This is a genomic window from Acinetobacter sp. UBA991 (assembly GCF_002292065.1).
Taxonomy (GTDB): Bacteria; Pseudomonadota; Gammaproteobacteria; order Pseudomonadales; family Moraxellaceae; genus Acinetobacter; species Acinetobacter higginsii.
The window spans coordinates 115,344-173,014 of the sequence record NZ_DBBF01000021.1; the positions used below are offsets into that span (position 1 = coordinate 115,344).

A 57,671-nucleotide genomic window follows, 5' to 3' on the forward strand; every position below is an offset into this window, starting at 1 on the left:
GATAAAGATTTTCTCGCCAGAGATTGCGTAACTACCGTCAGCATTTGGTTCTGCTTTAGAACGGATGATACCTAAGTCAGAACCTGCATGAGATTCAGTTAAGCACATGGTCCCTGTCCAAACACCTGAAACAAGGTTTGGCAAGTAAGTGTTCTTTTGCTCATCAGAACCGTGATGTTCTAAAGTACGAACCGCACCGTGAGAAAGACCAGGGTACATGCCCCATGACCAGTTTGCAGTACCCACCATTTCAGAGATAGAGATCCCTAAAGAGTTTGGTAATGCTTGACCGCCAAATTCTTCATCAGCAGAAAGAGATGGGAAGCCAAGTTCGATATATTTTTGATACGCTTCTTTAAAGCCTGTAGGTGTTGTTACAACACCGTCATTCCAAGTACAACCTTCACGGTCGCCGACTTGGTTTAAAGGAGAAAGTTCGTTTTCGCAGAAATCAGCCGCTGCTTCTAAATATTGATCAACCAATTCACGGCTTACAGTGTCTTGAAATGCAGGAAGTTTCGCGTAATGTGCTTCAGCATTTAATAATTCGTGCAATACGAACTGCATATCACGTAAGGGTGCTTTGTATTGTGGCATAGCGGGTTCCTCAATACTGGTTAAACCAGAGTTATAATCTTAGTCAATGATAAATGTGCCCAACAGCACCATTTTGTACTGCTAATCGTGCAACAAGTTATAGTTCGGTACAAGCTTTTGCAGGTCATTTCTTAGTGACTGTGAAGTCAAAGTTTATGGTTCAACCTGTTTAAGCGTTTAGATTGTAGGTGCTTTTTGGGCTTTTGAGTGAAACTGCAGCGGTAAAATCGTAAGCAGCTGTGTACTTAAAAGTGAATATGCTTTGGCCATAAAAAAAGGCGCTTAAAAAGCGCCGATGAGGAACAGGGAAATTAAGTGGTTGCGTTGGCTTGGCGTTTGAACTGTGATTTATCTGGGGTAAAACGAACTTCACAGGTGCCTTCAATTACACGCTTATTCCATTGAACATTCACGCGTTCTCCAACACGCTTTCCTTGACAGGCTTGCTCAATCTGGGCACGTTGTGCTTGATGTTCTTGGCGCATTTGTTCGCGTTGCTCTAAACGCTGTTCACGTTTGGCTTGCCATTCAGCACGTTGTTCTGGTGTAAGTGGTGCACGTTGCATATTATGGCGGTGATGGTCACGATCCATTAACTGTTCCGCTGGTGTGGTTGACTGACAAGCAGCCAAACCTAAAACAGAACCGAGTAGGGTGGTCATCAATACGATTTTTGTCTTGTTCATTGTTTTATCCAGCATGATCAGTTGTGATTCGATGGTTAAAGATTAGATAATAAAGATGAAGAAACAATGGAGAGTTTTTTTCGACCATGTTGGTTACAATCCACAAATAGAACACTATTGAGAATCTGCTTTTGAATGTTCGCCGCGTGCCCTTAGCCTTACGCCTGTTTTTAACGGTATTACTGACCACCTTGTTGATCGCAACGATTAGCTTGGGGATTTTGCATTGGACCATGCAAAAGAACTTTGCGCGTTATGTGGCCGATGTGGAAATGCAGAAGCTAGACCGTTTGATTGCCAATTTAGGCAACGTCTATACGGTTTATCATGACTGGGGCAATGCAATTCAGGCGCAGATTCTGCAAATTGAAGGCACGGCAGCACCCGATGACTATGATCGCCTGTCTCAGTGGTGGTTGCGCCGTCAGTATGATATTGCCTTACAACAACGTTATTTTAATGACCATACCTTACTTAGCCTGTCTCCAACGCTGGCGCAAAATAATGTCGAGATCAAAAATCGGCAGATATTTAATGATGAAGAATTAAAAATTCTCAAACAGAATTTACCTTCGGAGTATCAACCTTTTGAAGGTTTACGCTTTCCTTTAAGTCCACGTCAATTTCGTTTAAAGACGGATAGTAAACAAGATAAACAGGACAGTAAACTCAATGCTGCACCTGCTGAGCAGGGCAAAAAGCGCTTTGTCTCGATTCCTGATCGTTTAGGTTTGAGCTCACGACTGTCTTTATACGATGAGAATCAGCAGTTTATTGTGGGTGAACCTGCAACGGACCAAATTTCGTTCCGCCCCATTGTCGTTGACGAGAAGGTGGTCGGTTACCTCGGATTAAAGCCAGTACTGGATCAAGATGATGCATCCAGTATCAATTTCTTTAGTAATCAAAAACGATATTTGCTGTTGGTCTATGCTTTAACGGTACTTTCAAGTTTGGTTGCAGCATTGTTGATGGCCACTTATTTTAAAAAACCGATTCAACGTTTATTAAAAGCAACTTTAGAACTGACCCGAGGCAATTATCAACACCAAGTGATGATTAAACGTAATGATGAACTCGGTGACTTATCCAATCAACTGAATCATTTGGCTGATATTTTACATCAGCATGAAGAATCTCGTCGTCAATGGGTATCCGATACCTCACATGAATTGAAAACACCTTTGGCGGTATTGCAGGCACAGATTGAAGCGATGCAGGACGGGATTCGTAAGGCGACGCCTGAACACCTGAATGCCATGATGCGTCAGGTCAGTACCTTGAAGAAGTTAACCCAAGACTTGGCAGATTTGGCACAGGCCGATGCACAACAGTTGAAATGCTATTTTGCTGAGGTTAATCCGTGGGATGTGGTACTGCAAGAAGTTGATAATTTTAAATCGACGTTTGAGCAAAACCAGCTTGAAGTGACATTGTCCGGAGCAGGGGCAATCCTATCTTTAGATCGGGATCGCTTTAAACAGATTATCGTCAATCTGTTAGGGAACTGTGTTCGTTACACCGAACAAGGTGGAAAAATACAGATTCACACTCAACAAGATGAGCAACAATGGATAATGTATGTAGATGATAGTCCATTGGGCTTAAATGATGAACAACTGGCACGTTTAGGTGAACGTTTCTATCGTGTCGATGATTCGCGTACACGCAGTACGGGTGGTACAGGTCTAGGTTTGGCCTTGTCGTGTAAGTTGGCACAAGCTTTAGGTGGTTCATTGACTTTCGATCATTCACCATTAGGTGGATTACGTTGTGTCCTGACTTTCCCAAAATCAATTCAATAATTTTTAGATCCTCTTGTGTTGAGGATGATGGATAGGATGAAAACCATGAAACATATTATGTTGGTTGAAGATGAGGTTGAACTCGCACAGTTGGTTCGTGATTATTTAGAAGCTGCTGGTTTTGAAGTCAGTATGTTTCATGATGGTCAGGATGCTTATACCCAGTTTCAGCAACGTAAACCGAGTTTGATGATTTTGGACTTGATGGTGCCACGCATGGATGGCTTGACCATTTGCCGTAAAGTCCGTGAACAGTCTGATCTACCGATTATTATGGTCACCGCGCGTACTGAAGAAATTGACCGCGTTTTAGGTTTGAATATGGGAGCAGATGACTATATCTGTAAGCCATTCAGCCCAAAAGAATTGGTTGCCCGTGTACAAGCAGTATTACGTCGTTTAGAGCGTAAAGCAGAGCCTGAACAAAATGATTTATTCCGTATTGATAAAGCACAGCAACGTATTTGGTATCAACAAAAAGCACTGACTTTGACCCCTACTGAGTTCCGTTTATTAGAGTTGTTCTTGGAGCACTTGGGTCAGGTTTATTCTCGTGCACAGCTACTCGATCATATTAACCCAGATAGTTTTGATGTGGCGGATCGTGTAATCGATAGCCATATTAAAAACCTACGCCGTAAAATTTCAGAGGCAGCCGATACGGGCAATCGTCATGAATGGATTCAGGCGGTGTATGGGGTGGGGTATCGTTTTGAATATCCTGATGAATAAATAATTCTTTGTTTATAGCTGCGCTGTTTTGGTCGGCCTTATTCTGTTTTACATCGAACTCATCCTTAAGAAATTACGGATGAGTTTTCTTAAATAGCGCATCGTTTTTGTTCGCATTGTGTGGCTGAAATAAGATGAGGCTTGATGGATGACAATAGATGAGAGGGTGTAAAAGTTTTATCCTGTGGCTACCCCTTGCGCCGCTTCAACGCCTTGCACTGCTATAGTCGCCCTTGCGCCGCTTCAACGCGGCTCATATCCAAGAAAATATGGAATAGTTTCTACGGATGAGTTCGTCTCTTTTCCTTCGTATAGTAAAGCTGAAATTAGATGGATCTTGATGATAAGAAGGGATGAGGAATTACAAAAACTTTTATCCTGTGGATAACCACAGCGTTATCCACAGAAAATGTGGATAGTTTCGCAAAGCTTTTGTCGAAATTATCTTCTTTTCGGGTGATAACTTAAGTATCCGCTTTTTAGAAGTAGAGAAATTTTACATTACTTTACAATTGCTTGTGATGTGTTGTGACGGTGAACTGTGACTGATTTCAGATGATAAAGTTATCCTCTGCATAAGCCTTGTGCAGTTTAATCACCGCCTTTATCCGCAAAACCAACCTGAACGGTTATCTCATCATGGGTGAATAATAATAGGGGTATGGTCAGAGACCAATAGCCATATTTCATCCATATCTGAGTTGGTCACCGCAATACAGCCCAGTGTCCAGTCTTTACGTGGCATATAAGTTGCACTTGCAGGAACGGATGTGGCTCGTGTTGGCACAGTGCCATGAATCATCACATCACCACCCGCAGATCGATTATGCTGTTGGGCATAGGCGCGATCGATTTTATTTGGATAGGAGATATGCAAAGACTTATAGTAAGCACTTTGAGGATTTCGCCAATCGATAGAATAAGTCCCTTCGGGTGTTTTGCCATCACCTTCAAACTGTTTGTGCCCGATTGGATCAAAGCCTAAACGGATTGGATAGCTGCGAATGACTTCCTGTTGGTGTTTCAATTGCAAAATGCGCTGGCTTTTAAACACTTCAATTGAAGTCACAGGTTTGTTTTGTTGAAGCTGTTGTATTTCATGGTCTGAAAGAGGCTGATGTGCTGATCCCAATGTTGGGATGAACTTACCATACTGGGAATAAGCCAGCCCCAATAACAGGATTAAAATCGCACATCCGATCATCAGTCCAATTTTCATAGATTTCTTCTTCTAAGATGAACAGCTGACGGAAATTTCAGCTACATCGCTTGGTAATGGCCCAGTATCCTGTTCAGTTTCTAAATCAGGTTGTTTTTGATAGGGTTGATTCAACAACTTAAACAAACGATCAACCTCATTAAAGTCACCACGTTCTGCAAGTTCAATGGCTTTCTGCGCCATATGATTGCGCAGAATATACTGTGGATTGACCTGCTGCATGATCTCATCCAAGGCATTAGTATCTTGATGTTGTCGGATATTTTGATAGCGTGTTAGGAAGTCATCAAACTGTTGTATATGAATACAGTCATCTCTTAATGCTTTGTAATCTTGTTGCTGCAAACGAAGAAAACTTTGCGTGTAATCTAACTGCTCGGTTTGCAAAATACCAAGGAAGGCAAAACTACAATCTAGACTGTCCTTATGAAAATCGGGTAGACCCATTTTCTGGCATAGGCCTTGCCCATAATGAGCTAAGAAAGTTGGCTCAAACTTTTCTAAACATGCTGCTAAATCGAGTTTGAATTGTTCTTTATTTTCTGTGCTCGCCAACGGAATTAAATTATTCAGCCATGTCCAAAGATTCCAATGACCAATACTCGGTTGATTTTGATAGGTATAACGCCCTTGATAGTCTGAATGGTTGTTAATCCAATTCGGGCGGAAACGTTCCATAAAACCGTAAGGGCCAAAGTCGAGTGTTGAACCGGTAATATTAAGATTGTCGGTATTCATGACACCATGCGCAAAGCCAACCAATTGCCATTTAGCAATCATGATCGCGGTTCGCTCAATCACGGCTTCTGCGAAAGACAGAATTGGATTTTCAGCGTTCAGGCATTCTGGATAATGCCATTCAATACATTTCTGAGTGAATTTAGCCAAAAGTTCAGGTGCATATTGATTGATCCACTCAAAATGCCCCAAACGAATATGACATTCGGAGGTACGTAATAGCATCGCACCCAGCTCTAGGGTTTCGCGCTGTACGCCTTGTGTCGAACTGGTAAAACCAACCGCATGACTTGATGCAACACCCAAAGCATTTAACGCATGTCCAGCTAGATATTCACGAATCACCGAACGCAGCACAGCACGGCCATCACCCATACGCGAGTAGGGAGTTGAACCTGCACCTTTGAGATGTAGATCAATCGTTTCACCTTGTTTATTTAGGATTTGCCCGATCAACAAACCGCGGCCATCACCGAGTTGTCCAGCCCATTGTCCAAACTGATGCCCTGCATAAACCATAGCGAGTGGGGTGAATTCAGCAAAGGTTTTTTGTCCGCTACAAATTTCAACCCAGTTGGCTTTATCTTCTTCGCTCCATTGCAATTCATCTGCTAAAGCTTCATTGAAATGACCTGCTTTGGCACCACGCAATGGACTTGGCTGCTGTTGGTGATAGAGCTTAGGATTGAGGGAAGCATAGCGGGGATTGAATTGCATAACTGAAACATCAGAGAGAGCTGAATCATGACTATAGCAAAAATTAGTGTGAAATGGGGAATCCTAAGGAAGGGGAAAGGTAGATGAACAGGCATAAAAAATGGCCTCTCTTGAGACCATTTTCGGTAGGTATTTCGTTATTCAGAAACTGGCGCTTTTTTGATATTACGCATCAAGGTTTCTAAACATTCACGATGGTGACTTAAGCGATGTTCAAGCAGTTGGAAATCAACTTTCAGTTTGTGATCCATCTGATGAATTTTCTCAGCCATCGCTGCTTTTTTCGCTTGAAGCTCTTGTTCTTTTAGCTTAGCCCAATCATTTAAAGTATGGGTGAAAGCTTCATATTCTTGTGCAATACGTTGTTTCATTTGCACGATGTCAGTATTGACATCATGACCATAAATCGCCAAGTCACGTTCCGCATATTTGAACTTCATCGCAAGCTCTGCTTTTTTGATATTAAAGCTAGGAATACGACGTAGGTTTTTTGCTAAACCAAGTTTAGAGCTGGTCCAGATCAACCATTTGGTTGGGTCATATTGCCACCATTTCACACCATTACGGTAATCGTATTGGAAAATGTGGTGGTAGTTATGATAACCCTCACCCCAAGTGAAAATAGCTAACACGAAGTTGTCTCGCGCCGTATTTTCATCAGTATAAGGACGTTTACCCCACATATGACACAGTGAGTTGATAAAGAAAGTAACGTGATGGCTGATGATCAAACGTAATAAACCACCAAGTAAAATTACACCCCAGATATCGCCTGTCGCCCAACCAATCAAGCCTAATACACCAACGTGAACTGCAATCACCATTGGCACATAGTAGTTGTGTTGGAACATCACTAATTTGTCATTCATCAAATCAGGTGCATTTTTAAAATCTGGTTTAGATGGGGAGTGATCGCGAATCATCCAACCTAAATGGGCATACCAAAAGCCACGTTTGATTGAATATGGATCTTCATCAACATCATCGACATGGCGGTGATGGGTACGGTGACCTGAAGCCCAGAACAAAATACTGTTTTGAACAGCAAAGGTGCCGCCAATCATGAGTAAGATTTTAAGCGGTAATGCTGCCTCATAAGCACGATGTGCCCATAGACGGTGATAACCTGCTGTAATTCCTAGGCTACTGAGTGCCAATAGGAAAATCATACTCACCCATGCACTTACACTAAAATCATAATAATAGGCGTACAAAGGAATTAATATAGCAGCAAGAATTGGTGTTCCAATTAAGGTAATGCTAGCAGTCCAGTTAATGGGTGCTTTTTTGAGTGGGGCGGAAGTCATATCCGTCAGCGCTCCTAAAAACCTTGTTTGCACAAGATAATAAAACTAAACGAGATAGCAAAACCAATCATGACGATATATTGCTATTTTATCACTGATATTAGCATGTCCAAATCAATTAGCACTAGCATTATTCTACAGTTGTATCGAAAGAACAGTAACAGAATTCATTTGTAAAATTAATCAATGAATTAAAAGGTGAAATAAATCAATGTCTGAGCAAATTACCATGAAAAATCCCATTTTTTCTTTGAAGGCATTTTTTAACAAAACTTTAATATTCTCTGCTGCGGTCATGCTTGCGGCTTGCCAAAGCCAGCCAAAACCTGCGTCCAAAAGCACCCTGCAACCTAAGCGAGTTGTTCAACCACCAGCGATGCAAGTGCGTAAGAGTACAGATGGTGTTCAGGATATCGAATGGCAGATTACAACGATTCAGGGCAAGCGAGCATTGTTCTTTAATCAGTATCCAAGTTTCTTACTCAACTCTGTCTCAAAAATGGTGACAGGTCATACAGGATGCAACAATATTTATGGTCGCTATAAATATGATTTCACTCAACGCATACTGGATTTTGATGTGATGGCACAACATCAGAGTTGTAATCGTGCTCTAGCACAAGAGGCCGACTTGATGGATGCAATTCAGCGGGTTGAGCGTTTTCAGTTGGATGGGGCAAACTTATATTTATTAGATGCTAAAGGGCAACGTCTTATTCAGGCGCAACGTAAATAATAAAATAAAAAAGGCGGAATTTATTCCGCCTTTTGCTTACGTCAAATGCTGTAACATCGTGGTGGGTACATCGGTAATCAAACCTTGAATGCCCAATTGCTGAAGATGTTTGGCACGTTCAACTTCATTCACTGTCCAGACACTAATCTCAAGATTGGCCTGTTGGGTACGTTGAATAATCTCATCTGTTGCCAAGGCATCTCCCCAGCCAATTTGACAGCAGCTATATTGCTGCGCCAGTTCGATTGCATATTCCCCAATGGGGATTTCCACCAATAGTCCACGTTTAAAATGGCTCTGATGTTGCTGTAATGCTGCCAAGATTTTGACATCAAAACTGGTAATGGTCGCGGTTGCTTCAAAACCTTTTAAATCTTGATGCAGTTGATAGACCAAACGTTCAGCCGCTGCTTCATCTGCAACCGCTTTAATTTCAATTTCGATATGCTCAAAGTCAGTGAGACAGTCTAAAACATGTAACAGGCTTGGTGTGTATTCTTCAAAGGCCCATGCCTGCCATTGATGGCGGTGATCGAATTGCTGAGCTTCAACTAAGCTACAGTTTTCTACCTGTTGTGAACGACCCGCGGTACGGACAAAATCATCATCATGAATCACCACCAAGTGGTCATCTTTCAGTTGACGCACATCAAATTCAACGGCACGTACACCTAAATCATGCAGATAACGAAAGCCGCCTAAGGTATTTTCAGGGGCTTCACCACGCGCACCACGATGACCAATAATTCGCATTTGTTTCTGCCTTTATTGAAAAATTATGCTTGATCAATACTGTCATTAATATTCTTTTGCCATAGCACTTCGCTACCACCTTCAGCACGTTGCAAGGCACGGGAAGCAACGAACAACCAGTCCGATAAGCGATTGAGTAATTGTAATGCGGTTGCCTGAATATTTTGGTCACGATTGTGTACAGACAATAAAGCACGTTCGGCACGACGGCACACTGCACGGGCCTGATGTGCATAACTACAAGCTAGAGTGCCTGATGGCAAAATGAAGTCTTTTAACATTGGCAGAGATTCATTCATGTGATCGATTTCTTTTTCCAGAAATTCAATGCTCACAGGCTGCAGTAAATGATAGTTTGGAATACACACTTCGCCACCTAAATCGAATAACCAATGCTGAATCAGGCTTAAGCTTTTGTCCCAGTGCACTTTATTTTCAATTTTGCTGGCGCTGATTTGTGCGCGAAGCACGCCAATGGTTGCATTCAGTTCATCAACATCACCGAGTGCAGCAATACGTAAATCATCTTTGGCAACGCGTGAACCATCCCCTAGGCCAGTTGTACCTGAGTCGCCTGTACGGGTATAGATTTTACTTAAACGATGTCCCATAGTTCTGTTTCTCTGATCCTGAAAATAAAAAGGGGATAATGTCGGTCAGAACATTACCCCGAAACTGGAGTTAAGAAAATATTTTTTATTATTTTATCACGCGATTAATAACGGAATGTGACACCTGCAGAGGCTTGACGTCCACCGTTGATGTAGTACACGCCGTTACCGTTATAAGCAGTTTTATAATTTACATCACCAATGTTCTCAATGTTTGCAAAGAGTTTGATCATTGGGATAGGTTGCCAATACACATTTACATTCGTGGTGACATAGCCAGGGGTAGTTGTTGGTGTTGTTGATGGCCAATCTGCAAAATCTTTTGAATTTGATTTCGCAACAACAGAAGCCGAAACACCATATTCTCCATCATCCCATCCTGTTGTAAGGGTCAGGCTTTGACGTGGGCGACGAGTTAGATCTTTTTTGGTTTCATCATCTTTTGCTTGTACATAAGCATAAGTTGTACTTAAAAAGAGTTCATCTTGCTGCCATTTAAATGAAGCTTCGCCACCAGTAAAAGTTGCTTTATTAACATTGATCAACTTGCCTGCTTGAAAACTAATGAGGTTATCCACTTTATTGCGATAAATAGATAAGCCTAAGTCGATGTTGTAGTTTAACTTTTGATCTACACCGATTTCATAAGAAAAGCTTTCTTCTGGTTTTAAATCAGGATTTGCACCCCATGATAAGGCATATAAGTCATTGGTCGTTGGTGCACGGAAGGCAGAACCTACATTGGCATATACACTTGTAAGGGGTAATACTTGGTAGCGAATAGCCCCTTGGCCAACGGTATGAGTACCAAACTTATCATTATCTTCAACACGAATACCCACTTGGGTGTCTAAGCCATTGTGCTGATATTGGTGTTGAGCAAAATAGCCAATGGTATCTACGGATTCTTTATATTTGACGTCTTGTCCACCGTATAGATTTTTTGAGTAGACATCGCCTTTAATATCTTTAAAGGTTGAACCAACTAAAATATTTTGGGCAGGCGTTATTTGCCATTTTGTGTAAAGTTCAGCTTCCTGAGTTGTACTATGTACGTAATCTGAAGAAGTATTTTGATCAATATTATCTTTATATTGTGAAAGACGAGCATGCACTGCAAGGTTATCTAAAACATTGAGGCGACCTTTTACATTGATAGCCTCGTTTTTAAAGTCTTGAGAAACTAAGTTACCGTAATTATCGTAATCGCTATAACCTTGGTTCTCGCTATAGTCAACCGAAGCTGCATATTGCGCTTTATCAATGCCAACTTTTGCACTATAGCCTTTTTGATCAAAGCTCGCTTTTTTATTGTCTTTTGCGTCAGTAACAGGCGTACCATCTGTTTCTAAACGTTGTCCACGAATTTGAGCATAAAAACCATTTTCAGCCAGATCTGCACCAATAACAGATTTATAGGTTTTATTTTCACCAATTTCGCCTGTTACAAAAGCTGATGTTTTTTCAGGTGTTTTGGAAATCAGCTGTACCACACCACCAATTGCATCAGCGCCATATAAAACAGAGGCTGGGCCTTTGAGAACTTCGATCTGTTTAATATCTGTGGTATCAATAAATGGGAGTGATGCTGCGCCAGAAGTATTTGAGTTTAGACGAACACCATCTCTTAAAAGCAACGTGTGATTCGAATTTGTACCACGTAAAAAAATAGAAGCAGCTTGCCCATAGCCACCAGTTTGTACCATATTGATTGAAGCATCAGTTTGTAATAACTGGGGTAACGAAGCGATTGGTGATTGTTCCAGAATCTTAGGTTCAATAATATTGATTCGCGCAGGAACTTCACTGATTTTTTGTTCAGTACGAGATGCTGTCACAACAATTGTATCTAGCGTCGCAGTTTTATCGCTTGATTGATCTTGAGCAAAAGCAGGTGAAGAAAACCCCATCGCAATAGCGATAGCACCAACTAAACGAGTCGGTTGAAAAACAGTAGACATGATGTCGCTCCAGACATTCACCCGTCGTGAATGATAATGTGGAAATAAACAACAAGCAGGTCTCCGGACTTCACTATAATCATCAAATGAATGATGTTACTCATCATCTTCCCACATCATACCGATGCAGTGATTTGGCGTTGAGCTGAGATGAGTGATTCGGTGTTACCGTTGCGAGGGCAGTGTTGGATTTACACCAACTTCCCTATAAACAAAAGAATTTGCTTTAGACTTGTTGCAAGATTACGCAAAGTATAAAGTGTTAACGTTTTTTAAACAATTGCATTTCCGAATGAACTTTGCCCAAAGCAAGTCAAATTGCATTACAATGCGAGAGTTTCAAAAATATTCAGTTTAAATTGGACAGCTCATGCGCCAAAGCCAAATGCGAACCCGCGCCAAGATTTGTGGAATTACCCGAGCACAAGATATCCACGCCGTTGTAGAAGCAGGGGCAGATGCGATTGGTTTTGTGTTTTTTCCACCCAGTCCACGACATGTCAGTATTGAACAAGCCCAAAGCTTGGCAAAGCTGGTACCAGCTTATGTGCAGTTGGTCGGCTTATTTGTAAATGCCAGTGCTGAAGAAATCCAAACGGTGCTTGATTCCGTTCCTTTAGATGTATTACAACTACATGGCGATGAAACGCCAGAACAATGTCAATTAATTGCAGCACACTGTAAACGCCGTTGGTATAAGGCCATTCAAGTCAAACCCGATTTAGATATTGTGGCTGAAATCAAGCGCTATCAAGCAGCGGGAGCCAGTGCAGTCTTGTTAGATGCATGGCATCCTGAATTGAAAGGTGGCACAGGGCATAGTTTTGACTGGACCCAATTTCCCCAACTAGATATTCCACTCATTTTGGCAGGTGGGTTGACCCCTGAAAATGTCAGTGAAGCTATTGATACTACAGCGGCATTTGCTGTAGATGTCAGCGGAGGCGTCGAGTCCGCAAAAGGTATAAAAGACCAACAACTGATTGAAAAATTTATGCAAGGAGTCCAACGTGGATCAGCAAAATAACGTGATTGACTACACCCAGTTTCCAGATGCTCAAGGGCATTTCGGTATTCATGGTGGACGTTTTGTATCAGAAACGCTGATGGCTGCACTTGAAGACCTCGAAAGTCTTTATGGTCGTATGAAGAATGATGCTCAATTCTTGGCAGAGTTTGACCGTGATCTTGCGTTCTATGTTGGTCGTCCTAGTCCACTTTATTATGCTGAACGATGGTCTCAGCACCTCGGCGGTGCGCAAATTTACCTGAAACGTGAAGACTTGAATCATACTGGTTCGCACAAGGTCAATAACACGATTGGTCAGGCTTTATTGGCAAAGCTATCGGGTAAAAAGCGTATTATTGCGGAAACAGGCGCGGGTCAGCATGGTGTGGCGACCGCAACCATTGCAGCACGTTTAGGCATGGAATGCGTGGTGTACATGGGTGCTGAAGACGTGAAACGTCAGGCTATGAATGTCTACCGTATGCGTTTGTTGGGTGCAACGGTGGTGCCAGTACAAAGCGGTTCAAAAACTTTGAAAGATGCCATGAACGAAGCAATGCGTGATTGGGTCACCAATGTGGATAGCACCTATTATGTGATTGGTACGGTGGCTGGCCCACATCCATATCCGCAGCTTGTTCGCGATTTCCAGTCAATTATTGGTCGTGAAGCGCGTCAACAAATCCAGCAACAAGCAGGGCGTTTACCTGATGCTCTTGTGGCTTGTGTAGGTGGTGGTTCAAATGCGATGGGCTTGTTCTATCCATTCCTGAATGATCAAGACGTGAAAATGTACGGTGTTGAAGCTGCAGGTTATGGCATCGAAACAGGTAAACACTCTGCGCCATTAAATGCAGGCCATGTGGGGGTGTTACATGGCAACCGTACCTATTTGATGTCTGATGAGCAAGGTCAGATCATTGAAACACATAGTATTTCAGCGGGTCTGGACTATCCAGGTGTTGGGCCTGAGCATAGTTTCCTGAAAGACATGAACCGTGTTGAATATGTGCCAATCAATGATGATGAAGCATTACAAGGTTTCCGTGATCTCACTCAAATCGAAGGGATTATTCCTGCGCTTGAAAGTTCACATGCGATGGCTTATGTCACGAAACTCGCGCCAACCATGTCGAAAGATCAAATCATTATTGCAACCGTTTCAGGCCGTGGTGATAAAGACTTGATGACGGTTGCGCGTATTGATGGCGTTGAAATGGTCGAGATGTAAGTTTTTACAATGCCAAGTTTGTTTATGGTGATGTTGGGTGGCCGACATGCTAGAGCCAATACCGAAGTCCATGATGTGGTAATGGCAATAGGTGAATCATTGTCTGAAGTCATACCTCAGCTCAAACAAGCTTGGTTTGGCGAATCCAAAGGCTTACATATCGATGCTTGGGCACAGATTTCAGGTGTTCAATCACAAGGTGTGAATTATCAAATTCAGTTTTCCGATGCCGCACCGTCGGCTTTGGATGAAAAATTATATTTGATCAACTTAGGTGGATATTCACTGAATACTTTTGGTGAATTACATAGCTATCATTTGGTGCTTGCACCAGATGCTGTGATTGCAAAACAGTTGGGTAAACAATTTATCGAACAAGATTGGCATAAACCGCATACCGATCGTGTGGTGGATGTCGATGATTGTATTCCAATTGATCATGTTGCAGGGCGTTATATCCATTTAGTTCAAGGTGAGTTTAGCCCAACAATTTGGGAAAATACTTATCTGACCTTGGATTAATCGACAGATAAAATGAAAACAGGGAAGCAATTGCTTCCCTGTTTTTTTATTGCGTATGTAGTTAAGGAATCAATTTAATTCGATCGGTTTTCGGTGCATTCAGCGGTGAGTATTGCACCACATATTTTTCTAAGGCATCGATATCTTGTCCGCCACCGACTGGATTTTTACCTTCTTTTAATACCGTGAAGTTATCACCACCATCAGCAAGGAAACTGTTGACCGTCACACGATAAACCTTACTATCATTCAGCGATTGTCCTGCAACCAAGATATTGCTGGCGCGTGGTGAAGTCGAGTTGTCTTTCTTATACGAATAACTGAACTCTTTTGATGGCTGTAAGATACGAACTGTGGCTGCGTTTGCACCAGACCATTGCTGTTCTAACACGTCACGGATCTGTTTACCTGTTAGACTCAGCGTCACAATTGAATTACCAAAAGGCTGTACGGTAAAGACATCACCAAAGGTGATCTGATTGCTGCTATTCACCAATAAGTCGGCACGAACACCCCCCGGATTCATCAGGGTAAAGTCAGAACCTTGATTACTTGCTGCGAGTGCCATGGCTTGTTGTGCATCAGCAATTAAGTTTCCGAGTGGACTTTCACCACTTTCGGTGGCATTACGATTAATCACAGCATTGGCTGTACCGACCACACGGGCTGAAATGGTGGTGACGGCCTGACGATATTTATCCAGAATCGCCTCAATGCTTGGGGTTTTATTAAATTTTTCGTATAGATCCGTCAAGTTCACTGTGGTTGTACCAGAGGTATAAGCTTCACTTTGAATTGGAACTTGTTTGGCATCCTTCTTAATCACATCACCTGTTTTACCATCCAGTTCTAACTGAATATTGGTAATGGCTGTGCCGTATTGGCCCGCAGAAGTAAGTAAGAACGGTTTTTGTGGATTCTTAGTGGCATAGTCACAGATATAAGACTGATGCGTGTGGCCAGAAACCACCACATCGACTGCAGGATCTAAGCGATCGAGGATACCGAGTAATGGGCCACTGAGGCCATCACAGGTTTTTTTATTAAACTTGGTACTAGGTGCAACACCTTCATGCACCACCACCACAATCGCTTCAATCCCTTGTTTTTTTAACTCAGGAATCAAGGCATTCACAGTATCTGCTTCGTCATGGAAATCGACATCTTTGATGCCCGCCGCGGATACGATGCTTGGTGTCGCTTTCAGAGTCATGCCAATAAAGGCCACTGGAATGCCACCATAGGTTTTGACTTTATAAGCAGGGAACAAGGTTTTCTTGGGATCAGCCTTCATTGAGACATTGGCAGCCAAGAAATTGAATTTGGCCCCCTCAAATTTTGGATTGATCTGGCAGGGTTTTGCACTGGTATATTGCTGACAGCCACCATTTTGCAAACGACGTAATTCATCTGTCCCGCGGTCAAACTCATGATTACCAACGGCATTGAAATCAATCTGAATATCATTCATGGCTTCAATAGTGGGTTCGTCCAAGAACAACGAGGACGTGAGTGGTGAAGCACTAATCAAGTCGCCTGCTGAAACCACTGCATTGTTTGGATATTGCGCACGTAGCTTTTTAATTGCGTCAGCAAAATAACTGACTCCACCAACAGGAATACGTACGGTTTTACTGTTATCAGTTGGATCATCTGCTTCAATGAAACGTTTTGGTGGTTCTAAATTACCGTGAAAATCATTGAAGGCGAGAATGTTGATATTCTGATTTTTACGTTCAACGGTCGGTGTCTCGTTATTGTCATCATTGTCGTTACAAGCTGTTAAAGCAAGCATCATGAGACAGAGCACGTTTGCTTTTAATAGTCGTTGAGTCATCATGGTTTTTGATCGAGTGGTATAAGATTGTTTTTTAAAATAAAAGGTCTGTATGAATATTTGATGAAATTGTGAGCTAAAAAAGTCCATTAAGGGCTTGGATTTATCCGGTAAAATGTGAATTTCGTTGCAGTTATTTATATAAAAATAGTAGTAAATTTGATCACTTACAGTCTATTATGGGCGTAGATGCGACCTAGCAATCATGGAATATAAAATGGATTTGATACAAGCCAATGGTCAACCGCGTTACGGACGTTTTGAGCAAGTCCCTTCGCGGATTAATCTGGACGACTATATTTATAAAACGCCTTTTGGGCAGGTGCTAACAGGCTGGCGCAAACAACTTAAATATAAAAAATTTAAATTCTGTGGTTTGCAGCATGAGCACTACAGTATTGGGGTTGCGATTGTTGATTTGTCTTGGGCAGGGCATGGTTTTTTCTATGTCTACGACCATCAATCAGAGAAAGTGATTGAGTGGAATGCGATTCAGCCATTGGCTCTAAAGACCCAATTGGATGAACAGCCCTTATTTAGCCAAAGTTCGTTTAAAAAATCGGCTTATCAATTCGATATGCAGCATGCCAATGGGGTGCGCTATATCCAAGTGACCAAACATGGTGAAGTACAACTGAAGGCCCGAATTTTTTGTGCGGGCACGGATGCCTTAAGTTTGTGTAGCCCAACGGGAATTAATGGCTGGACTTATACCCAGAAGCAAACCACATTGGCGGTTGAGGGATTCTTTATCAGCCCAGATCGACAACAGATTGAATTTAATGCCCATAGCCTTGCGGCTTTGGATGATACCTGTGGTTTTTTGCGCCCTGAAACAGCTTGGTTTTGGTTGTCTTGCCAGTTCCGTGATGCGCAGGACCGTCGGATTGGCCTTAATCTGGCTTCAGGAGTCAATGAAAGTTTTGGTAATGAAAATGCCTTATGGGTGAATGGTCGTTTGTTTCCACTGACGGATGTTTTATTTGAACAGCAAAATGAAAACACTTGGTCGATTCGTTCTTTGGGTGGATGTTTGAATTTGATGGTGAAAACAGGCTGGTGTCGTTTTGAAAATATTAATTTACGGTTGATCGGCAGCCAATTTAATCAATGGCAAGCCAAAGTTAGTGGGACGGTTGCTCATGAACAGGTTGAATTGGTGTCATTAGATAATGAATATGGTTTGTTAGAACAGCATTATGCGAAGTGGTAGCTAGTGAAAGAAAAAATCCCCTCAATTGGAAGGGGATTTCTTTATGTCTAATAATGAACTAAAGCCCTGCCTGCCAAAAAGCTTCACCCGCAGCAATCGGATCATTGGTTTTAGCTAAAGTATCAATCCAAACATCATACTGGCGAATAACTGGATGTTGATTTGGATGGAAATCCTTTTTAAACCAGTCGCTATATTGCGCTCTTTTCGCCGTTAAAATACCGTTACGACCAAAGAACCACGGTAAACCTTTACGTGCCATATCAAAACGTTGTCTTAAGTTAAAACCATCGGTTTTGAGCATCACATCGGTACGGTACAAGGTAAAACCAAACATCATCACCGTGGTGAATACCAAGGCAAAGCGACGGGTTGCTTCAGGCACTTCACCGACTTCGCGCATCACATCAAAAGCCACATCGCGATGCTCCATTTCTTCAATCGCATGCCAAGCAAAAAGCGCACGTACAAATGGATCTGCTTCTGCTAAGGTTTCTTTTTTACTATAGAAGGTATCGGCCATTAGTGCAGTTAAATGCTCTGCTGCTGCGGTCATGGCAATGTTGTATTGCGGAGAACGGTTCTTGAGTTCAAAGCGAAAGATTTTCTTTAAACGCGTGGTGAACTGATCTACAGGCATGCCTTGATCTTTCATGACTTGGTTCATTTTGTCATGTGCAATGCCATGTTGTGCTTCCTGACGGATAAAATCAGCAACACGTTCCTGCAAGTCTGGATCATCAATTTTGTCACGGAATAAACGGACACATTCGATAAAGTAGCGCTCGCCATCAGGGAAGGTAAGACTTAAAGCATCAAACATACGAGTACGGAATGGATCACCTCCAAACCAGAAGCGCGGTGCTTGGTCGAGGTGGAAGTCCAGTTTGGTTCTGACAACAGGATCAACTTGATAGGAAACATGTGCATTCATCTTGACTATTCCTTGTTTTTCTTCATGCACTCAGTATGGAAAAAGTCCGATGAAATGTTTTGACAGTTACAGCCAAGTTTTATACAAATAACGACAGATCAGGATGAGATTGGCGTATGTCAGTTAAAATAATCATTGGATATTTGCGTTTGTTTAATCGTGTTTTACAACAGGAACAAATTGATTTGTCTAAAGTTGTTGCACCTGAACTTTGGCAATCCTTTCAAGCCTGTTTGGAAAATCCTGATGAGCGTGACTTTGACGTCGAGCGCTATGCCTTGTTGTTACAGGCCGCTCAGCCACACTTTACTCGTCCGATTACTTTGGTATTGGCGGAGCATGCCAATTTACAAGATTTGGGGCTGATGGGCTATCTGGCATCGACCAGTATTGATCTACAACAAGCACTTCAACTATTACAACGCTATTATTCTTTGGTCTTTAAACAAACCAATTTAGAACAACTCGATGTGCAGCAATTTTCTGAATATATTCAAATTGTTTGGAGTGCATCCTATAGTGACTATCGGGAAATGTACGAGTTAAATTTGGCCTTGATCTTTAAAATTTCACAATCGATTGTGCAGGATGCTTTAGTACCACCGCAGATGATCCAATTTGGCTATGCGCCGCATACTGCGCTTTATCATTTTGAAAAATTCTATGGTTGCCCAATTCAGATTCAGCAGGGGCAATATGCGATTCGTTTTTCCAATCAAATTTTGAAGGCAAAAAGTATTGCTGCCGATCTGCAACTGAATCAAGTGTTATCCACTCAAGCGCAGCATTCATTGAATAGCGTTAGTTCTTTTGAAATCCAACAGCAGCAATTTCGTCAAAAAATACATGGCTTTATTGAGCAAGGTTTATTGCAGCAGGAAGAGGTGTTGCAAAGTTATGTGGCCAAGCGTTTGCATTGTTCTGAACGGACTTTGCAACGTCAGCTCAAAGCCCATGAACTGAATTTTCAGGATGTACTTGACCAGTATCGTTTGGAGCAGAGCAAGCTATATTTGCAGCAAGGTAAGTCTTTTTCTGAGATTGCGGAGCGACTGAATTATGCCGATCAGAGTGCGTTTGGGCGGGCGTTTAAGCGTTGGACAGGAGTTACTCCAAAACAGTTTTTAAAGTCTCTTTAGATTTTAAATGAATCTTTCCACTGGGCGTAAGTCTTATTTAAATAGAAATTTTCTCAACAGAGTCTTGCTGTATTCTCACCTAATTATTGGATAAACCTTCGGTTCGACCTACTTTTGTTTTGGCAAAAGTAGGCAAAACCATTGTCATTCACATGAGGAGCGATTGAAGCTCCGCAAGGTTCACTTCCTCGTTCTTGCGCTTCACCAAAGCTTCAGTCGCTTTGGCTTGCTCAGGTTGTGAACGACATTTCCGAGTCTCGTATTTTGCACAGGATTTAACGTGTTTTGAGGCGTGGATAATTAAAGACAATTGCAAGGACTGCGCAAATTGCAAGGATCCAGCAATAATAAATATTGCCAATCAATTCAACGGGCGAAAGTTTGGCAATCGAACAGGCCAACAGCAGTTGCGCGCCGTAGGGGATAATCCCTTGAACCACACAAGAAAAAATATCCAGCAAAGCCGCACTGCGTTTAGGGTCAATGCCGTATTCTCTTGCCACTTCACGCGCCATATCGCCCGATAAAATAATTGCAACCGTATTATTGGCCACAAATAAATTCGAGAATACCACCAGAAAGCTAATCCCTAATTCACCAGCACGTTGTTTACCGAATTTGAATAGGCGTGTAATGGCATAGATACGTTGGATTAACCACTGCAAACCACCTTCTTTTTGCATCAAGGTGGATAACCCACCGAGTAACATGGAAAGTAATGCCACCTCAAACATGCTGACAAAGCCATCATAAATTGCACTATTCAGTTTGAGGATATCAAAATCTGGCTTTTCAATTAGGCCCATCAAGCCCGATAAAATCACTCCGATCATCAGCACTGCGAGGACATGCAGGCGGGTAAAAGCGAGGAAAAACACAGCCAGATAAGGCAAAATCAGCCAGAGATCATAAGGGGTTGATTGAATTGCTTCCGCCTCATGGCTCATCGAAATGTAGACCAATAAGGTAATAATGGCCGCAGGGAGTGCAATCCAGACATTGACTCTAAACTTATCTCTCAGCTCAACATTTTGGCTACGCGTTGCAGCAATGGTGGTATCTGAGATCATCGATAAATTGTCGCCAAACATGGCACCACCGACTACAGCACCAATGGCATATACTGGCGCAATATCCGTGGCTTGGGCAAAACCAAAGGCGATCGGGGCACAGGCGGCAATGGTGCCCATCGATGTTCCCATTGCCGTTGCAATAAACGCAGCAATAATAAACAGCATCGGCAAGACAAATTCTGGTGAAATAAGCGAAAGCCCTAACTGTACTGTTGCATCGACACTGCCAATAGCACTGGAGACACTGGCAAAAGCGCCTGCCAGCATAAATACCATAAACATCAGAATTAGATTGGGGTGACTGGCACCTTGCAAAAATTCTTCAATTGCTGCATTCAGTTTTTGTTTATATAACAACAACGCCAAAATCACGGCTGGAATGGCTGCGACAGGTGCTTTGACTTGATAGAAGGCAAATTCTGTCCCAATGATTGAATGATAGACACCACTCCCGAGAAAGATGATCAAAAATACCAATAGCGGTAGCAAAGCAAGGGCATTGCTTTGTACTTTTTCCTGAGAGTGGGCAGACATAAAAATAAAAAGAAAACTTAAAAATTGCGGCTAGTATAAAGGAGCTTGGCTGATTTCTAAAATGCAGTGTAATCCGCTCAAAATTAGGAAGCTTTGATCATTGAGAAAAAACTCAAAATATAGATAAATGTAGCAAGGCTGTTGTAAGTAGCAAGATTCACTGTCGCAATCACGTCAAACTCTGTTCAATGAACAAAAAATAGCGTTACAATGCAGTGTTTTTGTATGACTACAAACAACTCCTTAATTTATATAAATCAGGAAAGCATAATCCTATGTCACGTCTTGCCACTCGTTTTGAACAGCTTAAATCTCAGCAACGTAAAGCGCTTGTTTCTTATGTTATGGCAGGTGACCCGCATCCACAGGTAACCGTTCCATTGCTTCACCAAATGGTTGAAGCGGGTGTCGATGTCATTGAACTGGGTCTTCCATTCTCTGACCCAATGGCAGATGGCCCTGTGATTGCTTTAGCCGCTGAGCGTGCTTTGGCTGGTGGAACCAATACCTTAGATGCATTGGATATGGTGAAAGCCTTTCGTGAAAAAGATCAAACCACACCAGTGGTATTGATGGGATATTTAAATCCTGTTGAAGTGATTGGTTATGAAAAGTTTGTTGCTTATGCGAAAGACTGCGGTGTTGATGGAGTGCTTTTGGTGGACTTACCGCCAGAAGAGTCTAAGCAATTAGGTGAAGTTCTTCAACAAAATGGAATGGATCAGATATTCTTGCTTGCACCTACTTCAACCGACCAACGTATCCAACATGTGGTCAATCAGGCGAGCGGCTTTGTTTACTATGTGTCACTCAAAGGTGTGACAGGTGCAGCAACTTTAGATACCTCTGAAGCAGCAGCGCGTATTGCAAAAATTAAGTCTAAGACCAATGTGCCCGTGGGCGTCGGTTTCGGGATTAGTGATGCTGCGTCTGCAAAAGCGATGGGTCAAGTTGCCGATGCCGTGATTGTAGGAAGTGCTTTCGTTAAATCTTTTGCGACATTGCCAGCGGATGAAGCTGCGCAACAGACGGTGAATAAAGTGAAGGAGCTTCGAGCTGCGCTCGATGAGTTAGTATGAGTCAAGAGTTAACATCAGGGAAGGTTCTTAACCCTTCAACACCTTGGACTGAGCGTCATGTCCCTGGTATTCAGGTTGCAGATCAACAGCAGATATTTAAAGCGACCTTTACTGAGCCTACGATTGAATGTCCTGAGTGCCATGCGCTGGTAACACGTACTGCAATGTCATTTAATGCCTATGTGTGTCCTCAGTGTGATGAGCACTTACGGATGCGTGCACGTGATCGTTTGAACTGGTTCTTTGATCAAGTGAATGGCGAGTTGGGGCAGGAGTTTAGTGCCAAAGACCCATTAAAATTTGTGGATAGCAAACCTTATCCAGATCGTATGCGTGAAGCACAAGACAAAACTGGCGAAACCGAAGCACTTGTTGTTATGCAAGGTTCACTCAAAGGTTTGGACTTGGTTGCGTGTGCATTTGACTTCGACTTTATGGGCGGTTCAATGGGTACCGTGGTTGGCGACCGTTTTGTACAGGCCGCTGAACGCGCAATCGCGTTGCATCAACCAATGATCTGTTTTGCTGCTTCTGGCGGTGCACGTATGCAAGAAGGCATGTTGTCTTTGATGCAGATGGCGCGTACTGCGGCTGCAATCCAAAAAATGAAAGAAGCGCGTGTTCCATACTTGGTGGTATTAACCCATCCAGTTTATGGTGGTGTGACCGCTTCATTGGCAATGCTCGGCGATGTGCATATTGCTGAACCGAAAGCGATGATTGGCTTTGCAGGTAAACGCGTGATTGAACAAACAGTACGTGAAAAACTGGAAGAACCGTTCCAACGTGCAGAATATTTGCTTGATCATGGTGTGGTCGATCAGATCGTTCATCGTCATGCATTACGTGATACTGTATACAGACTTGTCGCTAAGCTGATGAATTTACCTTGAAACCACTCGCTCCACATTCAACAGACACATTAACAACATGGCTCGATTATTGGGGCCATGTTCATGTTACAGGCATTGATTTAGGTTTAGAACGCGTCTTTCCCGTTGCTGAAAAGCTCGGTGTGATGCAACCTCAAGCGAAGGTGTTTACCGTCGCTGGAACCAATGGTAAAGGTTCAACCACCACAACTTTGGCTGCGATTTTAAATGCGCAAGGTTACAAGGTTGGCCTGTATCAATCACCGCATATTTATCGTTTTAATGAAAGGGTAAAGTTGGCGGGTGTTGAAGTTGATGATCGAAGTCTGGTTGATGCTTTTGTTTTAGTTGATCAAGCACGACGTGAATGTGGTTTAAGTTTATCTTTTTTTGAAGCAACCACCTTGGCTGCTTTTTTGATTTTTAAACAGCAACAATGTGATGTTTGGGTGCTTGAAGTCGGCCTAGGCGGTCGTCTTGATGTGGTCAATGTGATCGATCCTGATATTGCTGTGATTACCAATATTGGTCTAGATCATGTAGATTGGCTCGGCGACACCGTAGAAAAAATCGCATTTGAAAAAGCAGGGATTATTCGTCCGAATATTCCAGTGGTGTTCGCGGGTCAGCAACAACTGCCGCAAGCCATTCAAGATAAAGTGGTTGAAACCCAAGCTCAGCTATATGCTTTGAATCGAGATTATTTTTACCAGCAGAATGATGATGGCCAAACTTGGTCATTTGCGTCTTCTGGCACAACCTTACAGCTTCCTGTTGGACAACTGGCACTCGACAATATTTCTACCGCAGTAGCTGCTGTATTGGTGAGTGGTGTTGAGGTTTCTCAAGCAGCGATTGCTACGGGGATTCAACAAGCACGCTTACAAGGTCGTTTTGAAATACGACAAATCCAAGATAAAACCGTAATTTTTGATGCTGGGCATAATGCGCATGGCGTCGAATTTTTATTGAAGCAGTTGCGAAAATTCTTAAAATACAATAAACAGTACACAGAAGTTGTTGCAGTATTTTCAATGTTGGCCGATAAAGACATTCCATCGGTCACTGATTTACTAAAAACAACAGTAAAAGATTGGTTTATTGCTAATTTAGATGTGCCTAGAGCCGCACCAGTGCAACAGATACATGATGCATTGCAAGGGCAACAGGTATATGAGTTCGGCAGTATCCAGCAAGCGTTTGAAACTGTGCTGAAACAAAGTAATAACAATCAGCTGATTTTAGTCTGTGGTTCGTTTCATACTTTAGAAGCGGTCTGGGAGTATTTAGAAGAATGTCGATGAATAACAAACAACGTTGGATGGGCGGCGTTGTTCTACTCGGTGGTGGTGTTTTATTAGCTGCATTGCTGTTAAAGGGCAATGATGAAATTGAGCAAGATCACACGCAAGCTCCAGTTACTCATCCGATTCCCAAAACTGAGACTAAACCGAAAACGGCACAGCCAGCTCAAGATAGCGAAATGGTATCATTGCAACCATTGGCTGTCGATGTGGAAACAGAAAAGCGGTTACTGGAAGAGCAGCGTCGTTCACGTGAAAAAGCGGTGGCTGAACAAGAAGCGCGTGCGGCTGAATTCTTAAAGATGCAGCAGCAGGCCGAAGCTGCAGCAGCACGTAAAGCTGCAGAAGAATATGCGGCGATTAATGCACGTCGTACTGCAGCTCAAGAAAGCTCGGATAATATTCCGCCAGAATTGGTTGAAGATGAAAAAGCCAAGGCTCAACGACTTGCGGATGAAAAACGTAAAGCGGATGAAAAGAAGCGCGCTGAACAACAGAAAGCAGATCAACAAAAGTCTGATGCTGATAAGAAGTTAGCGGAAGACAAGCGTAAAGCAGAAGCTGACAAAAAAGCAGCAGAAGACAAACGTAAGGCAGAAGCGGATAAGAAAGCTGCTGAAGATAAGCGTAAGGCAGAAGTGGATAAGAAAGCCGCTGAAGATAAACGCAAAGCAGAAGCAGACAAGAAAGCAGCAGAAGATAAACGTAAGGCAGAAGCAGAGAAAAAAGCTGCTGATGAGAAAAAACGTAAAGCTGACGAAGATAGCAAGAAGAAAGCTGAGGCTGAGAAAGCACGCGATCTGATGGAAAATGGTGATAAAAAGTGGATGGTACAAGTGGCATTGGCTGCAAACCAAGCCAATGCAGACGCTGTTGTGTCGAAATTACGTGCTAAAGGCTACAAGGTAACAACCAGCCAGACCTCTAAAGGGATCCGTATTATGGTTGGTCCTGCTAAGGATCGTGATACTGCGGATAACACGCGTAAGAAAATCACAACGGATGAAAGCTTAAATATGAAATCTGCTTGGGTGATTGATTGGGTTCCGCTTGACCAACGATAAACCTTGATCATCCCCTAGATCAAATCAGGAACACATCACAGGCTTTATTTATGCTGTGAGTGTTCCATTAAAATTAAATAGGGGACTCGCGATCATGAATACAGCGATCAAAATATTAGAACGATTTGTTTTTTCGCAAGATTCTGATGTTAGTGCACTGTCTGGTGTTGCCTGTATAGGGGACGATGTTTATTTTGTTGGTGACGATGTTTGTTACTTACTCAAAACCAATCGAAACAACACTATTGATAGTGCAACGGTTTTTGAGAAAGTTGCGTTATCTGAGTCGTCTGAGCAAATATCATTTAGCGTATTGAGCAAAGCAAAAAAGCCTGATTTTGAAGCATTAAGTTGCATCACCTTAGATGGGCAACAGCAATTACTGGTGATGGGATCAGGTTCTACCGAAAATCGAAAACAAGCATTACTTTATAATCCATCTAACAATCAAATCCGCATTTTTCTGGATGCAGTTGATTATCACTTTTTAGAAAACAGTGTTGAATTAACGGGTGGAGCTGAACTGAATATAGAAGCAATCTGTTCAGACCATCATCATCTCTATATCTTTCAACGTGGCAATATTAATCGCCATCACGGTGTTTTAGTTTTTGATTTAGCTGAAATTCAAGCAGGAAAATCGTTAGAAAATGCGTTTATCAACTCGCTTAATCTCAACTTGCCTGAGATTGAGGGTGCTGCAAGTGGGATTTCTGATGCCTATTTCTTTGTGGATAAAAATCTAATAGTCGCCACGGCAGCGGTTGAGCAAACATTAAATACCTATGACGATGGTGATGTACTGGGTAGTTTTATTTTGCTGTTTTCGCCAGAGGGTAAAGCCTTATCTAGCCATTTGATTCAAGATGAAGACGGTAAAACGCTCGCGATTAAAGTTGAAGGAATTACTTGGTTAGAGTCGAGATCCGATGGGGAAGTATTCTTATTGGTCACGGATAGTGATGGCGGAGATTCTGAAATTTTAAAGGTCTGGTTGGCTCATTCAGTTTTTGAAAACTAGGAGGGGAAGTAAAACTTGCTTTGTGATCATGCAATTTTGAGCAGATTGATTCCTAATGACTGGATAAGCCAGTTCCTTTAATAAGCTCTATCTATTAAATAAATAGAGTTTGGTCCAAAATAATTACAATATTTAGCCAGATGGATTAGACAGTTGTTGTTGAATCCATTTAACATTTTCAGGCGTAAATAAATGATCAATGTTTTTCCAGATCACATGGAAGCCATAGCCGCCTTGTTTCATTTCTTTGACCGCATCATCAATTGACCAGTTTTCAAAAATAATCCGATACATGGCAATCGTTGCACCAGTACGGTCAGAACCATGGTAGCAATGCACTAAAATTTTATGATTCTTTTCTTTGGCTGTTTGAATCGCTTGCATGGTTTGTAATAGATCTTGACGATTGATGGCCCATGTATAAATTGGAATATGCACAAGATTAAACGGTTGATCTTTTAAAACTTTGGCATCTTCATTTCTGGCTCTGAGATTAATGACCGTATCAATATTATATTGTTTTAAGCTTGGAATGAGTTCATTGCTGGGCTGATCACTACGAAATACATCATTGCTAATTTGATAAAAATTATGCTGCTGTGAAATCAGTGTTCCCCAGTTTTTGGGACGTTGTTCATCATCTAGGCTTGAATGCTTCATGCATCCGCCTACACTGAGTGTAGCAATGAGTGTGAGGGTAAGGAGTGTTTTTTTCATATTACTGATAACGATTGAATTCGACGGGATCGTGCGCACAAATTAACTCAATGCTTGGTTCATGTTGAGCGAGATATTGTAACTGCTTGAGGTTTTGCAAACGCAGTTGATTATTTTCAGCCAATAAGCGCTCAGTGAAATCTAAAGCTCGGAGTCTATTTTTTGGATTGAGTTCCAGATGGGTGTAATAGGCATCGCCACAGAATAGGACCCAGCCATCAGTCTTTTTAATTGCAATCCCACAGTGTCCAGCAGTATGGCCAATCAGTGGAATCATCAGGATTTCCTCTTGAAATAAGGCTAATCCTTTGACTTTTTGTAGATTAAACCAAGATTCACCTTCACTATGTTCCGCAAAGCTCCAATGGCGATGTTGTTTGAATTGCTCCGTTTTATAACGGAGCTTGCCTTTGGCTGTAAGTGATTGAGTGGCATTAAATTCCGCAGCTAAGAGATGTACGGTGGCATTAGGGAAGTCTGAAATTCCGCCAGCATGATCAAAATCTAAATGGGTCACAAAAATATGTTTTACGTCACTCGGGTTAAAGCCGAGTTGTTGAATTTGTTGGATGGCAGTAAGTTTTAAATTCGGCACAATTGAACCAAACTGTTTAAGTAAACGGCCTAAACGCTGTTCAGTATGTAAATAGTCTTGAAGCCCTAGACCTGTGTCAATTAAGACTAAGCCACGATCAGTTTCAATTAACAGGCAATGACAAACCAGGTGTGCTTTCCAACCTTTTTGTCCAAATAATGGCGCGCAAGTCGGGCAGAAGCTGCCACAATGTAGATGGTGGATATTGTAGATCATGGTGCTTTTTTTATTGTGTAGCGGATCGAATTATTTTTATAACCGATTGATTCAGAAATACCAAAACAATTTTTGCTGGTATATAAAAAAGCCTATCCGGAGGATAGGCTGAGATGCATGTTATTCAGATTTAATATTATTTTCTGACTGCTTGGGTTTATCCTCTACTACGCACTCCGTTTGTCTTGCACTGCGATTAAAGCATACGCTTTAATCTTGTTCAGGCTGGGGGGTGAGTCTTAAATAAGGTTTGACCGCCTTATAGCCTTTCGGGAAGCGTTGTTTGATTTCTTCTTCATCTTTCAATGAAGGCACAATCACCACATCTTCACCATGTTGCCAGTTTGCTGGGGTTGCTACTTTATGCTTGTCAGTTAATTGTAGTGAATCTACCACCCGCAATACTTCATTAAAATTACGGCCTGTCGATGCAGGATAGGTAATAATCAAACGAACTTTCTTGTTCGGGTCAATAATCACCAATGAACGTACCGTTAAAGTCTCACTGGCATTTGGATGAATAAAGCCATACAGCTCAGAAACTTTACGGTCTTTGTCTGCGATAATCGGGAAGTTGACCGTGGTGTTCTGCGTTTCGTTGATGTCCTGAATCCAGCCTTGATGTGATTCAACATCATCAACTGAAAGGGCGATGGCTTTCACTCCGCGCTTGTCAAACTCATCTTTTAGCTTTGCGGCATAGCCAAGTTCCGTGGTACAGACTGGGGTGTAGTCGGCAGGATGGGAAAAAAGGATTCCCCAGCTATCCCCTAAAAAGCCATAGAAATCAATATCGCCTTGGCTTGATTGTTGTTGGAAATTTGGGGCGATGTCGCCTAAACGTAATGTCATGATCAGTCCTCTATACATTCTTTATGTTTTCTATCTCTATTCAATATGCAGTATTCTCTTTATAAATAAAAAGATTGTTTTTTCATTTTGTTATGAATTTTTTGGATATGAATAAGTAGTGATGCTAAAAAATGATCAGAAATACACATTCAAATCGATGTAAGTTAAATGCAAATTTGCTACATTAACGCTCTTTGGTTGTGTGATGTCAGAATCGCCTCGCAGATTTTTTTGCCTGTTTGAATGCAAAGCACTTGTAGTTCTTATTTCTGACTCCATAATAACAGCTAAGAAAAAATTAACCGACCTAGGGTTTGTTGAAATTGACAAACCTTATAACAAACAGGATTAGAGAGTTTATTCATGTTGGCAAGTCTGATCGGAGGTATCTTCGGTACAAAAAATGAGCGCGAGCTCAAACGCATGCGTAAAATTGTTGAACAAATTAATGCGCTTGAACCGACGATATCTGCTCTTAACGATGCAGACCTCTCTGCAAAAACTCCAGAATTCAAACAACGTTTTAGTAATGGCGAAAGTTTAGATAAGTTAATGCCAGAAGCGTTTGCGGTGTGTCGTGAAGCAGCAAAACGTGTCATGGGCATGCGCCATTATGACGTGCAGTTGATTGGTGGTATTACCTTGCACGAAGGTAAAATTGCCGAAATGCGTACAGGTGAAGGTAAAACCCTGATGGGTACTTTGGCTTGTTATCTTAATGCATTAAGCGGTCAAGGCGTTCACGTGATTACGGTGAACGACTACTTGGCACAACGTGATGCTGAGTTAAACCGTCCATTATTCGAATTCTTAGGCTTGAGCATTGGTGTGATTTACTCCATGCAAATGCCTGCTGAAAAAGCACAAGCGTATACTGCTGATATTACTTACGGTACCAATAACGAATTCGGTTTCGACTATCTACGTGACAATATGGTGTTTTCTCTACAAGAGAAAAAGCAGCGTGGTTTAAGCTATGCCATCATCGATGAAGTCGACTCAATTCTAATTGATGAAGCACGTACGCCATTAATTATTTCTGGTCAAAGTGAAGATTCATCTCATCTTTATCAGCTTATTAATAATATTCCTCCAACATTACGTCCACAGAAAGAAGAAAAAGTGGCTGATGGTGGGCATTTCTGGGTCGATGAGAAACAACGTTCAGTTGAAATGACTGAAGTCGGCTATGAAACGGTTGAGCAAAAACTGATTGAAATGGGCTTGTTGGCTGAAGGCGAGAGTCTTTATTCAGCAACTAACCTGAATTTAGTTCACCATGTCACTGCAGCGATTCGTGCACACTATCTTTATCAAAAGAATGTGCACTACATTATTGGCGTTAATCCACAGACTCAGAAAGAAGAAGTCATTATTGTGGATGAAAGCACGGGTCGTACCATGCCTGGTCGTCGCTGGTCAGAAGGCTTGCACCAAGCGGTTGAAGCCAAAGAAAGCATGGAAATTCAACCTGAGAACCAAACGCTTGCAACCACAACTTTCCAGAATTATTTCCGTCTATATAAAAAGCTTTCAGGTATGACAGGTACTGCCGATACTGAAGCTGCGGAAATGAAAGAAATTTATGGCCTAGATGTTGTCATTATTCCAACGCACCGTCCAATGGTTCGTAAGGATCATAACGATTTAATTTATTTAAACCGTAATGGTAAATACACCGCGATTATTGAAGAAATTACCAATATTCGTCAGCAGGGTGTTGCACCGATCTTGATTGGTACTGCGACAATTGAAGCAAGTGAAATCTTGTCTTCTAAGTTGCTACAAGCAGGTATTCATCACGAAGTCTTGAACGCAAAACAGCACGAACGTGAAGCGGATATTATTGCACAAGCGGGTAGTCCAAATGCGGTGACGATTGCGACCAACATGGCGGGTCGTGGTACAGATATTTTGCTGGGTGGTAACTGGAAAGCCAAGCTTGCCAAAATTGAAAATTCAACGCCTGAAGATGAAGCACGCTTACAAGCACAATGGGAAAAAGATCACGAGGATGTTTTAAGTTCGGGTGGTTTGCATATCATTGGTTCTGAACGTCACGAATCACGTCGTATTGATAACCAGTTACGTGGCCGTGCAGGTCGTCAAGGTGACCCTGGTGTATCTCGTTTCTATTTATCGCTTGAAGATGACTTGATGCGTATCTTCGCGGGTGATCGTGTGGTTGCCATGATGCGTGCGATGGGCTTACAAGAAAGTGAAGCGATTGAACATAAAATGGTCAGTCGTTCAATCGAGAATGCACAGCGTAAAGTTGAAGCACGTAACTTTGATATTCGTAAGAACTTATTGAAATACGATGATGTAAACAACGAACAACGTAAGATCATTTATTCGCAACGTGATGAAGTATTGGCTGAAAGCACTTTACAAGATTACATCGAAGAAATGCATCAAGAAGTGGTGAAGGGCTTAATAGCGGACTTTATTCCACCTGAGTCGGTGCATGATCAGTGGGATATCGAAGGCTTGGAAAATGCTTTACATGCAGATTTAGGCATTGACTTGCCTGTACAGCAATGGCTAGACCAAGATCGTCGTTTAGATGAGGAAGGTTTGATTGCACGTATTACTGATGAAGTAATTGCACGTTATCGTCAACGCCGTGAACAAATGGGTGATGAATCAGCAGCAATGCTTGAACGTCACTTTATGTTGAATTCACTTGATCGCCATTGGAAAGATCATTTAGCGGCGATGGATTATCTGCGTCAAGGTATTCATTTACGTGGTTATGCGCAGAAGAATCCAGAGCAAGAATACAAGAAAGAAGCCTTTAACTTGTTTGTGAATATGTTGGGTGTGATCAAGTCTGATGTCGTGACGGACCTTTCTCGTGTGCATGTGCCGACAGCAGAAGAGTTAGCTGAACTTGAAGCACAGCAACAACGTCAGGCTGAATCAATGCGTTTGTCTTTCGAACATGATGATGTTGATGGCTTAACGGGTGAAGTCACTGCTTTTGAAGAAACTGAAGTGACAGAAAATGCATTCCCAGTACCAGAAAGTCGTAATGCACCTTGTCCATGTGGTTCAGGTCTTAAATACAAACAATGTCACGGTAAAATCTAAGTTCATGACTTGATTTAAGCTGAAATAAAAAAAGCAGAGCATCAGCCTCTGCTTTTTTTACGAGAATTTACTTGAGTCCAAGCACGCTTTGTAGTTTCATTATTGGACTTACAGATCTTGATTGAGTTCGCATTAAAAGCGGGAAGACAATGAAAAAACCATTACAACTTTTAATTTTGGCAACTGCGGCGGTATCTGGTTTTGCATTTGCAGACGATGCACCACAAACCACAACTGTGGATAAAGTATTGGCAGCAAAAGGTACCAATACAGCTGAAGCGCAAGTCAAGCGTGAAGTAACAACTGTGATTAGTCCACGTACTGGCATTCGCTATACCTTAGGTGATACAGGCAACCGCCCAATCGTATTGCAAACTGCTGCAATCGCACCTGCAAACTCAGCAAATATTAACCGTATTGTGGCATCAAACCCTGCATTATCAGCACAAAGCCAAGAGAAAGCGAAGATTGCTTTAATCGGTGAAACAGCTGTTCAGGCAGCTAATGCGGCTGCGGCACAAACTGCAGGTACTCAGACTGCTAAAGCAAATTAATTTCAACTTGTTTGGAATAAAAAAAGAGATGCAATTGCATCTCTTTTTTATGGAAGAATTTTATTATAAAAAGCTTGGTAATAAAATTAAGCCAATCAGGATAGCAAAAAGCAGCCACTTTGATACGTAGTAAAGTGGGCGATTACGCTCTTTTAGGCCACGGCCATAGTGATGCACAGCATAGCCGTATTTAAAAATACGGTTAATAAAACCAGTTTTGTCTTGGTCATCATTGGGCGAACTTGCCGCAGACATGACATTACGACCAAACCAGTGATTAAACTTTTGTGCCCAACCCCATTTCATCGGGCGTTCGATGTCACAGAATAAGATAATACGGGTTTCATCGGTTTTGTTTTCAGCCCAATGCACAAAGGTTTCATCAAAGACGGTAGCTTCACCATCTCTCCAGCTATAACGCTCTTGATCGACTTCGATAAAGCAATCATCGCTATTGGGTGTCACTAGACCAAGATGATAACGTACTGATCCTGCATAAGGATCACGGTGTTTACCTAAGTAGCTGCCAGAAGGCAATTCGGTAAACATGGCAGCTTTGACTGATGGAATACTTTCCAGTAACGCTACCGTTTTTGGACAGAGTTGATGTGCAGATGGATGACTATCTTGATACCATTTCAGATAAAAGCGTTTCCAGCCTCGTTTAAAGAAGGTATTAAAGCCTGCATCATTGTTTTTTTCAGAAGCTTTAATTTGATTTTGCAGTTGAATGGCTTCTTCACGAATCACTTGCCAGTTATCCTGCAATGGTTTCAGTTCTGGGAACTGTGCCACATCGAAGAAAGCCTGATTCGGCAACTTAGAAAAGCCCGTCATAAACATGTTGATCGGTGCTAAAAATGTCGAATGGTCAAATAATTGTCGAGATGCTTTTAAGCGCTCTTTACCCCGTAAATAGGTATACAAAAAGCTGACTAAAAATACGGCAACGATAATCACTGCGTACATAACACAATCGTCTAAAAAAAATGAAGGCGGTTATTTTAACACAAAAAATATTTGGAAGAATGCAGCCCTAAGCGCAACTTTATAAGATAAAAACTATGCAATTGAATGGTATTTCAGATGATCTGAGCGTGTATTTTTCACAGATCATCTGAAAAATAATGATTAAATTTGGTTATTTACATCATCATGCTTGGTTTCACGAATCATTAAAAATGCGATCAACGATAAAATGGAAGCCAAACTTAAATATAAACCAACTGCGCCTAAGCCATAACTTTCTGCTAACTTGGTTGCGATATACGGTGCAAAGGATGCGCCGAAAATGCCTGCCAAGTTAAAAGTTAAAGCTGAGCCTGTATAGCGAACTGAAGTTGGAAAGATTTCTGACAATACGGTACCAATTGGACCATAGGTTAAGCCCATAATCGAAAGACCGATACATAAGAACAAGAACACCAGAATTGGGCTACCTGAGCCGAGTAGTGGCGCAAAACATAGTCCGAACAAGGCTGAAAGAATACATACCGCAATTGATGTATTTTTACGGCCAAATTTCTCTGCAAAAATTGCAGATAGGGGAATAAAGGCAGCAAAACATAAAGTCGCTACCAGTTGCAATACTAGGAATTCACCACGGGCATAGCCGAGCTTGGTGGTGCCCCAGTTCAAGGCAAATACGGTGGTGAGATAGAACACCACGAAAGTACAGATTGCTGCAATCGTACCGAGGATGAGCATTGGTAAATGCTTGGTCATGACCTCTTTAAACGGTACATTCACTTCTTTTTGCTTGTTTAATACTTTTTGGAAAGCGGGGGTTTCATGCAACTTTAAACGGATGTATAAACCAACTAAGACTAACACTGCACTTGCAATAAATGGAATACGCCAACCCCATGTCATGAATGCTTGTTCAGACATAAAGGCATTGAGTAGCAGGAAGGAGCCTGTTGCAAGGATGAAACCGATTGGTGCGCCGAGTTGTGGGAACATACCATACCAAGCACGCTTGCCCTCTGGTGCATTCTCAGTGGCAAGCAGTACCGCACCGCTCCATTCACCACCTAAGCCTAAACCTTGACCCAAACGGCATAAGGCAAGCAATAGAGGCGCAGCAAGGCCAATTTGTGCATAGGTTGGTAGTAGGCCGATACAGACAGTTGAAATACCCATGGTCAGTAAAGCAGCAACCAATGTGGCTTTACGTCCGATTCGGTCACCGAGATGTCCGAAAATTGCAGCACCAATTGGGCGGGCAATAAAAGCAATCGCAAAGGTCGCAAGTGACTTGAGCACCGCAGCGCCATCGCTACTTTCAGGGAAAAATAAGTGTGGAAAAATGAGTACTGCTGCGGTGGCGTAGATATAAAAGTCAAAAAACTCAATTGTCGTACCGACAAGGCTAGCAAATAATACCCGTACTTTTGAATTGCTGGCCACTTCTGGGGTGGCAGTCGTAGTGCTTGACGACATACAAGACCTTCATGTTATTCATTCAAGAAACAGAATAGCGGTTGTCTTGAAAATTCCTTTTGAATGTGCAGTTTTACTTCGAAAACTTAATGCTATATATGGACTTATAATACATAACAGTAGATTGCCAAAAAGTGTAATCCTGCGCCTAATAGCACAAAAACATGCCAAATTGCGTGGGTATATCTTACCTTTTTTAAGGCATAAAACAATGTGCCGATGGTATAAGCTAAACCACCTGCAATCAGCAGTTGTACCGCTTCTTTAGACAGATAACGTTGCATATCATCCATCACCAAAACCGCCAGCCAACCCATGACTAAATAGGCGGCTAGAGAAAGTTTTTGGAAGCGATGAATGAATACTAGTTTGAACAAAGTACCGATCAGAGCAATGGCCCATAAGGCGATTAGTAAGTAATGCGCTTTGGCGGTTGGAATGGCAATACTGAGAAAAGGGGTATAGGTGCCTGCAATCAGATAGTAAATCGCGGTATGATCCAGTTTTTTATACCAATAACGTTTACGTTCATCTTGGGCAAAGTGATACAGCATGGAACTACTGAGCAACAGTACCAAGCTAAAGCCATAGACCCATAAACTGATCCATTGCCCTAAAGGCAGGCCATAGCCTTTGATGATCAAAAAGATTGAGGCAATTAAAGCCAGTACTGCGCCAGCCCCATGACTATAGGCATTAATCAATTCTTCTTTGGGGTCATAGTCCAGCAATGTGTTTGTGTTCATCAAGCGATCTGGTTGCATAAAAATACAACTGTATCGTAATGCAATTTCCCTTTTAAAGTAAGACGCTTTAAAATTTAGTTTCTATTTGTCAGGTTTTCATTATGTTTGCGCCGAATTTTTCTTTTGAACAAGAACAGCAGTTTTTCTTGGATATCCAGCAATCTATTGAAAATAAAAGCTTTGATCGTCTGATTTTGAGTCAGTACAAAGGCGAAATAGCGCAACTAGAAAAGATGACATTTCGTGTGATTGAACTGCAGGGACAGGCAAACTTGTCTTGCTTATACCATCACACTACGCAAGACATCACTAAAAACTATAGCATTGCCGAAGGTTTGGAAAAGATTGCTGAATTATTGAGTCTGTCTAAGCAAGCCAATCTCTTTAGTACTGAACAAGATGTTCAACTCAAGAAAAATAAGAAGAAAGCCATGTTGAACATTCAGAAGAAACAAGTATCTACCGACAAAGTAGGGCAACAGCAGCATGATCGTGAAAAGCAGCGCTATGTACAACAGCAAAGTCCATTTTTAAAGCATCTTGGCATTACCGATGAAAAAGGACAAATCATTCCAAGTATGGCGCGTAAGTGGAAACAGATTAATAAATTTATTGAAATTTTTTCGCATGCTTATGAACAGATTGATGCATCACAGCAAGAATTGAATATTGTCGATTTTGGTTCAGGTAAGGGCTATTTAACTTTTGCTTTATATGACTATTTGCAGGCGCAGCATAAAACACCGTTAATAACGGGGGTTGAACTGCGTTCGAATCTGGTTGAATTTTGCCAAAATGTGGCTAATCAAACAGGTTTTAGTCATCTGGATTTCTTTGAAGGGGATGTGCGTAGTTATCAACCAGAAAAGTTAGATGTGATGATTGCATTGCATGCTTGTGATATCGCCACTGACTTTGCCATTCATACTGGTATTCGTCTGAATGCATCCATGATTATGTGTGCACCATGTTGCCATAAGGAACTCCGCCCACAGCTACAAAGTCCAGAGGTGTTACAGCCGATGTTGCAATTCGGCATTCATGCAGGACAACAGGCTGAAATGTTGACCGATACTTTGCGTGCGTTACTACTTAAAGCCTATGGTTATGAAACCAAAGTTTTTGAGTTTGTGTCTTTGGAGCATACCAGTAAGAATAAAATGATTTTGGCGACGAAACGAAAGGATATTCAGCAACCTGATGCAAAAATCATGCAGCAGATTCAAGCGTTAAAAGCCATGTATGGCATTGAAAAACAGAGTCTGGAATTATTATTGCAAGATCAGATGCCAGTCGAGAATATCGGTTGTAAGTGCTAATCGCATTAAAAAAATGCGAGATGAATCTGATGATATCAATCTAAGACGGTTGATATCGTCCCTTGCAATATTGGGTTATAAATAAAAAATGGAATAACAACAAGTAGAGTCATTCAAATGATGAAAAACAAAATTTATCTCGCTGTTTTGCTTTTGGTCTTCTCCAATTTAAGTGAAGCAAAAGAATTTGAGAGCCCACTTAATCAGAAGGGCGTCGCCAGTTTTAATCCTTCAACGCAAGCCAGAGTCCGTTTATACGGCCAAAATGGCCAGCAAATATATATGCAGCATACTTTTGATTGTAAAAGTAGAAAACAAGGGATACGTGAAAATTTAAGTGGCTACGGGGCATGGAATGCTTTCAAAACCTTTACCCGAATCAATATGAATTATTCGATTGGTATGCCGAGAACAATTGTACAAAAGGACATTGAGCAGAATTTTAATACCTATCAAATGGTGACCTATAAGGAATATGTGGTTACTGCCAATCAACCGATCAATCTGCATGGATTTGTAGTCGGTACAGAGCGTACTACGGGCAAAGCCAAAGTAGTCGATGGATGTGAAAATACGGAAGCTTCATTTAAGCCTCAAGCAGGCCGCGAGTATGAAATATTAGGAGAGTATGAAAACCAGCAATGCCAATTTAAGGTCTATGACTTAGAATCGAGACAACTGGTTTCTGTCTCAGAGCAAGCCTATATCTGCCCAAAAGATAAGTGGAAGTTTTGGGGGAAAGGTGAGTAATGATGAGCACTTTGATTTTAGACGCCTGATGACAAACTTCGCGTATGAGAAGTTTGTCAGGATCTGAAAACCAGTTAATGCTGTTCGGTTGCGACTTCAGAAGCGGCTGCTGGTTGAGTATGTTGCTGTTCCTGTTGTTGCGCTTTACGCTGTGCACCTGGCATATAATCCGGTTCTTGAGTCATGGCCAAATAGAAAAAGCTTAAAAAGATGGTACTCAGTACACCAACAATGATGACAAATTTCCATCCCAACACGGTTTCTTCATTTGAATCTTTTTTTGGGGATGGTTGATTATTCATAATAAATTCCAAAAATAACAAAACATAAAACTAGATTTTGCGCCTTTTGGGGCTGATTTGCCAAGTAGAAATATGGAATTGAGGATAAGAGATGAGCTCATACTTTAGATAGCGAAGCATATTACCAAGCGCCTGCTGCCATGGTTGAATTTAAAAAAAGCTTCGCTATCCAAAGTAGAATTGAAATTGATTGGATCAGGATTAAAGCCTATTCCAGTCCTCAATTGCCTTTAAACCTGTTTCTATACCTACATCATAACTATAACGGATTTTGGCTTTATTCTTTGAAAGTCGACCTGCCATATTTTTTAAATCTGGTGGGCAAACTTCCAGAATTTTCTGACCAGAGGCCGAGCGGGTAAATTCGACGGCATCGTTATAACGTTGAGTTCGCGTTAATAAACTTTGTGAAAAACCACGTTGCTGTTTAAACAGGTATTTGGCAAGCAATTGATCACCTTTACTGCTGGCCTTATAATAATTTTTTGGACGAGTTCTGAGTACCATTAACTTAGAAACATCATGCTGTTGTGCTGCCCAATGCACGGGTAAGGCATCTGCAACACCGCCATCAAAATAAGGTTCACCAAAGACTTCAACGGCTTGACGCGTTAAGACAGGAATTGAACTCGATGCTCTTAAACCTTCTAAGATATTGTCTTTTGAAGCTTTGATATAAGTGGCCTCACCTGAAATGGCATGGGTCAATACCATATAAAATTCAGGATGATTGGCAAATAGATGAGCTTGATTGAGCGGATGCTCTTGTTCTACCACATCCCACATCCATTTTAAGTCCAGCAAGTCACCACCTTTGAAAAAGCGACCATATTGGATAAATTCAGTGCGGAGCGAATGATCTAAATAGATTTGTAGGGTGCGACCTTGTTGTGCTGCAAGGTAATTGGCGACATTGGTTGAACCAGAAGAGACACCAACGCAGAGATCAAAGGGATTAAATTGTTGCTGTAAAAATGCATCTAAGACACCGCTGGTGAATGCACCGCGCATTCCACCGCCTTCAACGACCAGTGCCTGACGATTTTGTTGAAGCATTGAAAATCTCGAATATCATGATAAATCCATGTTTTACACGGATTTATCATATTCAGCAATAACACTTTAGTGATTGTGTTGATGTGCTTCCGTTGCCCCTGTTTCTGTTGTCACTGATGATTGTGACATTTCAGCAGGAGTTGCCGCTTTCTTCTGGTTCATTGGCATATAATCTGGTTCATTATTAATAGCCAAGTAGAAAATCACCATAAACAGTACACTGAGAACTGTGGTGATAATTAATGCTTTCCAACCCCAAGGCGAAGTTTCTGGGCAGAGTTTCTCAGACATAAGAAATTTCCAAATGATGCAAAAAATAAAGCAGAATTGAGAAAGTTATAGCATAAATTGTGATGCATTACTCAGATGTTTTGCTGTGATTTTGTCGAGCGCATAAAAAAGCCCGTACAGACAAGGAGTTCCATACGGGCCTTAATCGGCTTGGCTAAATCGAGATTATTGAATCACAGTATTTTGCTGTGCTTTTTCTTTCAATAATTTTGGCGGCGTAAAACGCTCACCATATTGTGCCGCTAGTTGCTCGGCGCGTTGCAATGATTTTTGAATGCCATTTTGATTCAGGAATTGAATGGCACCGCCTGTCCATGGAGCAAAACCAATTCCGAATATCGAACCGACATTGGCATCAATCACAGACTCTAAAACACCTTCTTCATAGCAGCGCAGGGTATCTAGTGCCTGCACAAATAAGAAGCGGTCAATCATGTCTTGCTCAGAAATGCTGTTGTCTTTCTGCCAACGGCTGAGACCATCCCATAAATGTTTTTTACCATTTTCCGGATAGTCATAGAAGCCTGCACCTGCTGCCTTACCTTTACGGTTTAGCTCATGAATCATGGTGTACACCACCTCATCCACTGGGGTTTTGGGCAAATCTTTACCTTCTGCTTGCAGGGCTTTACGGGTTTCTGCTGCAACATGTTCAGTTAAGGTTAGAGAGACTTCATCCTGAATAGCGAGTGGGCCAACCGGCATACCTGCTTTGAGAGCGGCCATTTCAATCTTCGCTGGATGCACACCTTCTGCAAGTAGACGCATCCCTTCTTGAATGAATGTACCAAACACGCGGCTGGTGAAGAAGCCACGGCTGTCATTCACGACAATAGGTGTTTTGGCAATTTGCTGAACAAAGTCGTAAGCCTTCGCCAATGTATCAGCAGAGGTCTGTTTACCTTTGATAATTTCAACCAATTGCATTTTATCGACTGGACTAAAGAAATGTAGTCCAATGAACTTTTGAGCATCTTTACTCGCCGTCGCCAAACCAGTGATTGGTAGGGTAGAGGTATTCGATGCAAAGATTCCACCTTCAGCCAAATATTGTTCAGCTTCTTGCGTCACTTTGGCTTTCAGTTCTTGGTTCTCAAATACTGCTTCGATGATCAGGTCACAGCCTTGCAAGTCCGCCGCATTTGCCGTTGCAGTAATCAGTGCTAAAACTTGGTCACGCTTTTCTGCGGTCATGCGACCTTGTGAAACACGTTTATCCAAAAGTTTTTGTGAATAAGCTTTGCCTTTTTCTGCGTTTTCAACAGAGACATCTTTCAGGATCACAGGGATGCCTTTGATTGCCGTCGAATACGCGATACCCGCACCCATCATGCCCGCACCTAACACACCCACTTTAGTCGCTTGCCATTTTGCAACATCCGCAGGGCGACTTGCGCCAGACTTGATTGCATTGAGACCATGCCAGAAAGTACCGATCATATTTTTAGAAATCTGACCGACCGTGAGTTGCGTAAAGTAACGTGATTCGATACGCAAAGCGGTATCAACATCAACCTGTGCACCTTCTACTGCTGCCGCCATGATCGCTTCAGATGCAGGGTAACAGCCTTTGGTTTTATCACGTAGCATCGCAGGGGCAATCGCAAGCACTTGTGCCACCGCAGGCGTTTTCGGATCGCCACCTGGGATCTTGTAGCCTTTAACATCAAAAGGTTGCTGTGACTTTGGATTGGCTTTGACCCAAGCAATGGCTTTGTCTAACAGTTCTTGTTCGTTCTCAGCAGTGTCATGTACCAAACCGAGCGACTTCGCTTTATCCACGCCAAACTGCTTACCTTCCATCAGGAATGGAAACGCATTTTGTAAGCCAAGTAAACGTACCATCCGCACGATACCACCACCGCCTGGCAGCAAGCCTAAGGTCACCTCAGGCAAACCAAATTTGGTTTTTGGATCATTGATGGCAATACGGTAATGACAGCCTAAAGCAATTTCCCAACCGCCACCGAGCGCCGTACCATTTAAGGCAGCGACAACAGGTACACCTAAAGTTTCAATCGCACGTAAGTCATCCTTGAGTTCCTCAATCATTTTGAAAAATTCAGTGGCATGTTCAGGTTGTACTTGAATCAGCTCATCCAAGTCACCACCGGCAAAGAAAGTTTTCTTGGCAGAACGGAAAATAATGCCTTTTAGATCCGTTTCTGTTTTAAGCTTTTGGCTGACGTCATTGAGTGAATCACGGAATTCTGCATTCATGGTATTGGCAGACTGACCAGATGAATCAAGGGTAAGAATTACAATATTGTCAGCGTTTTTTTCGTATTTAATAGCGCTCATGTTGTGCTCCTTACACCAACTCAATAATGGTGGCGATCCCCATTCCACCACCAACACATAATGTGGCTAGGCCACGTTTTTTACCTTGACGCTCTAACTCGTCTAACAAAGTCCCTAAAATCATGGCACCTGTTGCACCCAACGGATGACCCATCGCAATTGCACCGCCATTCACATTGACTTTCTCGGCAGGAACCTTGAGTTCATTGATAAAACGCATCACCACGGCAGCAAACGCTTCATTGACTTCAAATAGGTCAATATCATCAATCGTTAAGCCTGCTTTGGCTAAGGCTTTACGTGCAGCAGGGGCAGGGCCTGTCAGCATAATGGTTGGATCTGTACCCACCAATGCCGTTGCAAGTACTTTGGCGCGTGGTTTTAAGCCTTGTTCTTTGACGGCTTTTTCAGAAGCCAATAACACCACCGCAGCACCATCAACGATGCCTGATGAGTTACCCGCATGATGCACATGGTTAATTTTTTGTGCTTCAGGATACTTCTGTAGCGCAACCGCATCGAAGCCCATTTGTCCCATCATTTCAAAACTGGCATTCAGTTTTGCCAAGCCTTCAACCGTGGTCGCACCCCGAATAAATTCATCTTTTTCTAAGATCAGCACACCTGAATGATCTTTAACAGGAACGACGGATTTATCGAAATAACCTTTGGCCTGTGCAGCCGCTGCTTTTTGTTGTGAGCCGACTGCAAAGGCATCGACATCTTCTCGGCTATAGCCATCTAAGGTTGCGATCAAGTCCGCGCCAACGCCTTGTGGTACAAAAGAAGATTTTAAGTTGGTTTCAGGATCAAGTGCCCATGGGCCGCCATCAGAGCCCATCGGGATACGTGACATGGATTCCACACCGCCTGCGACGACGATATCTTCCCAACCAGAGCGGACTTTTTGTGCTGCCAAATTGACTGCTTCCAAACCAGATGCACAGAAACGGTTGATTTGCACACCAGCAACATCATCATTCCAGCCTGCTGCAATAGCCGCAGTTTTAGCAATATCACCGCCTTGGTCTGCAATTGGTGTGACACAACCTAAGACAATGTCATCGACTTTTGAGGTGTCAAGTTGATGGCGTTGTTGTAATTCATTCAGTAATGATGTGAGTAAAGTAATCGGTTTGACTTCATGCAGTGAGCCATCTTTTTTCCCTTTTCCGCGTGGTGTGCGAATGGCATCAATAATGTAGGCCTCGCTCATAGGTTTTCCTTGTATCACCTTAAAATTGTTGTTTATCGAGTGTACTCAATTTAAGTGTCAGTGCAATGATGATAAACATTGGCAAGTTTGATGCTTTTCGCCAATTTGATAGGTTGCGTGAGTAATCAAGCCAAGCGTTAAATTTGGTATTTTTCTGCATGTCTTGTGACATCTTCGATTAGACTAGCATTTGGAAATGATTGATAGAAAAGATGGGCGAAAGCACATGATAAAACTAAAGCGTCACTATGCTGCCATGGCATTGATCTTGTCACTTTTTGGATGTGATTCATCTGAACGGAATATTGAAAATAACAAAACAATCGAGGATAAAAACAAGGTGAGCCAAACTTATTCAAATCAAGCTGCTGATGACAAAATGCTATTGGTGTTGTCTGCGCCTTCTGTACATGATCCTTATTACAAATCCGCTTTTCAACGAATTGTAGATTTCCAGATTGATTATGCAAAATCGATTTTGGGTAATGATAATGTCGTGATTTTAGTAGATGAGGATACCAAGCCGTATTTCACGGGCAAAGTGCCTGAAGATATTTTACTGGTAGATGATGTCCGTGATATCTGGATGCGCGACTTTACTACGGTTAATCCAATGCAGCCTGTGCAATTTACCTATACTTGGGCCTCGATGACCAAGAAACAAAGTAAAGATGTGCAAAAAAGTTTTAGTCAGTTTGCGGATCGTTATCAAATTCAAAGAGCTAAAACTGATTTGATGATTGATGGGGGGAACCTTGTTGATGATTATGCGGGTCGTGTCATTACCACTACACGTTTTATGGAAGATAATGAGCTTAGCTATAACGAGGCCAAACAAGAGTTAAAGGCTACGTTGGGTGCAACCGAAGTTGCCATCTTAGAACCAGATGAAGAAGTGCTGGCACATTCAGATGGCATGGTCAGTTGGGTGGATAAAAATACCTTGCTTGTGAATGACTATTCAAAAACACCATCATTTAGAACAACCGTAATGGATGAGTTAAAAGCGTCATTTCCAACTGCAAAAATTGTGGAAGTGCCTGTTGAATATAAGACCAATCCCAAAGGGCAATGGGAAGGTTTTGAGTCTGCATGTGGTGTGAATTTGAATGCCACGGTCACACATAATAATATTTATGTGCCGACCTTTAATATGCCGCATGATCAAAAAGCACTCACGATCATCAAGCAGAATACCTCTAAGAAAGTTATTCCTGTGAATGCTGAAAGTGTTTGTCCAATGGGTGGCAGCGTGCGTTGCCTCACTTGGCAGGTGACTGGGGACAATGCTGCGAAACTTATTCAAGCGGCAAGAGATAAGTGACAGATGTGTCATTATTTAAATAGGAAGAAAAGAAACATTGAGTGCTTATGAATAACGTCGAGAAGCCATGAAGTTTATCAATGTCGTCGGCACATCTGCTGCTGGAAAAACCACTTTTGCTCGTCAACTTGCTCAAAAGCTAGGATTGTCTTACATTGAAATGGATGATTTATTTTGGTTGGATGATTGGCAAGAAACACCTGATCATGAGTTTTTTGCTAAATTACAAAGTCAAATTGATCAGGCACCCAGAGGATGGATACTTGATGGTAATTATTCTCGAACACTGGATTTAAAGCTTAAATATATTGATACGATTATTTGGCTGGATTATTCATTTTCGTTAAATCTGTACCGCTCAGTTAAACGAGCAATTAGTCGAGCGGTGACACAAAAAAGATTATGGGGAAATTCCAATAATCGAGAAAGTTTCAAGACCAGTTTTCTGTCTAAGGACTCTATTATTTTATGGATGATTACCCATCATGCTCAAAATCGTAAAAAGTATTTGGCGATGATGAATGATGCTCGATATCAGCATATTCGGTTTATTCGTTTGACTTCGCCAAAACAGACAGCAGTATTTTTAAACGAGATGGATACTCATTTATTTAACTTGTAGAAAGGAGCTTATGCAGACTGCTTAATCAGACAAATCTAAATGAAAGAATTGGTTATAGGGTGATTCGGTATATTCTGCGAAAGCTGCACCTTCAACAAAACCAAACTTCTTATAAAGTTTGATTGCTGCATCAAAGTGACTATCTTTTCCTGTTTCTAAACTGACTTTTTGATAGTGACGTTGCTGGGCAAGTTCTAGCAAATATTCCAGTAGTTGTGCTGCGACCCCTTGACGTAAATGGGCAGGGTGAGTCCGCATAGATTTGATTTCTGCGTGGTCGGGTGTCAGTTCTTGGATTGCGCCACAGCCCAGTAATTGCTCATCGTTCCATAAGGTATAGACGCTAATGGAATCTTTTTGCAGACTGCTGAGGTCTAATGCAAAACTATGTTCAAGTGGGGTGTTTTGATGCAGACCATGCAAATGGATATGAATCAAATTTTGAACTTGTGGGTGAGAAAAGTCAGCTTTTTTAATGATCATTGTTATTCAAGCAAATTGTAGAGGTCTGCTTGATTATTAACATATTTAAAAAGCAATGTTCAACTGTATAAAGTTGAACATTGCTTTGTTGTGATATTAGTTGTGATGGCCATGCAACTGACGATATAAACCCGGTGTTACTCCTGTCCATTTCTTAAAGGCACGGTGGAAAGTACTGGTTTCACTAAAGCCGACTTGCTGTGCTACATCTTCAAGGGTGAGATTTGGCGTCAACAATAAATGGATCGCAGCATCACGACGCAAGGCATCTTTGACCCCTTGATAGCTTTTGCCTTCCGCAGCTAAACGACGACGTAAGGTTTGCGGTGATAAATACAACATTGCCGCGACATCGTTGAGCGTTGGCATTTCTTCGCCAATCTGGCTCTTTAATACATCACGAATACGTGAAGTCAACGAATTGGTATTTTTGAATTTCACTAACAGTTGGGCAGGTGCTGCTTTCAAGAATTCTTCTAAAGTCTTTTCATCTTGACGGATTGGGAGATCAAGATAATCTGCTGCAAAGGTAATTTCGGTACGTGGTGCATCGAATTGCATCACAGGTGCAAAGAACAATGCATCGTATTCATCAGCATGGTTAGGACGCTCATAACCAAAATGCACACGCTCTAAAGGTAGGCGACGCTCAATTAACCATGATGCTAGACCGTGCCAGATCATCAGCATGCTTTCAGTAATGAAATGATCAGGGTCTAAAGCTTTAGGAATATGCGGCACTAAACGTGCTTCATGTTTGTCACGTTCCAAACTAACTGACCACTCATCTCCAAACAGTTTGTAGAATTGAGAGGAGAGTTCAAGTGCTTGTCCAAGGGTCTTGGAGTGGATGATCAATTGGCACATGATCGCAAATGTACCCAAGCGACGTGGTTGTACATCGAAACCAACGTGTTCGTCTTGGGTAACCATCCATAACATTTTTACAAAACGGGTGTACTGCTCAGGAGAGATTCGAGCCTTCGGTTGGCGAAGCAGTTCAGCCTCTATGCCGACATGTGAAAGTAACGTTTCAACGTCCATGCCTAGGCGTTTAACACCTGTTAAAGCCGCATTCACGAAGTGGATGCTGATCGTATCACGGCTCATATTGAATCCTTCAGTTTCTTTACTATTCACGATAATTGACCTAAATAACCGTCTAAAATATCAAATTGGGCAATTGACAAGAAAAATAATTGCGCCCTGTATACATGTTAAATTGCCGAAACTATCAAGGTAAATGGCTGAACATGACATTGTTTTTGTGTTTATCCACACCTAGTATAAAAGAAAATTTGAACAAATTGAGTAAAAATTATTATGCCATCTGCACTAAAGGGATTGAAAGTCCTCGATTTTTCGACTTTATTACCAGGGCCATTTGCCAGTATGTACCTTGCCGACATGGGTGCAGAAGTTATCCATGTGGAATCACCGACTCGTCCAGACCTTGTACGGATTATGCCACCCTATGCCAATGGTCAGGCCACTGCGCACAGTTATCTGAATCGGAATAAACAGTCGATTGCCCTTGATCTCAAAGATGCAGCCAATATTGAACTGATCAAAAATAAAATCTCTGAGTTCGATATTGTGCTAGAACAGTTCCGTCCAGATGTGATGCGCCGTTTGGGCTTGGACTATGAGACTTTAGCGGAGATTAATCCACGCCTCATCTATTGTTCGATTACTGGTTATGGTCAAACAGGGGCTTATAAAGATCGTGCAGGACACGACATTAACTATTTAGCGTTGGCAGGCGTGTCTGGGCATAGTGGTCGTCAAGATGGTGGACCGCCACCCTTGGGAATCCAAATTGCAGATGTGGCAGGTGGTTCCTTGCACGCAGTGATTGGTATTCTTGCTGCTGTGGTCGAGCGTCAACGCAGTGGTCTGGGTCAATATCTTGATATTTCGATGACCGATTGTGTGGCGAGTCTGAATAGTATGGCTGCTTCTGCAAGTCTGGCAGGGCAAACTCCACAAGCACCCGAGGCGGGAATGCTGAATGGTGCAAGCTTCTATGATTATTATCAAACCAAAGATGGTCGCTATTTTTCAGTGGGAAGTTTAGAGCCACAATTTATGACAGGCTTGGCTGCAGCGTTAGAATTATCTGTACTCCTTGCAAAAGGAACATCGTTTGACCCAGAAGATCGTCAAGCGGTAAAGCAAGCCTTGCGGGAAAAGTTTAAAACACAAGACTTTGCAGAATGGCAGCATCTGTTCCAAAGCTTAGATATTTGTGTTGAACCTGTACTCAGTCTGGATGAAGCTTTGGTCTCGCCAATGGCTCAACAAAGAGGCTGGGTGGTTGATGTGCCAGTATCGGAAAATGCATCACAAACTGAGCCACAGTTGGCCTGTCCGATCAAGTTTTCCCGTTCGCAAATGAAGTATGCCTTTATCGGTCAGGGTTTGGGTGAGGGTAAATGGTAGAAAATATGTGCGACTAATCACTGATTGTTAAAATATTGTACAGATTGTTAACATTTTGAATAAGTTGTAATTTAAAAATGAGAGTAACCTTTTATACACAATAACATAAAAGGTTACGTAAACATGACAATCTCTAAGTCTTTGATTGTTTCTTGTTTATCCGTTCTATCATTGAGTCTTTTCACACAACATACTCAAGCAGCATCTTCCGCATTTGACCCAAATGGTCAATGGCTGTTTGGTGATTGGAACGGTCAACGCACTGCGTTGCAAGAACAGGGTTACAAATTTTCTGCTGATTACACAGGTGAATTTGCAGGGGTTTTAGATTCTAAACAATACTCAAGCCACGGCAGTGAATTCACTGGACAATTGGCGTTGGGCACAAACTTCGACCTAAATAAAATTTTAGGTTGGCAAGATACTGAGGCGCAGATCACGGTGACATACCGTGATGGTCAGTCTTTGTCACAAACCGCAGATGGCTTACAAGGTCACCAAAGTTCTGTACAAGAAGTTTGGGGGCGTGGTCAAACGTGGCGTTTAACCGACCTTTGGATCAAAAAGAAATTTTTAGATCAAGCTTTAGATATTAAAGTGGGTCGTTTTGGTGAAGGTGAAGATTTCAACAGTTTTAACTGTGATTTCCAGAACTTATCGCTATGTGGTTCTCAGGTGGGTAACTGGGTTGGTGACCAATGGTACAACTGGCCTGTGAGCCAATGGGCATTGCGTGTCAAATATAACCTACAGCCAGATCTTTATGCACAAATCGGGGCGTATGAATATAACCCTGAGAACTTACAGCGCGGCAAAGGTTTTAACCTAAGTACAGATGGCTCTCGTGGTGCGATTATTCCAGCAGAAGTGGTCTGGAATCCTAAACTGGGTGCACTTGCTTTGCCAGGTGAATACCGTTTTGGTTATTACTACAGTACAGCGGATGCCGCAGAAATCGAGAATCCTGCCAAGACTGGACATAAACAAGGCGGTTGGTTTACTGCGAAACAACAGTTGACTCGTCATGATGGTCAGTCAGATCGTGGTTTAACTGGCTTTGTCAATGTCACAGTGCATGATTCTAAAACCAATGCCATTAAAGACATGCAAAATGTTGGATTGGTCTATAAAGGTTTATTGGATCAACGTCCTCAAGATGAAATTGCTTTAGGTATTGCCCGTATTCACGCCAATGACAAAAACAATAGTCTATTGGATGAAGAATATAACACTGAGCTGTATTACGGCATTCATGCCACCAACTGGCTCACTATCCGTCCAAATATTCAATATGTTCACCATGTCGGTGCATTGAAGGATGGGGATAAGACCTGGGTGGGCGGTATTAAGTTCCAAACCATTTTCTAATTTTGATACTCGAGCAATTTTGCAGATATAGTTTATAAAATAGGCGATATCTGCAAAGTTCTTGCTGTGATTTGAACTCGACCATAAAAAGAGACTTTATTTGCTTTTTATGGATCTAAAATATAAAAGATGCAAGGTGATCTTATGAATCAATCTGCTTCAAAATCTGGGCTTAGAACTTTGACGGTGGTGATTATCGCCCTCATTGCATTGTTCTTGCTCGTTGGCGGTATCTGGCTCGCAGCAATTGGCGGGTCTTTTTATTATGTGATTGCAGGCGTGCTGCTGCTCATTGTAGCAGTACAACTCTATAAACGTGCCTCAGGTCCATTGTGGGTTTATGCGGCATTGATGTTAGGTAGTGTGGTTTGGGGTGTCTGGGAAGTTGGGACTGACTTCTGGGCACTGGCACCACGTCTTGATATCCTTGGCATCTTAGGTTTGTGGTTACTCATTCCAGCTGTGACGCGTGGGATTGATAACCTCACTTCAAGCAAAGTGGCATTGTCATCGACTTTAGCCATTGCAATTGTGGTGATGGTGTACTCGATCTTTAATGATCCACAAGAAATTAATGGTGTGATTCAAACGCCACAGCCAGCACAAGCGAAAGCCGTGGATGGTATTGCCCCTGAAGATTGGCCTGCATATGGTCGTAGTCAGGGCGGTGAACGTTATTCTCCATTGACACAGATCAACGATAAAAACGTCAAAGATCTCAAAGTGGCTTGGACATTACGTACTGGTGATTTCCGAACTGAAAATGATTCGGGTGAAACCACCAACCAAGTAACACCAATCAAGATCGGCAATAACATGTTTATGTGTACACCACATCAACATTTAATTTCGATTGACCCTGCAACGGGTAAGGAAAAATGGCGTTTTGATCCTAAGCTCAAAACCGATAAAACCTTCCAGCATTTAACTTGTCGTGGTGTGATGTACTACGATGCTGCTAATACCACTGAATTTGCAACTAGTTTACAGGCGAAAAAGTCGACCTCAACCGAGTGTCCGCGTAAAGTCTTTGTTCCTGTAAATGATGGTCGTTTAGTTGCAGTTAATGCAGATACAGGTAAAGCATGTTCTGACTTTGGTCAAAATGGTGAAGTGAATTTACAAGAATTCATGCCATATGCATATCCAGGTGGTTATAACCCAACATCTCCGGGTGTGGTTTCTGGTACCACTGTAGTGATTGCAGGTTCTGTAACAGATAACCATTCGAATAAAGAGCCATCAGGTGTGATTCGTGGTTATGACGTGAACACAGGTAAATTATTATGGGTGTTTGATACAGGCGCAGCTGATCCAAATGCAATGCCAGGTCAAGACACTCAGTTTGTTCATAATTCACCAAATGCATGGGCGCCACTTGCCTATGATTCAAAACTAGATATCGTCTATGTCCCAACAGGTGTGGGTACACCAGATATCTGGGGTGGAGACCGTACTGAGTTGAAAGAGCGTTATGCGAACTCAATGCTAGCGATCAATGCAACTACAGGTAAACTGGTATGGCACTTCCAAACCACACATCACGATTTGTGGGATATGGATGTACCATCACAACCGTCATTGGCTGATATTCAAGATAAATCAGGTCAAACGGTTCCTGCGATTTATGTATTGACTAAAACAGGCAATGCCTTTGTTTTAGACCGACGTAATGGTCAGCCAATTGTACCAATTACCGAGAAACCTGTTCCACAAACTGTGAAATGGGGCCCACAAACCAAAGGTGAGTTCTACTCAAAAACTCAACCATTCTCTGACTTTGATTTAGCGCCGAAAGATAAATTGACGGATAAAGACATGTGGGGTGCCACTATGTTTGATCAGTTGATGTGTCGTGTGAAATTTAAACGTCTGAATTACGATGGCATCTATACGCCACCTTCTGAAAATGGAACCTTGGTATTCCCTGGAAACTTAGGTGTGTTTGAATGGGGCGGTATGTCAGTGAATGCTGATCGTCAGGTCGCAGTCATGAACCCGATTGGCTTGCCATTCGTGAGTCGATTAATTCCAGCCGATCCAAATCGTCAACCTGTGGCGCGTGGTGCTGGTACTGAGCAGGGCATGCAACCGATGTATGGTACGCCATATGGTGTTGATATCAGCCCGTTCCTATCTCCATTGGGTTTACCATGTAAACAACCAGGTTGGGGCTTTGTTGCAGGTGTGGACTTGAAAACTCATGAAGTGGTATGGAAAAAACGTATCGGTACCATTCGTGACAGCTTGCCAACATTATTCCAGTTACCACCAGTGAAAATTGGTGTACCAGGTTTAGGCGGTTCGATTTCGACTGCGGGTAATGTGATGTTCGTTGGTGCAACCCAAGATAATTATATCCGTGCATTCAATGTTTCAAATGGTGATAAGTTGTGGGAAGCACGTTTACCTGCGGGTGGACAAGCAACACCAATGACGTATGAAGCCAATGGTAAACAATATGTGGTGATTATGGCCGGTGGACATGGTTCATTCGGCACTAAAATGGGTGATTATTTGGTCGCTTATGCATTGCCTTAAATCCCTCCCAACCTCCCTTTATGAAAGGGAGGAGTCCCCTAATTTAATCCTTGCGCCACTATAATCGTGGCTCAGGGTGAGGGGAGATTAAAAGTCCAGATTTATCTGGACTTTTTCTTTTTGTGGCAATTAGATAGGCTTATCAATAAAACCGTTATTAAATATGCAAAAAAAGCATTTTGTTGATGAATAAAAGCTCGCTATGCTAGTCGCCTTTATAATGAATGACTAGCCATACGCCATGTATTTATATACGGATTTCGATCAACAACTGATTAACCAACGTGTTGCTCAGTTTCGCGATCAAACAGAACGCTATTTAGCTGGAAAATTAACAGAAGACGAATATCGTCCATTACGTTTGCAAAATGGTCTGTACGTGCAACGTTATGCACCTATGCTCCGTATCGCTGTGCCGTATGGCTTGATGAATACTAAACAACTCAGAAAAATTGCTGAAATTGCGACAGAGTACGATCGCGGTTATGCGCATGTTTCAACTCGTCAAAATATTCAGTTGAACTGGCCTGCATTGGAAAATGTACCTGACATTCTAGCTGAGCTAGCAACGGTACAAATGCACGCCGTACAAACTTCAGGTAACTGTATCCGTAATACCACCACTGACCAGTTTGCAGGGGTGGTTGCAGGTGAGATTGCTGACCCACGCCCAACCTGTGAGCTGATTCGCCAGTGGAGTACGTTTCACCCTGAATTTGCTTTCTTGCCACGTAAGTTCAAAATTGCAGTATCTGCTTTAGAAGAAAAAGACCGTGCTGCAACAGCATTCCACGACATCGGTGTTTATCTGGTTCGTAATGATGCAGGTGAGATGGGCTATAAAATCATGGTCGGTGGTGGTCTGGGCCGTACCCCGATTATTGGTAGTGTGATCCGTGAGTTTTTACCACGCGAAGATTTAATTGCTTATTTAGAAGCGACCCTACGTGTCTATAACTTACATGGTCGTCGTGATAATAAATACAAAGCGCGTATCAAAATTTTGGTGAAAGCTTTGACACCAGAAGTGTTTGCACAAAAAGTGGAAGCTGAATTTGAGCACACGCGTGAAGCATTGAAGATTCAACCTGAAATCTTGAAAAAATTGGATGAAGAATTTACACCATTTGATTATCAAGATTTAGAAGATCAAGACTTCACAGACTTATTCGCTGCACATCCGAAATTCAAACAGTGGTTTAACGTTAATACCAATGCACATAAAGTGAAAGGTTATCGCATCGTGACGATTTCTTTGAAACGTGCGGGTATTGCACCGGGTGATGTCACGAGTGAAGAAATGAACTTAATTGCGGATTTGGCCGATAAATATACTTTCGGTGAGTTCCGTACCACGCACGAACAGAACATTTCATTGGTCGATGTGCCGCAGAAAGATTTATTCGAATTGTGGCAAACGCTTGAACACAGCGACATGGCTCGTGCACATATCGGCTTTATTACTGATATTATCTGCTGCCCGGGTGGTGATTTCTGTTCATTGGCCAATGCTAAATCGATTCCAATTTCAGAAGCAATCAGCCGTCGTTTTGATGATCTTGACACCATTTACAACCTTGGTGAACTTGATTTGAATATTTCGGGTTGTATGAATGCGTGTGGTCATCACCATGTCGGTAACATCGGTATTTTGGGTGTTGATAAGAAAGGTGCGGAATTCTATCAAATCACTTTAGGTGGTCATGCAGATCATGATGCATCTCTCGGTGATATCTTAGGTCCTTCTTTTGCAGCCGAAGTCGTGCCAGATGTGATTGATGAAATCTTGAATACTTACCTTGACTTACGTACCGAAGGTGAGCGTTTTATTGATACCTATCGCCGTGTTGGTATTCAACCATTTAAGGAGCGTGCTTATGCTTAATACAACGCTACAAGTGCTCTTTAAAGATGGCACAATTGCAGACAATACTTATCAAGTCATTGCAGAAGATGGTGTACTTCCACAAGGTGACGTGGTTGTAACAACTGCGCAGTTGGATCAATTGGCAAATGTACAAGGTAAAAAGGCGCTTTACATTACTGTGAATGATTCACCTGAAACACATCAATTTCCATTGAATGAGCTAGATGCCATTTTTATTGAATTTGCTGGTTTTAATGATGGCCGTGGTTATTCATTCGCTGCGTTACTACGCCGCCAAGGTTATCAAGGTGAGTTACGCGCAGTCGGTGATATCTTTAAGGATGTTTTGAATTATTTAAAGCGTTCTGGTTTTGATACCTTTGTCGTCAAAGAAGGTAAGGATATTCATGAAGCTGCTGCGGGGCTTCAAGATTTTACCAATCCCTATCAAGCATCGACTGCAGTGCCACAAGCAAGTTATCAAACTGGCGCATAAGCCGATTGAAAGAAAAAAGCTGAACCTTGGTTCAGCTTTTTTTTGCTTTAATTGCTAAGTTCACAATGATTATTCATCTAACTGACAATTGATCATCCATTTAATCCCAAACTGATCAGTGAATGCGCCATAGAGCGCACCCCAGAAGGTTTTTTCTAAGGGCATCTCAATTTGGCCGTTTGCAGACAAGGCATTGAATAATCGTTGCGCTTCGTCTTGTTCATCAGGATCAAGATTAATTGAAATATAGTGGTTGTTACCTTGGGTAAATACGCTATTTTGAGCGCAGAATTGATCATTAACATCTGAAGCCATCAATACGGTAAATTCATTGATGGGTAGGGAAACATGTAAAACCAAGTTCTTATCCGCTTCTGAAAGACTGACGCCTTCAGTAGGTGGCATATCGCCATAACGGCTGAGCATGGCAAATTCACCACCAAACACAGATTTATAAAAATTGAATGCTTGTTCTGTTTGTCCTTTAAAATTTAGATAATGATTGAGTTGCATATGGGACTCCTTGTTGTTTTTTTATACACAGCATAACTTATCGATATTTTGACTATAGGTGCATTATTTTTTGTAATCCTAAAAATAAAAAATCCTGCATCAAGCAGGATTCTTTTGAACAGATTGAAAAATATTTAGATCAATTCAATCGCAACAGCTGTCGCTTCACCACCACCGATACACAAGGCTGCAACACCTTTCTTACCACCAGTGCGTTTAAGCGCGTGAATCAATGTCAGGATGATACGAGAACCAGTAGAACCAACAGGGTGACCTAGAGCACAAGCACCACCATTAATATTGACTTTTTCAGCATCTAATTTGAAATCATCGATTGGGCACATGGTTACCATGGCAAATGCTTCATTGATTTCCCATAGATCTACTTCTTGCGCATCCCAGCCTGCCTTTTTCAATACTTTTTCGATTGCACCAACAGGGGCAATGGTAAATTCAGAAGGATGTTGAGAGTTAGAAGCAGTTGCCAGAATTTTTGCCAAAGGTTGTAAACCACGTTGTGCCGCAACTTCACTTGAGGTTAATACCAATGCTGATGCACCATCAGAAATTGAACTTGCGTTCGCAGCAGTAATCGTACCATCTTTTGCAAATGCTGGTTTTAATGATGGGATTTTATCGATTTTTGCACTTAATGGTTGTTCGTCTTGATCAACAACCACATCACCTTTACGGGTAGAAACTGTTACCGGAACGATTTCATCTTTGAAGTAACCTTCAGTAATCGCCTTTTGTGCACGCTGCAATGAACGGATGGCAAAGTCATCCATCTGTTCACGGGTATAGCTACGTTTATTTGCCATATCTTGGGCAAATGAACCCATTAAACGACCAGTTTCAGCATCTTCCAAGCCATCAAGGAACATATGATCCTTAATTTCACCATGACCCATACGGTAGCCAGCGCGTGCTTTCGGTAATACATATGGTGCATTGGTCATTGATTCCATACCACCTGCAACCACGATCTCTGCACTCCCGGCTTTAATCATATCTGCTGCTTGCATCACTGCTTTCATGCCAGAACCACACAGTTTGTTAATGGTCACTGCACCGGTAGAGTCTGGTAAGCCCGCTTTACGCATTGCTTGGCGCGCAGGGCCTTGTTTTAAGCCTGCAGGTAAAACACAACCCATGATTACTTCTTCTACATCAGTTGGTTGCAGGCCAGAACGGGCAATTGCTTCTTTAATGGTAACAGCACCTAATTCTGGCGCTGTAACACCAGATAATGCACCTTGGAAGCCGCCCATTGCTGTACGAGCGCCATTAACGATTACGATATCAGTCATGATGTGTCTCCACACTTATAATTTATAAAAATGTTCCAAACTTAAGCAGTATAGTAAAAAAAGGATCGGAATAAAGTGTTTTACCCATTTTAGGCTAGACTGAAGAGTTTTTAGCAACTTGATAACTTTTCAAAGCGAATATTGCCCATCCGACTTAAAACAATCTTCGTATGGTGCTGAGGGGATTCAGAGCAGTAGACAAAGCTGCCATTGGAGGCAAAGGGAAGGCCGTTCTCAGCTTGAAAAACAAGAGCGTTGGGGCTTCGTCCAAAAGACCTAAAGTAGAGGTAACCATATTTATGGTTCAAAGGGACGCTAAAGAGGAGAGTCTCATTCTGATCACGTTGGTTGTTTCGATTAATATCAATAAATCCGATAAAACCTTTATTCCAATTTGTGTCACAGTTCTCAAAATTTGAACTTGGGCACAGCATCACATTTTTATGATGAAGTTGTGCATCCGTTTTTGCTTTTTGTATATGAATTGTGAGGATTCTTTTAAGGTAGTTTACTTCAGCAGAGATCATCATTTCACGAAAATGGGGGATTGCAACAGTAATCAAAATTGTCAGAATTCCAAGGGTGATGACTAATTCAATCAAAGTAAAGCCAAATGGTTTAAACATATTCTACCTATCTATTTTTATTAATTTTTTTATTAACAGTGTGTTAAATGAAAACTTAATTTTGCTAGTGAGTATTTCTAAAAAAAAAATTAAGATATACTAAAGCACAAGTTTCTGAACAATAATTCAATCAGATACCCGATGGGAATTGAAAATTTACTGAACTACAACGGAAATTGTAAGAAATTTTGTCAATAATTTATGAGGTTAAAGTTATCAAGCACTTGGAAAATTCATCAAGTGTTTGTATGATTCAAAGTGAAGTGAATAGCTGAAAAAATAATACTGTAGAACACCTGTGTTCTCAGGACGAAAAATCATAGGCTGAGCTTACACAAAACAATTGTTATCTCTGGAGGATATCCATGAAATTGAGTCGTATTGCACTTGCTATGCTTGTTGCTGCTCCTTTAGCTGCTGCGAATGCGGGCATAACTGTAACTCCATTATTGGTTGGTTATAGCTGGCAAGACAGTAAGCATAATAATGACAACCTAACAACTCATGCTGAGTTGCAGGATGATTTATTTGTTGGTGCTGCATTAGGCGTTGAATTAACACCTTGGTTAGGTTTTGAAGTTGAATATAACCAAGTGAAAGGTGATCTTGACGGTACTGGCGTAGCTAATGCTGAATATAAACAACAGACAGTTGCTGGTAATTTCTATGCAACTTCTGACCTAATCACTAAAAACTATGACAGCAAAATTAAGCCGTACGTATTATTAGGTGCTGGTCAAACTAAAACTGATTTTGATGGTATCTATGCAGTTAAGAAAGATACTATTGGTAATGCTGGTTTAGGTGCTTTCTGGCGTTTAAACGATGCTTTATCACTTCGTACAGAAGCTCGTGGTACTTACGACTTTGATGAGAAGTATTGGAGATATACAGCACTTGCTGGCTTAAACGTAGTTCTTGGTGGTCACTTGAAA

52 protein-coding genes and 1 riboswitch (2 of these 53 cut by a window edge) are annotated in these 57,671 nt (G+C 41.9%); of the genes, 25 read left to right on the forward strand and 27 right to left on the reverse strand.

The window, feature by feature from the left end; all coding sequences use genetic code 11:
• Positions 1-597, reverse strand: partial view of an acyl-CoA dehydrogenase C-terminal domain-containing protein gene (locus tag B2727_RS08320; RefSeq protein ID WP_033133861.1) — the 5' portion only. The gene continues 1,206 nt to the left of window position 1, outside the view; only the first 597 of its 1,803 coding nucleotides appear in the window; its start codon is at positions 595-597; its stop codon lies beyond the left edge, outside the window.
• Between the two features lie 311 nt (positions 598-908).
• Positions 909-1,283, reverse strand: coding sequence for a heavy-metal resistance (locus B2727_RS08325; protein WP_033133862.1), 375 nt, complete (start codon positions 1,281-1,283; stop codon positions 909-911).
• 131 nt (positions 1,284-1,414) lie between these two features.
• On the opposite strand from B2727_RS08325, the gene baeS reads away from it, so the two are divergent.
• Both baeS and B2727_RS08335 read left to right on the forward strand, forming a co-directional pair.
• Positions 1,415-3,088, forward strand: coding sequence for a sensor histidine kinase efflux regulator BaeS (baeS, locus tag B2727_RS08330; protein ID WP_033133863.1), 1,674 nt, complete (start codon positions 1,415-1,417; stop codon positions 3,086-3,088).
• Between the two features lie 45 nt (positions 3,089-3,133).
• On the forward strand, positions 3,134-3,820 hold the full coding sequence (locus tag B2727_RS08335; protein WP_004652437.1) for a response regulator: 687 nt from the start codon (positions 3,134-3,136) through the stop codon (positions 3,818-3,820).
• A 637-nt stretch (positions 3,821-4,457) separates the two neighbouring features.
• Here the strand turns inward: B2727_RS08335 and B2727_RS08340 are convergent.
• From B2727_RS08340 to B2727_RS08350, 3 genes are all read right to left on the reverse strand, one after another.
• Positions 4,458-5,039 (reverse strand): L,D-transpeptidase family protein, encoded by a 582-nt coding sequence (locus B2727_RS08340; protein ID WP_033133864.1) that lies wholly within the window; start codon positions 5,037-5,039, stop codon positions 4,458-4,460.
• Positions 5,040-5,051: 12 nt separating this feature from the next.
• Complete coding sequence (locus B2727_RS08345; RefSeq protein WP_033133865.1) at positions 5,052-6,494, reverse strand: protein adenylyltransferase SelO; 1,443 nt, start codon at positions 6,492-6,494, stop codon at positions 5,052-5,054.
• 137 nt (positions 6,495-6,631) lie between these two features.
• On the reverse strand, positions 6,632-7,801 hold the full coding sequence (locus tag B2727_RS08350) for an acyl-CoA desaturase (RefSeq protein ID WP_005206167.1): 1,170 nt from the start codon (positions 7,799-7,801) through the stop codon (positions 6,632-6,634).
• Between the two features lie 211 nt (positions 7,802-8,012).
• Between B2727_RS08350 and B2727_RS08355 the strand changes: the two genes are divergently transcribed.
• Positions 8,013-8,537, forward strand: coding sequence for an META domain-containing protein (locus tag B2727_RS08355; protein ID WP_005206165.1), 525 nt, complete (start codon positions 8,013-8,015; stop codon positions 8,535-8,537).
• 36 nt (positions 8,538-8,573) lie between these two features.
• Here the strand turns inward: B2727_RS08355 and B2727_RS08360 are convergent, their stop codons facing one another.
• From B2727_RS08360 to B2727_RS08370, 3 genes are all read right to left on the reverse strand, one after another.
• Complete coding sequence (locus B2727_RS08360; RefSeq protein WP_005206163.1) at positions 8,574-9,290, reverse strand: glycerophosphodiester phosphodiesterase; 717 nt, start codon at positions 9,288-9,290, stop codon at positions 8,574-8,576.
• 23 nt (positions 9,291-9,313) lie between these two features.
• Positions 9,314-9,901 carry a cob(I)yrinic acid a,c-diamide adenosyltransferase gene (locus B2727_RS08365; protein WP_005206161.1) on the reverse strand — a complete coding sequence of 196 codons (588 nt, stop codon included), beginning with the start codon at positions 9,899-9,901 and terminating at the stop codon, positions 9,314-9,316.
• Positions 9,902-10,005: 104 nt separating this feature from the next.
• On the reverse strand, positions 10,006-11,862 hold the full coding sequence (locus B2727_RS08370) for a TonB-dependent receptor plug domain-containing protein (RefSeq protein ID WP_004802793.1): 1,857 nt from the start codon (positions 11,860-11,862) through the stop codon (positions 10,006-10,008).
• 37 nt (positions 11,863-11,899) lie between these two features.
• Positions 11,900-12,113: riboswitch (cobalamin riboswitch) on the reverse strand.
• Positions 12,114-12,232: 119 nt separating this feature from the next.
• Here B2727_RS08370 and B2727_RS08375 point away from each other — a divergent pair.
• From B2727_RS08375 to B2727_RS08385, 3 genes are read left to right on the forward strand one after another with little or no spacing between them, the layout of a single operon-like run.
• Positions 12,233-12,889 carry a phosphoribosylanthranilate isomerase gene (locus B2727_RS08375; RefSeq protein WP_033133866.1) on the forward strand — a complete coding sequence of 219 codons (657 nt, stop codon included), beginning with the start codon at positions 12,233-12,235 and terminating at the stop codon, positions 12,887-12,889.
• Positions 12,873-14,102: a tryptophan synthase subunit beta gene (gene trpB, locus B2727_RS08380; protein WP_005206155.1), complete on the forward strand. Its 1,230-nt coding sequence runs from the start codon at positions 12,873-12,875 to the stop codon at positions 14,100-14,102. Before B2727_RS08375 ends, trpB begins: the two co-directional genes overlap by 17 nt.
• 9 nt (positions 14,103-14,111) lie before the next feature.
• Entirely contained in the window at positions 14,112-14,624 is a 513-nt protein-coding gene (locus B2727_RS08385) for a DUF1543 domain-containing protein (RefSeq protein ID WP_033133867.1), read from the forward strand.
• 61 nt (positions 14,625-14,685) lie between these two features.
• On the opposite strand, the gene B2727_RS08390 is transcribed toward B2727_RS08385, so the two are convergent.
• Positions 14,686-16,464 (reverse strand): bifunctional metallophosphatase/5'-nucleotidase, encoded by a 1,779-nt coding sequence (locus B2727_RS08390; protein WP_033133893.1) that lies wholly within the window; start codon positions 16,462-16,464, stop codon positions 14,686-14,688.
• A 214-nt stretch (positions 16,465-16,678) separates the two neighbouring features.
• Between B2727_RS08390 and B2727_RS08395 the strand changes: the two genes are divergently transcribed.
• Positions 16,679-17,674 carry a DUF2804 domain-containing protein gene (locus B2727_RS08395; protein WP_033133868.1) on the forward strand — a complete coding sequence of 332 codons (996 nt, stop codon included), beginning with the start codon at positions 16,679-16,681 and terminating at the stop codon, positions 17,672-17,674.
• A gap of 58 nt (positions 17,675-17,732) precedes the next feature.
• Here B2727_RS08395 and B2727_RS08400 read toward each other — a convergent pair whose 3' ends face one another.
• Positions 17,733-18,608: a metal-dependent hydrolase gene (locus B2727_RS08400; RefSeq protein ID WP_005206151.1), complete on the reverse strand. Its 876-nt coding sequence runs from the start codon at positions 18,606-18,608 to the stop codon at positions 17,733-17,735.
• A 116-nt stretch (positions 18,609-18,724) separates the two neighbouring features.
• On the opposite strand from B2727_RS08400, the gene B2727_RS08405 reads away from it, so the two are divergent.
• A complete protein-coding gene (locus tag B2727_RS08405; protein WP_033133869.1) occupies positions 18,725-19,747 on the forward strand; it encodes an AraC family transcriptional regulator in 1,023 nt (340 codons plus the stop codon).
• 275 nt (positions 19,748-20,022) lie between these two features.
• On the opposite strand, the gene B2727_RS08410 is transcribed toward B2727_RS08405, so the two are convergent.
• Complete coding sequence (locus B2727_RS08410; protein ID WP_033133870.1) at positions 20,023-21,354, reverse strand: Na+/H+ antiporter NhaC family protein; 1,332 nt, start codon at positions 21,352-21,354, stop codon at positions 20,023-20,025.
• 275 nt (positions 21,355-21,629) lie between these two features.
• Here B2727_RS08410 and trpA point away from each other — a divergent pair, with 275 nt between their 5' ends.
• From trpA to B2727_RS08435, 5 genes are all read left to right on the forward strand, one after another.
• On the forward strand, positions 21,630-22,433 hold the full coding sequence (gene trpA, locus B2727_RS08415) for a tryptophan synthase subunit alpha (protein ID WP_005192993.1): 804 nt from the start codon (positions 21,630-21,632) through the stop codon (positions 22,431-22,433).
• Positions 22,430-23,326 carry an acetyl-CoA carboxylase, carboxyltransferase subunit beta gene (gene accD / locus B2727_RS08420; RefSeq protein ID WP_005192992.1) on the forward strand — a complete coding sequence of 299 codons (897 nt, stop codon included), beginning with the start codon at positions 22,430-22,432 and terminating at the stop codon, positions 23,324-23,326. Before trpA ends, accD begins: the two co-directional genes overlap by 4 nt.
• Positions 23,323-24,609: a bifunctional tetrahydrofolate synthase/dihydrofolate synthase gene (gene folC, locus B2727_RS08425; protein WP_005322456.1), complete on the forward strand. Its 1,287-nt coding sequence runs from the start codon at positions 23,323-23,325 to the stop codon at positions 24,607-24,609. The genes accD and folC overlap by 4 nt, the downstream gene beginning before the upstream one ends.
• Entirely contained in the window at positions 24,600-25,673 is a 1,074-nt protein-coding gene (locus B2727_RS08430; protein WP_004802818.1) for an SPOR domain-containing protein, read from the forward strand. Before folC ends, B2727_RS08430 begins: the two co-directional genes overlap by 10 nt.
• A gap of 94 nt (positions 25,674-25,767) precedes the next feature.
• Positions 25,768-26,694 (forward strand): DUF6929 family protein, encoded by a 927-nt coding sequence (locus B2727_RS08435; RefSeq protein ID WP_033133871.1) that lies wholly within the window; start codon positions 25,768-25,770, stop codon positions 26,692-26,694.
• A 132-nt stretch (positions 26,695-26,826) separates the two neighbouring features.
• Here the strand turns inward: B2727_RS08435 and B2727_RS08440 are convergent, their stop codons facing one another.
• The 3 genes from B2727_RS08440 to B2727_RS08450 all read right to left on the reverse strand — a co-directional run bounded on the left by B2727_RS08440 (position 26,827) and on the right by B2727_RS08450 (position 29,074).
• Positions 26,827-27,411 carry a dual specificity protein phosphatase family protein gene (locus B2727_RS08440; protein WP_033133872.1) on the reverse strand — a complete coding sequence of 195 codons (585 nt, stop codon included), beginning with the start codon at positions 27,409-27,411 and terminating at the stop codon, positions 26,827-26,829.
• Position 27,412: 1 nt separating this feature from the next.
• On the reverse strand, positions 27,413-28,222 hold the full coding sequence (locus B2727_RS08445; RefSeq protein ID WP_033133873.1) for an MBL fold metallo-hydrolase: 810 nt from the start codon (positions 28,220-28,222) through the stop codon (positions 27,413-27,415).
• A 210-nt stretch (positions 28,223-28,432) separates the two neighbouring features.
• On the reverse strand, positions 28,433-29,074 hold the full coding sequence (locus B2727_RS08450) for a peroxiredoxin (protein WP_033133874.1): 642 nt from the start codon (positions 29,072-29,074) through the stop codon (positions 28,433-28,435).
• Positions 29,075-29,437: 363 nt separating this feature from the next.
• Here B2727_RS08450 and secA point away from each other — a divergent pair, with 363 nt between their 5' ends.
• Both secA and B2727_RS08460 read left to right on the forward strand, forming a co-directional pair.
• Complete coding sequence (gene secA / locus B2727_RS08455; protein ID WP_004802826.1) at positions 29,438-32,167, forward strand: preprotein translocase subunit SecA; 2,730 nt, start codon at positions 29,438-29,440, stop codon at positions 32,165-32,167.
• A 149-nt stretch (positions 32,168-32,316) separates the two neighbouring features.
• Entirely contained in the window at positions 32,317-32,721 is a 405-nt protein-coding gene (locus tag B2727_RS08460; RefSeq protein WP_004802827.1) for a hypothetical protein, read from the forward strand.
• 63 nt (positions 32,722-32,784) lie between these two features.
• Here B2727_RS08460 and lpxO read toward each other — a convergent pair whose 3' ends face one another.
• The 3 genes from lpxO to trhA form a co-directional block, all read right to left on the reverse strand.
• The gene (gene lpxO, locus B2727_RS08465; protein ID WP_005206139.1) at positions 32,785-33,690 is read right to left on the reverse strand and encodes a lipid A hydroxylase LpxO; all 906 of its coding nucleotides are present in this window, start codon (positions 33,688-33,690) and stop codon (positions 32,785-32,787) included.
• Between the two features lie 162 nt (positions 33,691-33,852).
• Positions 33,853-35,163, reverse strand: coding sequence for an MFS transporter (locus B2727_RS08470; protein WP_005206138.1), 1,311 nt, complete (start codon positions 35,161-35,163; stop codon positions 33,853-33,855).
• A gap of 104 nt (positions 35,164-35,267) precedes the next feature.
• Positions 35,268-35,909 carry a PAQR family membrane homeostasis protein TrhA gene (gene trhA / locus B2727_RS08475; protein WP_023271383.1) on the reverse strand — a complete coding sequence of 214 codons (642 nt, stop codon included), beginning with the start codon at positions 35,907-35,909 and terminating at the stop codon, positions 35,268-35,270.
• Positions 35,910-36,010: 101 nt separating this feature from the next.
• On the opposite strand from trhA, the gene B2727_RS08480 reads away from it, so the two are divergent.
• Both B2727_RS08480 and B2727_RS08485 read left to right on the forward strand, forming a co-directional pair.
• Positions 36,011-37,228 (forward strand): class I SAM-dependent methyltransferase, encoded by a 1,218-nt coding sequence (locus B2727_RS08480; protein ID WP_241345118.1) that lies wholly within the window; start codon positions 36,011-36,013, stop codon positions 37,226-37,228.
• 117 nt (positions 37,229-37,345) lie between these two features.
• Positions 37,346-37,978, forward strand: coding sequence for a hypothetical protein (locus B2727_RS08485; RefSeq protein WP_050511472.1), 633 nt, complete (start codon positions 37,346-37,348; stop codon positions 37,976-37,978).
• A gap of 74 nt (positions 37,979-38,052) precedes the next feature.
• Here the strand turns inward: B2727_RS08485 and B2727_RS08490 are convergent, their stop codons facing one another.
• From B2727_RS08490 to B2727_RS08510, 5 genes are all read right to left on the reverse strand, one after another.
• Positions 38,053-38,280, reverse strand: a complete 228-nt coding sequence (locus B2727_RS08490; protein WP_033133877.1) for a hypothetical protein — start codon at positions 38,278-38,280, stop codon at positions 38,053-38,055.
• Positions 38,281-38,481: 201 nt separating this feature from the next.
• Positions 38,482-39,336, reverse strand: coding sequence for a patatin-like phospholipase family protein (locus tag B2727_RS08495; RefSeq protein WP_033133878.1), 855 nt, complete (start codon positions 39,334-39,336; stop codon positions 38,482-38,484).
• Positions 39,337-39,402: 66 nt separating this feature from the next.
• A complete protein-coding gene (locus tag B2727_RS08500; RefSeq protein ID WP_033133879.1) occupies positions 39,403-39,627 on the reverse strand; it encodes a hypothetical protein in 225 nt (74 codons plus the stop codon).
• Positions 39,628-39,792: 165 nt separating this feature from the next.
• Positions 39,793-41,928: a 3-hydroxyacyl-CoA dehydrogenase NAD-binding domain-containing protein gene (locus tag B2727_RS08505; protein ID WP_241345119.1), complete on the reverse strand. Its 2,136-nt coding sequence runs from the start codon at positions 41,926-41,928 to the stop codon at positions 39,793-39,795.
• A 10-nt stretch (positions 41,929-41,938) separates the two neighbouring features.
• Positions 41,939-43,144, reverse strand: coding sequence for an acetyl-CoA C-acetyltransferase (locus tag B2727_RS08510; protein ID WP_005322481.1), 1,206 nt, complete (start codon positions 43,142-43,144; stop codon positions 41,939-41,941).
• 226 nt (positions 43,145-43,370) lie between these two features.
• Between B2727_RS08510 and B2727_RS08515 the strand changes: the two genes are divergently transcribed.
• Both B2727_RS08515 and B2727_RS08520 read left to right on the forward strand, forming a co-directional pair.
• Positions 43,371-44,468, forward strand: coding sequence for an agmatine deiminase family protein (locus B2727_RS08515; protein WP_033133881.1), 1,098 nt, complete (start codon positions 43,371-43,373; stop codon positions 44,466-44,468).
• Between the two features lie 67 nt (positions 44,469-44,535).
• The gene (locus B2727_RS08520; RefSeq protein ID WP_033133882.1) at positions 44,536-45,090 is read left to right on the forward strand and encodes a shikimate kinase; all 555 of its coding nucleotides are present in this window, start codon (positions 44,536-44,538) and stop codon (positions 45,088-45,090) included.
• 21 nt (positions 45,091-45,111) lie between these two features.
• Here the strand turns inward: B2727_RS08520 and B2727_RS08525 are convergent, their stop codons facing one another.
• Positions 45,112-45,573, reverse strand: coding sequence for a GNAT family N-acetyltransferase (locus tag B2727_RS08525; RefSeq protein WP_033133883.1), 462 nt, complete (start codon positions 45,571-45,573; stop codon positions 45,112-45,114).
• Between the two features lie 96 nt (positions 45,574-45,669).
• A complete protein-coding gene (locus B2727_RS08530; RefSeq protein WP_004652394.1) occupies positions 45,670-46,683 on the reverse strand; it encodes an AraC family transcriptional regulator in 1,014 nt (337 codons plus the stop codon).
• 213 nt (positions 46,684-46,896) lie between these two features.
• Here B2727_RS08530 and B2727_RS08535 point away from each other — a divergent pair, with 213 nt between their 5' ends.
• The 5 genes from B2727_RS08535 to B2727_RS08555 all read left to right on the forward strand — a co-directional run bounded on the left by B2727_RS08535 (position 46,897) and on the right by B2727_RS08555 (position 54,287).
• A complete protein-coding gene (locus B2727_RS08535) occupies positions 46,897-48,015 on the forward strand; it encodes a CaiB/BaiF CoA transferase family protein (protein WP_033133884.1) in 1,119 nt (372 codons plus the stop codon).
• Between the two features lie 144 nt (positions 48,016-48,159).
• Positions 48,160-49,383 (forward strand): carbohydrate porin, encoded by a 1,224-nt coding sequence (locus B2727_RS08540; protein ID WP_171248667.1) that lies wholly within the window; start codon positions 48,160-48,162, stop codon positions 49,381-49,383.
• A gap of 144 nt (positions 49,384-49,527) precedes the next feature.
• The gene (locus B2727_RS08545) at positions 49,528-51,924 is read left to right on the forward strand and encodes a glucose/quinate/shikimate family membrane-bound PQQ-dependent dehydrogenase (RefSeq protein ID WP_004652391.1); all 2,397 of its coding nucleotides are present in this window, start codon (positions 49,528-49,530) and stop codon (positions 51,922-51,924) included.
• A 241-nt stretch (positions 51,925-52,165) separates the two neighbouring features.
• Positions 52,166-53,809, forward strand: coding sequence for a nitrite/sulfite reductase (locus B2727_RS08550; RefSeq protein ID WP_033133886.1), 1,644 nt, complete (start codon positions 52,166-52,168; stop codon positions 53,807-53,809).
• On the forward strand, positions 53,802-54,287 hold the full coding sequence (locus tag B2727_RS08555; protein ID WP_004802870.1) for a DUF934 domain-containing protein: 486 nt from the start codon (positions 53,802-53,804) through the stop codon (positions 54,285-54,287). Before B2727_RS08550 ends, B2727_RS08555 begins: the two co-directional genes overlap by 8 nt.
• 69 nt (positions 54,288-54,356) lie before the next feature.
• On the opposite strand, the gene B2727_RS08560 is transcribed toward B2727_RS08555, so the two are convergent.
• The 3 genes from B2727_RS08560 to B2727_RS08570 all read right to left on the reverse strand — a co-directional run bounded on the left by B2727_RS08560 (position 54,357) and on the right by B2727_RS08570 (position 56,736).
• Entirely contained in the window at positions 54,357-54,800 is a 444-nt protein-coding gene (locus B2727_RS08560) for a VOC family protein (protein WP_004652388.1), read from the reverse strand.
• A gap of 134 nt (positions 54,801-54,934) precedes the next feature.
• A complete protein-coding gene (locus B2727_RS08565) occupies positions 54,935-56,110 on the reverse strand; it encodes a thiolase family protein (protein WP_004652386.1) in 1,176 nt (391 codons plus the stop codon).
• Between the two features lie 110 nt (positions 56,111-56,220).
• The gene (locus B2727_RS08570; protein ID WP_033133888.1) at positions 56,221-56,736 is read right to left on the reverse strand and encodes a GspH/FimT family pseudopilin; all 516 of its coding nucleotides are present in this window, start codon (positions 56,734-56,736) and stop codon (positions 56,221-56,223) included.
• Positions 56,737-57,101: 365 nt separating this feature from the next.
• On the opposite strand from B2727_RS08570, the gene omp38 reads away from it, so the two are divergent.
• Positions 57,102-57,671, forward strand: partial view of an outer membrane protein Omp38 gene (omp38, locus tag B2727_RS08575; protein WP_171550178.1) — the 5' portion only. Its footprint extends 447 nt past the window's final position; only the first 570 of its 1,017 coding nucleotides appear in the window; its start codon is at positions 57,102-57,104; the stop codon falls past the right edge of the window.

Bases quoted from the DNA above. Each gene is read 5' to 3' on its own strand.
- B2727_RS08530 (WP_004652394.1), bottom strand. From the start codon at position 46,683: ATGAGCCGTGATACGATCAGCATCCACTTCGTGAATGCGGCTTTAACA.
- B2727_RS08345 (WP_033133865.1), bottom strand. From the start codon at position 6,494: ATGCAATTCAATCCCCGCTATGCTTCCCTCAATCCTAAGCTCTATCAC.
- B2727_RS08370 (WP_004802793.1), bottom strand. From the start codon at position 11,862: ATGTCTACTGTTTTTCAACCGACTCGTTTAGTTGGTGCTATCGCTATT.
- B2727_RS08470 (WP_005206138.1), bottom strand. From the start codon at position 35,163: ATGTCGTCAAGCACTACGACTGCCACCCCAGAAGTGGCCAGCAATTCA.
- B2727_RS08500 (WP_033133879.1), bottom strand. From the start codon at position 39,627: ATGTCTGAGAAACTCTGCCCAGAAACTTCGCCTTGGGGTTGGAAAGCA.
- B2727_RS08545 (WP_004652391.1), top strand. From the start codon at position 49,528: ATGAATCAATCTGCTTCAAAATCTGGGCTTAGAACTTTGACGGTGGTG.
- B2727_RS08555 (WP_004802870.1), top strand. From the start codon at position 53,802: ATGCTTAATACAACGCTACAAGTGCTCTTTAAAGATGGCACAATTGCA.
- B2727_RS08480 (WP_241345118.1), top strand. From the start codon at position 36,011: ATGTTTGCGCCGAATTTTTCTTTTGAACAAGAACAGCAGTTTTTCTTG.
- B2727_RS08410 (WP_033133870.1), bottom strand. From the start codon at position 21,354: ATGTCTGCCCACTCTCAGGAAAAAGTACAAAGCAATGCCCTTGCTTTG.
- B2727_RS08485 (WP_050511472.1), top strand. From the start codon at position 37,346: ATGATGAAAAACAAAATTTATCTCGCTGTTTTGCTTTTGGTCTTCTCC.
- B2727_RS08430 (WP_004802818.1), top strand. From the start codon at position 24,600: ATGTCGATGAATAACAAACAACGTTGGATGGGCGGCGTTGTTCTACTC.
- B2727_RS08365 (WP_005206161.1), bottom strand. From the start codon at position 9,901: ATGGGACATCGTTTAAGTAAAATCTATACCCGTACAGGCGACTCAGGT.
- B2727_RS08450 (WP_033133874.1), bottom strand. From the start codon at position 29,074: ATGACATTACGTTTAGGCGACATCGCCCCAAATTTCCAACAACAATCA.
- B2727_RS08385 (WP_033133867.1), top strand. From the start codon at position 14,112: ATGCCAAGTTTGTTTATGGTGATGTTGGGTGGCCGACATGCTAGAGCC.
- B2727_RS08460 (WP_004802827.1), top strand. From the start codon at position 32,317: ATGAAAAAACCATTACAACTTTTAATTTTGGCAACTGCGGCGGTATCT.
- B2727_RS08445 (WP_033133873.1), bottom strand. From the start codon at position 28,222: ATGATCTACAATATCCACCATCTACATTGTGGCAGCTTCTGCCCGACT.
- accD (WP_005192992.1), top strand. From the start codon at position 22,430: ATGAGTCAAGAGTTAACATCAGGGAAGGTTCTTAACCCTTCAACACCT.
- B2727_RS08570 (WP_033133888.1), bottom strand. From the start codon at position 56,736: ATGTTTAAACCATTTGGCTTTACTTTGATTGAATTAGTCATCACCCTT.
- B2727_RS08375 (WP_033133866.1), top strand. From the start codon at position 12,233: ATGCGCCAAAGCCAAATGCGAACCCGCGCCAAGATTTGTGGAATTACC.
- lpxO (WP_005206139.1), bottom strand. From the start codon at position 33,690: ATGTACGCAGTGATTATCGTTGCCGTATTTTTAGTCAGCTTTTTGTAT.
- B2727_RS08490 (WP_033133877.1), bottom strand. From the start codon at position 38,280: ATGAATAATCAACCATCCCCAAAAAAAGATTCAAATGAAGAAACCGTG.
- B2727_RS08510 (WP_005322481.1), bottom strand. From the start codon at position 43,144: ATGAGCGAGGCCTACATTATTGATGCCATTCGCACACCACGCGGAAAA.
- trpA (WP_005192993.1), top strand. From the start codon at position 21,630: ATGTCACGTCTTGCCACTCGTTTTGAACAGCTTAAATCTCAGCAACGT.
- B2727_RS08340 (WP_033133864.1), bottom strand. From the start codon at position 5,039: ATGAAAATTGGACTGATGATCGGATGTGCGATTTTAATCCTGTTATTG.
- B2727_RS08525 (WP_033133883.1), bottom strand. From the start codon at position 45,573: ATGATCATTAAAAAAGCTGACTTTTCTCACCCACAAGTTCAAAATTTG.
- B2727_RS08440 (WP_033133872.1), bottom strand. From the start codon at position 27,411: ATGAAAAAAACACTCCTTACCCTCACACTCATTGCTACACTCAGTGTA.
- B2727_RS08535 (WP_033133884.1), top strand. From the start codon at position 46,897: ATGCCATCTGCACTAAAGGGATTGAAAGTCCTCGATTTTTCGACTTTA.
- B2727_RS08495 (WP_033133878.1), bottom strand. From the start codon at position 39,336: ATGCTTCAACAAAATCGTCAGGCACTGGTCGTTGAAGGCGGTGGAATG.
- B2727_RS08405 (WP_033133869.1), top strand. From the start codon at position 18,725: ATGTCAGTTAAAATAATCATTGGATATTTGCGTTTGTTTAATCGTGTT.
- B2727_RS08335 (WP_004652437.1), top strand. From the start codon at position 3,134: ATGAAACATATTATGTTGGTTGAAGATGAGGTTGAACTCGCACAGTTG.
- B2727_RS08360 (WP_005206163.1), bottom strand. From the start codon at position 9,290: ATGCGAATTATTGGTCATCGTGGTGCGCGTGGTGAAGCCCCTGAAAAT.
- B2727_RS08560 (WP_004652388.1), bottom strand. From the start codon at position 54,800: ATGCAACTCAATCATTATCTAAATTTTAAAGGACAAACAGAACAAGCA.
- B2727_RS08400 (WP_005206151.1), bottom strand. From the start codon at position 18,608: ATGAATGCACATGTTTCCTATCAAGTTGATCCTGTTGTCAGAACCAAA.
- B2727_RS08515 (WP_033133881.1), top strand. From the start codon at position 43,371: ATGATAAAACTAAAGCGTCACTATGCTGCCATGGCATTGATCTTGTCA.
- B2727_RS08435 (WP_033133871.1), top strand. From the start codon at position 25,768: ATGAATACAGCGATCAAAATATTAGAACGATTTGTTTTTTCGCAAGAT.
- B2727_RS08390 (WP_033133893.1), bottom strand. From the start codon at position 16,464: ATGATGACTCAACGACTATTAAAAGCAAACGTGCTCTGTCTCATGATG.
- B2727_RS08355 (WP_005206165.1), top strand. From the start codon at position 8,013: ATGTCTGAGCAAATTACCATGAAAAATCCCATTTTTTCTTTGAAGGCA.
- B2727_RS08550 (WP_033133886.1), top strand. From the start codon at position 52,166: ATGTATTTATATACGGATTTCGATCAACAACTGATTAACCAACGTGTT.
- B2727_RS08325 (WP_033133862.1), bottom strand. From the start codon at position 1,283: ATGAACAAGACAAAAATCGTATTGATGACCACCCTACTCGGTTCTGTT.
- trhA (WP_023271383.1), bottom strand. From the start codon at position 35,909: ATGAACACAAACACATTGCTGGACTATGACCCCAAAGAAGAATTGATT.
- B2727_RS08520 (WP_033133882.1), top strand. From the start codon at position 44,536: ATGAAGTTTATCAATGTCGTCGGCACATCTGCTGCTGGAAAAACCACT.
- B2727_RS08505 (WP_241345119.1), bottom strand. From the start codon at position 41,928: ATGAGCGCTATTAAATACGAAAAAAACGCTGACAATATTGTAATTCTT.
- B2727_RS08350 (WP_005206167.1), bottom strand. From the start codon at position 7,801: ATGACTTCCGCCCCACTCAAAAAAGCACCCATTAACTGGACTGCTAGC.
- secA (WP_004802826.1), top strand. From the start codon at position 29,438: ATGTTGGCAAGTCTGATCGGAGGTATCTTCGGTACAAAAAATGAGCGC.
- B2727_RS08565 (WP_004652386.1), bottom strand. From the start codon at position 56,110: ATGACTGATATCGTAATCGTTAATGGCGCTCGTACAGCAATGGGCGGC.
- B2727_RS08395 (WP_033133868.1), top strand. From the start codon at position 16,679: ATGGATTTGATACAAGCCAATGGTCAACCGCGTTACGGACGTTTTGAG.